The following is a 54,897-nucleotide window of genomic DNA, read 5'->3' as shown; positions in this document are numbered from 1 at the left end:
AGCTTCTGAAGGTAACGTGCTCTGTGTCCGACTAGCTTGCTTTGGCTCGGTGGGTGTAAGGTCCGCCGGGCCTTTTTCGTGCGCGCTGGCAAGTACGCAACCATTTTACAAGCACGCCAGAGCCCGGCAGGCGCCATGCCTGCCGGGCCGGTGGTACATCGCTTGCGCTCAGGCGCTCTTGGCGAGTCCGAGGTAGGCCTGCTGCACGGCATCGTCGGCAAGCAACCCCTCAGCCGTACCCTCGCCCACCACCGCACCGTTCTCGATCAGATAACCACGATCGGCAATGGCCAGGCTCTTGCGTGCGTTCTGCTCGACAAACAGCACGCTCACTTCGATCTCGCGGATTCGCTCCAGCGCCTTGAACAGTTCGCCGGCCATCAGTGGCGACAGCCCCAGCGAGGGCTCGTCGAGCAGCAGCAACCGTGGCGCCGACATCAGTGCTCGACCGATCGCCACCATCTGCTGTTCGCCGCCGCTCATGGTGCCGGCCACCTGGCCGAGGCGCTCTTCCAGCTTGGGAAAGAGCGTCATCACACGTTCCAGGCTGCGCCGCTCAGCGGCCCTCGCCCGCTTTGGATAGGCCCCCAACAGCAGGTTCTCGCGCACCGTCATGGCACCGAAGATACCGCGCCCTTCCGGGACCAGGGCAATACCGGCCTCCACCACCTCATGGGGCGGCAGCCCGAGCAGATCGATGCCCTCCAACTGCACTTCGCTGCCCGAACGGGCCGGCACCTGGCCGCTGATCACCGACAGCAGGGTCGACTTGCCGGCCCCGTTGGCACCCAACATGACCACCATCTCACCAACCCGCACTTGCAGATCGATGCCCTGGAGCGCCAGATGCTGCCCGTAGGCAGCGGATACATTACGTAGTTCAAGCATGAGCATCGTCCCCCAGGTAGGCGCGCACCACCTCAGGCTCGGCCAGAGCCTCGGCCGGGGTGCCCTCAGCGATCTTGACCCCGGCATTCATGATCACGCAGCGGTCGCACAGCGAGCGAATAGCATCCATCACATGCTCGACCATCACCATGGTGACGCCCTCGCCGCGCACCTTGCGCAGCAGTTCGATAGCCTCGACCAGTTCGGATGGATTAAGACCTGCCAGCCATTCATCCAGCAGCAGCAGGCGCGGCTGCAGCGCCAACGCCCGTGCCAGCTCGAGGCGCTTCTGATCCATGTAGGTGAGCTCCTTGCCCAGCGTCAGGCGCCGGTGCGCCATGCCGACCCGCTCCAGCAGCGCCTCGGCCTTTGAGTCGGCGGCTGCCCCCCAGGTAGGCTGCGCGCCGAACCCCAGGCCAGCCTTGACGTTGTCCAGGCAATTCATCGAGGGCAGCACCCTGACCAGTTGGAAGGTCCGTGCAATGCCATGGCAGGCGATACGGTTGGCCGGCAGCCCGGCGATGTCATGGCCTGCCAGTCGGATCGTGCCGGCATCGGGCTTCAACGCCCCCGATACCAGATTCATCATGGTCGTCTTACCCGAGCCGTTGGGCCCCAGCAGCCCGACGATCTCACCCGCAGCGACGTCGAAGCTCAGACCGTCCACCGCCCGCAGGCTACCAAAACGGCGCGTGACGTCGGACACGGCGAGCAGCGCTGTCGATGTCGTCATAGTGCGCTCTCCTTCTGCAGGTTTTCCCCGGCACGCCGGCCCGGGAAACGCTCACGGTAGCGCTGCACATAGCCCTCGATGAGGCCCGCCACCCCGTGGGGCACCATATAGACGATGGCGAGGAAGGTGATGCCCAGCAGAATGCTGAACAGTTGCGGGAAGCTCGAGGAGAGATACTCGAACAGCAGCACCATGGGAATGACCCCGAGCAGCGGGCCGTAGAGCCGTCGGGCACCGCCCAGCAGCGCCATGATCAGCACTTGGAACGAAATGTTGGGGTTGAAGGCGATGCTCGGGTCGAGATAGGTCCAGCGCGGCGCCACGATGGCCCCGACCAGCGCCATGAAGGCGGCGCTGAGCGAGAACACCAGCACCTTGATCAGGGTGATGTTGACGCCACAGTGCAGTGCCACCGTTTCGTCATCGCCGATCATGCGCAGCGCAAAGCCGACCCGGGAGCGCTCGATCAGCCAGCCGACGATGAACAGCAGAGCCAGCACCGCCGTAAGCTGCCAGACGATCTGCTCCTGGGTGATGTCGAGGAACACGTAGCGGCCTACGCTGCCCGCCTGGGTCGACTCGTACCAGTTCACCACCTGGCGAATCAGCTCCGCCAGCCCGAAGCTGAAGATGACGAAATAGACCCCGCGCAGACGCAGCGTAGAGAGCCCGACCAGCAGCGCCACCAGGAAAGCGATGGCCGCGGAGAGCAGCAGTACCGCGCCCCAGGGCAGCTGTTCGCCGAGTACCGCCACGGTATAGGCACCGATACCGAAGAAGGCCACGGTGGCCAGGGAGACATAGCCGCTCGGCCCCGAGAACATCGCCCAGGCGGTGGCCAGGATGGCGAACATCAGGAAGTTGATGGCCATGGAAAGCCCGTAGCCGCCCACGAAGCCGGGCAGCAGCGCGAAGCCGATGACGCCGGCCAGCAGCAGGATGGCACCGAGCAGCGTCGAACGTGCGTTCGTGGTCATGCGCCGGCCCTCCCCATCATTCCGGTCGGTCGTATCAGCAGCACGAGCAGAAATAGGGTGAAGGTAGCTGCCAGCGTGAGACCCGGCGCCACGTAGACCGCCACGAAGCTCTCCACCAGGCCCAGGATCAGCCCCGCGGCCAGAGCCCCCAGCAGATGACCGGCACCGCCCATGATTACCACGATAAGCGCCTTCATGGTGAAGACGACCCCCATCGAGGCATTGAAGGTGGTGAACATGCTGACCAGCACGCCGCTGGCGGCCACCAGCCCGCCGCCCAGCGCAAACGCCATGGCCGAGGCCGCGCGCACATCGATGCCGGCCAGCTGCGCCGCCCTGGGGTCGACGGATACCGCCCTCAGTGCCGTGCCGGGGCGGGTGCGTACCAGCAGCAGATATAGCGCCGTGCCCAGCACCACCGCGACCCCCACCGCCAGCAGGCGATCCGCAGCAATCGGTGAACCGGCAATCATGAACACGTTACTGATGTAGGTGTAGCTGAAGTAATTGCTGCCGAAGAGCAGCAGTACCAGCCCCTGGATCACGAACAGCAGGCCGAAGGTGGCCAGAATGCTGTTGACCTCAAGCTCGCCGCGATCCCGCGAGCGCCTCACCAGTGGGTGCAGCATGAGTTGATAGATCAGCCAGTTGGCGCCGAACGCCACCGGCACCACCAGCAGCAGCGCCAGCAGCGGGTTGATCGCCTGCACCTGAAACAGCCAGTAGGCGGAGAAGGCGGCGGCGATCAAAAACTCCCCGTAGGAGAGGTTCATGATTCTGGCTACGCCGTACTGCAGCGTCAGCCCCATGGCCACCAGGGCGTACATGCCACCCAGGGTGAGGCCATTGAGCAGGGCATCGAGAAAAGCCATGGTTTACCCCTGTGTTCTGGACGAGCAGCGGCAGGCGAGCCGCCTGCCGCTGGGTTAGCTCAACGCCAATCCGGCTTGGGCAGCACGATCTCCGCCGCACCTTCGCGGTCGCTGGGGCCAATGGCGCGGAACACGCCGTCCTGCCACTGGCCGACCTGCCACCCTTCCCAGTAGGCGCGCCCTTCCAGGGTGATCTCACCCAGCACCGTGTCGAAGGTGCCGTTCTCCATCTCGGCCACCACCTGCTCGTGGTCGATGCTGCCGGCCCGCTCAATGGCCTGCTGCAGCACCTGCAAACTGGCGTAGGTTGGCGCGCTGGCCCACAGGTCGGGGGCCTGTCCGGTCATTTCGGTATGGCGTTCGATGTAATCCACCATCACCTCGCTGTCGGTATCCACGCCGCCGATGCCCAGTACCCCTTCGACGTTGTCGCCGAAGCGGTTCTTGAACAGCGGGAACGCCGTGCCCACGGCGGTGTAGAACAGCGGCGGGTTGAAGCCGAGGGTCTGCGCCTGATCGGTGATGGCGATGGTTTCAGGCGGATAGCTGAACGCCAGGAACGCCTCGGGGTCGCGCTGGCGGGCACTGTTGATGATGCCCTGCATGTCCTGGGTGCCCGGCGGATACGACTGGCTGTAGACGACATCGAAATCGGCCTCCTGCAGCAGCGCCCGGGCCGCGTTGGCCAGCTCGATGCCGAACTGATCGGCCACGTTGACCATGGCCACCCGGCCTTCGATCTCGCCGCTCTCACGCAGCTCCTCGAGCATGGTCACGATGCCCTCGGCGTAGTGGCTGGAGGTGCTTAGGAAGAAGAAGAGACGCGGCCAGCGGTCCATCAGATCCTGCTGGCGGTCGGACACCGCCGTCACGGCCAGGTGCGGATAACCGGCGCGATGCAGCACCGGTGCCACCGCCAGGTTGAGTGCCGTACCCCAGGGCGGCAGCACGAAGTGCACCTCATCCTGGTTGATCAGCCGCTCGACGGCGCGAACCGCCTCCTCTGAGCTGCTGCGGTCGTCGTAGGCCACCACCTCGATGGGAAGCTGGCGATCCCCCACGCGGATACCGCCGGCCTGGTTCACCTCCTCCACCCACAGCTTGTAGTTAGGAGTGATGGTGGTGCCGGCACCCCCGGCATAAGGCCCCGTATCGGAGACGGCATAGCCGATGCGTATGCTCTCCGGCAGATCGTCGGCCATGGCGGGAAGGCTCAGGGCGACACAGGCTCCGATTCCCAGTAGCGCCCGGGTAAGTGAGGTCGATGGCATGATAGCGGCTCCGTTTTTTCTTGTGGCTCGATGGCTTTTGCATATAAGTTCGAATAACGAACAAAAATACGCATTGCATATCGAGCCTAGAATTGCCGCGAGCTGACGTATAGTCATGCCAAAGTTGTAGCCTTGAGGGCGCTCAGAAAAATTTAGAAATTACAATGACTTACAACCACCGCGACGGTCATTTAACAGACTTATATCGTTCATCGAAGTGATCTATTTATTGCGGTTCTTAGGCGGGACGGGGCGAGGCAAGCAGCGCCAAAACGAAGGTAAGACAGGGCCTTGCGAAATCCACGCCTGGCACTGCCAAACAGCTTGGCAAAGAATGCTGCGCGCAAGCGGGCATTGCGTCGCTCGATGGCACGCATTTTTGGATCAGGATTATGGAAGGCCATGATTTCCTCCGCTGCCACTTTGGAAGCGTAGCAAATTGGGGACGATGGCACCCGGCCCAGCACAAGCGTTTCAGGTAGTGAATGAAAGTCGGCAATCAGCCAAGAGCAGTCATTAAGACTAAGCTGATATAACTGTCGGAGCTGACCGACGGACAGTAGGCCGGCGAAGCCGGCCGATAGGACGTCCGTGTCGAACGACATGCTAGGCCGCAGGAGGCTCAACAGACGCTCTTTTGGGTATTACGCCCGTCTGAGCACTTCCTTCAATTCATCCTCGATCGCCCGCACAAAGGAGCTTACAGAATCATAAGGAGTGCCGGACGAAAGCTTCCTCAATTCGGATCTCATATCCGTCCACAGAAATCCCAGGGCGCTTTTTAATCGCATTCCGGTCGCCTGTAGAGAGCCCACTGGTATTGCCGCTGTCATGAACCAAACAGTTCCACACGGATGTGAGAACCTGGATTTCCGACCAAACGCCCTTCGGCAGATCTAAGTGCCCGTAGCGCACCAAGAACTTGCGCTTCTTCGACCATTGCTCACCTGAAAGCTCACAAGGTCGAAAGGTACGTTCTCCTCGCCGATGGCTTGCCTCAGAACCGAGCAGGCGCGCTCAAGGCAGGTCTCCAGCAAGGACGTCAGGTAGATCACGTGCGAGTACCGGATGCGCTTTAGTATTCAGCAGCGACGATTCCCCTGTCGTTCACATTCTCGACGTCTTGCGCCATTTGCTGGCGCACCTCCTCCTGTTCAGAAGCCAACATATTGGTCAGGACAGCTTCCGTCTCCTTCAGATACCAGTCGAAGAGCTCCAGCTCGAAAACATCGACGGTATTAGGCTCGAATTGGGCAAGAAAGGTCTTTCGCATCCTGCGCTTCAGGTGTTCCGGAACTTCGAACTCAGAACTTCTCATATTGCGGCGCGACCTCCCTGCAGTTTAACTGCGTATTATATTACGGTCACAGTAGAGCGGAAAGCATCGATACTAAGCCTGAGGCCATTGTTCCGCCTGCCGCTCCCTCAAGTATCGCCCGACTAGAGCGGAGACACTCCTTTACTATTGAAAGCTTGGGGGCAGGAGATGCGACCTGAGCGGATAGTGTTGCAAGTTCTGCCTTAAATTCCTCGCGCTTTGCCTCCGGCAACTCTAGATAGGGAATCGCTTTTTGAGCTGCGCGAATAAAATCTTGAACTGCTTCAACTGAGAAATTGCCAGCTTGAACTTGGGACGCTCCAGAAGAGTCTTGTTGAAACATGGAATTTTGCATGGAACCAATATTGTTGGTGATCTGATATGTAGTATTCGTTGCCTTTATTTTTTCATCAGTACTGAAACTCATACCATCCCCAACAATTCCTTTTTCCTCAAGCTCAAGCGCCCAATTAAGCACTTGGTTTCTAACACCCTCAAGAATTCCGTCCACCTGTGACCGAGACACCATTAAAGTTGGCTCGAGCGGAAACTCCATTGCACCCATAAGAGCATTTTTAACCGATTCTGAATAAGGCACCATCAGACTACCATTGCGATCATTTTCAGCGATAGATACGAGTTCGCCGATAGCCTGACCAATTCGCCTTCTCGCTAGCCTCTCCCCCATTTCGGCATCGCCGAAATGCATTGGTTGCCAACCATGATACGGGTTGAATACTTTGATTTGACCTTTTATCTCTCGATAACTGGGAATCTGGTCTTCGTCAGGTGGATAGCCAGATAACTCATGGTTGAGCCACTCCCCAATCTCAAGAGCTCCAAGTTTCCTAGAGACTACGACGGCTTTCCGGAGTAGATCCGAGACTGGCACGCTTCTATTCAGGGCATCCTGTTGAAGCTCAAGTACTAGACCGCTCATTCAATGTGTCCTTGTCATATAACACCAATCATCGTGCCGGCTGCATAATGCCGATGAACGGGCTGGCTGCATTTTCCGGATCTGCTTCTTTGGGTCGGAAGTCCTTCATCAGCGTAGACTAACATTCCTCGTTCGGCCATGAGCTGACCTACAGAGAAGGCTAATTAAACGCCTAGGCGCAATCATCGTGTTGGAACCGAAGCAGGAACCGGTCATCTGCAGCCCTAAGTTAGCCATCCGCAATCTCGGACCACCGAAGGAAAAACAAAAGGTAGGGGTCCCGAATATCGAACACATCGTTATCCCCATCCCATTCGACCACATTATCATTCGCGGAATCGTTTGCTATATTAGCTGTATGAAAACAAGCATTAGTTATACTTGATCCACTTGGCGAAGCGCCCTCGCATAGCGAACTAATCCTGTCGACCAGCGGCTGATACCTAAAATTCAAACGTGGAGGGTCGACAGATAACGCTTTAAGGAGAAGCCGATACACATCTCCTTGCCATCCGAATTTTGATATATATATCTTTCTATCCGAACCTCGTGTTTTAGGTCCATCTAGCATTTTTGTAGCTATCGAGCTGTAGTCTGTCGACGCTACAGTTCTACGGCAGATTTCTTCAAAGAACTCCTTTTCGTATGTTAAATCAGCCGGACTATCTGGGACATCTCTTATCCCTTTTTCAAGACAGGCATTTAAGCATAGGTATTGCATTAGCTGGGGCGAGCCTGCCGCTTCTTCGGCAAGATGATCGACAAGGCCATTCCTATACACGATATTAGCTTTATCGAACCCCTTGTAAGCTATTCTCTTAAGGAAGTCACTATTCCAATAATCAAAATCTATTGAAAAAAAGCGGCCCCGCAAGTCAGGATTGCTGCGAATAACATCGTCAGAATGGTATGGCACAGAAGCGCAAATAAACTTTACACCTTGCCTAATCGCTTCTTTTATTTGTTCAGCCAGGTCAGATTGGGTTGACTGCTCTATATAGTGAAAGTCGTCAATAAACACTACGAAATCTGTGCCCGCTAACTCTCGAATTAACAATTGTAAGAAATCAACAGCAGCTGTTTCCGACTCAGCTTGGCTGGTACCATAGCTTGCAGATGCAGATACCTCTCCCTTCGCTTTCGCTACGAGAACCCCCCCTTCACCGCCAGCCTTACCACCGATTGCTCCCGACTTCGTAGAGCTAGTATTGGAGCTCTTTTCAATGGGAGTTCCTATAATGTCGAAAACTCGCAGCCACAAATCGGAGGGGGTTTTCACGCCTGCCCCGGTTACTTGAATCAAATTCTCCTTTCCTAGTACATTTTCGACGAAGACAGTTTTTCCCGACTTGGAGGGGCCAGATATCGACACCAGCATTGAGCCGTCCTCAATGGTGTCCCTCAACTGATCTTCCTTGTCTTTCAGATGATCATCTATATAGGTCCAGACCGGAAATCGCCCTGGTGTAAAAATTTCTCTAATTCTCATTTCGCCCTCATATCAAAATTTTGGCTAGCGCTCGCTTAATTTATGAGCATTTGCGCGCTTTCCAATTGTTGCAGGCACAACCAATTATTATCGCTGTACAACACCAATGAAAGGGCCTACTGCCTTTTCCAACATGTCGGCTTTGGGTCGTTAGCTACCATTAACCTTCCACTCCATTGCCAAGCCAAGGTGCTAGCCCAAAGCGCCCCACCATTTCAGCTTACAAAAGAACACATACAACCAGCCTAGACGCTCGCTCAGCCCCACACCAGAGACCTATGTCAACGCAACGCAAAAAAACCGAGAGCCAGCGCAATGGCTGGCTCTCGGTGCTGATAACCGCTCCACTATCTCGCCGGTCAGCTAGCTCTCCATCGCGGCAAATGCTATGGCGATAGTGGGCGGCGCCGTGGGGCGGGCGTACATCGTTTTCAGGTACTCCCGCAGGCGCGGTGCGGCGTCGAGCAAGTTCTCTTCGTTGGCCCAGTCCAGGGTGTAGGCGGCGTTGAAGTCGGCGACGCTGAGCCGGTCGCCGATGAGGTACTCGCGCTCCTGCATGTGGCGTTCGAGCACCGCCAACATCTCCCTGCACTCCTGCCTGGCCTGGTTGACGTCCTGGGGCAGGCGCTTCTCGTCCGGGTAGAGGAAGGTGTGGCGGGCGATGCGCCACAGCGGCGGCTCGATCTCGGTCATCAGGAAGAAGATCCAGCGGTACATCTGGGCGCGTTCTTCCACAGCGCTGGGGATAAAACCCGCCTGTGGATATTTCTCGGCCAGGTAGAGCTGGATGGCGGCCGATTCGGTGATTATCTGGTCGCCGTCGACCAGCACCGGAACCCTGGCGGCAGGGTTGAGCGCGAGAAAGTCTGGCTGGAGGTGCTCTCCTTGCAGGAGATCCACCGGGACCTGTTCATACTCCAGGCCCAGCTCGTTGAGCAACCAGATAACACGCAATACGCGGGTCGGCGGCGTTCCGTAGAGTTTCATCATGTTCCGGCTCCATCGATTGGCAGGCATCTGCCGTTTCGCCTGTTTCCGGAACTCATCGAACGGGCGCGCGCGCTATCGACACTCCATAACGAGAAGAGCCAGCGAATGCGCTGGCTCTTCTGATGTCTCTCGCGGCCGGCCGCTCCGGGCCAGGCCTGACACGGCCTCGGCCGTTAGAGGTAGTAGTTATTGCGCAGACGGGGCGCATGCTGGCGGTAGGCCGCTTCACTCATCCGCTCGAGCAGGCGGTACGCGGCAGCGCCGATGCGCTTGATCAGCGGAGTGCTGGGTTGGGTGGCGACTGCACTGTAGGAAAGCGTCTGGGTGGTCATGGCTGGGTATCTCGGTTACTTCATGAGGATGCTAACAGTATACCCGCCATCTAGACTTTAGTCTAATTTATTCGCCTTTAGTCGCATTCACTCTGGCGGCTGCCCTGGGCAGCGCCGCCCAAAAAGCCGAGAGCCGGCTGATACGCCGGCTCTCGGTGTCTTGCGGCCCTTGTCGGGCAGATTCGCTGCGCTATGGCGGATCAGAAATCGAAGAACACGGTCTCGCCTTCACCCTGCAGCCTGATGTCGAGGCGGTAGCGTACCTTGCCGTCGGCCTCTTCGCGCTTGGCGATGAGGGTCTGGCGGCGGGTCGGTGATTCGATGCGGGAGAGCACCGGGCAGGCGGCGTTGGCCTCGGCTTCGTCCTCGAAGTAGAGACGAGTCTGCAGCTGGATGTTGATGCCGCGGGCGAAGATCGCCAGGTTGATGTGCGGCGCCATGAGCTGGCCGCTGGGGTGGGCCACCGGGCCGGGCTTGACGGTCTTGAGCGACCATTCGCTGCCGTGATCGAAGGTGGTGGCGGTGCGGCCGAAGCTGTTGAACGGCTTCTTGAGGTCGAACTCGGGCTGGTAGACGCCGTTGGCGTCGGCCTGCCAGGCCTCGAGGAAGGCGTCGCGCACCAGGTCGCCGTTGCCGTCGATCACGGTGCCGACGACTTCGATCAGCTCACCCTCGGCCTCGGGCTTGGCCATCTCGTTCCAGATCTCTTCGTCGCGGGTCGGGTTGCCCGCGGCGGCCAGGGCCAGGCCGATGTGCACGTAGGGCCCGGCGGTCTGGGAGGCGGTCTCGCGCAGCATCAGCTCGCTGGTGGGAACGCTGTTTGGCTGTTTCATCTCTGTTCCCTCCTTACTGATTTTCGAAGAAAGTCTGCAGCTCGCCGCGTACCACCAGGTCGAAGCGGTAGGCCAGGCAGTCCATGGGTTTGCTGCGTGCCATGTCGAGGCGTCCGATCATGGTCTCGACCGCGGCCGGATCCTTGATGGTGTGGACGATGGGGCACAGCGGAATCAGCGGATCGCCCTCGAAGTACATCTGGGTGATCAGGCGGGTGGAGATCGAGGGGCCCATCACCGAGACGTGAATATGCGAGGGGCGCCAGCTGTTGGGGTCGTTGGGCCAGGGGTACGGGCCGGGCTTGATGGTGCGGAAGCGGTACCAGCCCTGCTCGTCGGTCAGGGTACGGCCCACGCCACCGAAGCCGGGGTCGAGCGGGGCGAGGTAGCGGTCGTTCTTGTGGCGGTAGCGCCCGCCGGCGTTGGCCTGCCACATCTCTACCAGGGTGTGCGGCACCGGCTTGCCGAACTGGTCGACCACGCGGCCGAACATGATGATGCGCTCGCCCACCGGCAGGCCCGCCGCGCCTGCCAGCGAGGGGTCTTCACGGAAGTTGAGCAACAGGTCGTTGTCGTGGGGGCCCATGCGCAGGTGGCGGAAGTCGGGGCCGGTGAGTTCGGAAGCGGTGGCTTGCTGCATGCTGGCCAGGGCCTGCTGCGGCGAGCGGGGCACGCTGGTCTTGTAGCCGGGGGCGTAGGCCGGGGGATGCCAGTTACGGTCGCGCTCCACGAAGCGCTTGTTGTGATCTTGCATGGCGTGTCGTCTCTTGGGGAGAGTGGTCTTGTCCCGCCCAGTGTGACCTCTCGTCAAAGGCCCGCCAATTGACGACTCGGGCACCCATCATAACCACTGGGTTATGCTGCATCGCCGTTATGGAGGCGGCCTTCAGCTGCTCCCGGCGCCACGCTCGGCGCTCACTTCGCGCAGCACTTCGCAGAAGGCTTCCAACGCCAGCGAGGGCTGCATGCTGGCGTTGTAGCACAGCCCGACGGAGCCGCCGCGGGGTTCCAGTTCGATGCCGAGGCAACACAGCCGCCCCGTCTCCAGATCTTCGGCCACGGCCTCTTCAGGCACGACCCAGATGGCGTCGCTCTCCAGGGTGTAGTGACGACTGATGGGCAGCGAGAGCGTCTCCAGCCGCTGGCTCATCAGCGTCAGCGAGTGGCGCACGCAGAAGCTGTCGACCTGCTGGCGCAGGGTGGTCTGCAGGGGCGGCAGCACCCAGGGGAATTCGCCCAGCCGTTCGGCGGCGAGCGGTGTAATGCCGGCCAGTGGATGGTCGCGGCGCACGCACAGCAACAGCGGCTCGTAGTAGAGGTGCTCGAAGGTCAGGTCGCGGATTTCGCGGGCCTCGGTCATGCGCCCCACGACCAAGTCCAGCTCGCCGCGGCGCAGCCGCGAGAGCAGGAAGGCGCTGGAACCGGTCACCACGTTGACGCCCACCGCGTTCTGCCCGCCGGGTGCGGCGTGCCAGCGTCGGATGGCCTCGGGCAGCAGCCGGCTTTCCACCGTGGAGAGTGCCCCCACGCGCAGGTCGTGGACGCCGAGGTGCACGTCGCCGACCGCCGCCACGCCCTCTTCCAGCGCGCGCATGGCCGGCCCGGCATGACGCAGCAGGGTCAGGCCTGCCTGGGTCAGCGCCACGCCCTGGGGCGTGCGTTCGAACAGCGCCGCGCCGAGGCTCTCTTCAAGCTCGCGAATGGTCTTGGAAATGCCCGGCTGGGTGATCGCCAGCCGCTCGGCGGCCCGGGCGAAGCTGCGCTGGCGGGCCACCTCGAGGAAGGCCTGCAGATGGCGCAGCTTGATACGGGCGTTGAGCATGGGGTTTTCCTACTGGCGTGAGGCGAGCAGCCGTGGGGTGACGGCCATGGCAACCAGGCATATCAGCAGGGTTGGCAGAAAGGCCAGCGCCACGATTCCAGAGAGATCGTTGAGCCAGCCGCCGACCACGGTGATGCCGAATACCAGAAGGTACCCGAAGAACAGCATGCCGGCCATCAGCCGCGGCAACGCCTCGAGGCGCACCAGCCAGGCCGGCAGCGCCAGCACGAAGATGAACAGCGCACTGGTGAAGAAGCCGAACACGCCCGCCGCCCACACCACGTGGCTACCCGGCAGCCACAGCATCAGCGGCAGGGCCAGCAGCGCCAGGGCGGTGATGCCGATCAGCGGCCGGGGCCGCCCCATCAGCCGGTCGGCGTAGAAGATCAGCAGCGCCGAGGAGACCATCTGGGCGCCGTTGAGCGCCGTGAGGCTGGGCGCCAGCAGGTCGAGGCGGGCACTCGTCTCGAGCAGCGGCGGCAGGAAGACGTTGCCGGTGAAGTAGAGCGCCGCCGCCGCACCGAGCAGGGCCACCAGGCGCCACGTGCGGCCGTCGCGCACGTTGGGCAGGGTCAGGCTGGCGCTGCGGGAGCCGTTCGCCATGGCCGGAAGCTGCCGGCAGCCGACGATCAATCCCAGCATCAGCAGCGGCACTGGCACCACCCATAGGGAGAAGGCCCACTGCCAGTGAGCGCCGAGCCAGGCCACGGCCAGGGGGCCGGTGGCACCCGCCGCCAGCAGCTCGCCCACCAGCAGGCCGTTGGTGTATACCGCCGAGGCGCGGCCGATGCGACCGGGCGCCCACAGCTTGGCGAGAACCGGCATCGCCGTCTGCATGAAGGCGATACCCACCCCCATCAGCACGGTGGCCAGCATGAAGGCGGTAAAGCCCTCGGGCAGGCTGCGCAGCGCACTGCCCAATGCCATGACGGCGAGCCCCAGCAGCATGCTGGGCAGCGTACCGACCCGCGCCAGCAGCCAGCCGGCCAGCAGGGCACCGAAGGCCAGGGTGACCAGCGGCAGGCTGGTGGCGATCGCCACCTCGCTGCTGGTAAAGCCCAGCACCGCCTTGAGCTGGGGAATCAGCGGCGGCACCACCAGCACCGTGAGGCGCAGATAGAGCCCCAGACACCACAGCAGGCCGTAGGCCAGCAGGGCCTGACGCAGCTCGCTCGGCGGCGGTGTGGTGGTGTCCTGAGTCATGCCCTGCTCTCCTGATCCCTTCTGCTACGCCCATAAAGCCGAAACCGGCCAAAGGCCGGTTCGGATCATGCCATGCGGCACAGCTTATTAGCACTCTAACGAAAGTCTAGGGCTGCTCTCTACGCCGAAAGGTGGCCGATACCCAAGTAAGTATCAGGAGTATCAGGCATGGTGAGGTGGCTTGATCAGGCTCTCGGCAGGAATGCCGAACATGTCGTGTAGTTTCCAGACCATGGCGAGGGTCAGGTTCCGCTTGCCATTCAGGATCTCATAGACGCGATTACGACGACCAAGAGCGGGCTCGAGATCCTTGGGCGTGAGCCCCTGCTGTTCCATGCGAAACTTGATGGCCTCAATGGGATCCGGCAGGTCCACGGGGAAGTGCTTGGCTTCAAAGGCCTCGATCAGCGTCAGGAGGATCTCGAAGCGGTCGCCCTCCTCGGTGCCGGGCTCCGGCTCATTATCGAAATAGCCAGAAACTTCCCGCAGGGCGGCCTGATAATCGTCCTCGGTACGAATGGGGCGAATATCCATGGGTTACTCCATCTCTACGGTTTCGGCATCGACTTTGTCATATTCCGCGTGCGTGCCGATGAACTTGATGTAGACCGCGCCAAATCGGTAGGCAACAGCGACGATCAGTCGATAGTCGTTACCCTTGATATTGAACACCACACGCTTGTTGCCCACAGGACTGGCGCTGCGGTATTTAGCCTTGATGTCATGCGCATCTTTCCAGTCGGCATGCTTCACCTCATCGATCCAGGCTTCCAGTGACGCCTTGGCATCGGGGTGTTGCCGCCAAAAGTCACGCAGATACTTGATGGCGATGATCCTCATAACGCCAATGATGTCCCAATATGGGACCATGCGCAAGGCGAGTGGTTCCCTACGCTGCCCCACCACTCTACCAAATCATGGTGATGCCACTTACCCAGCCCCGGTTATACGAAGCTCACGAGATGAGCCAACGCATGGAAGACGCCAGACAAAGGCAGCCGTAGAAACCTTGCATCCCGAATATCGGTACGCCTAGAATTGGCCTCAATACACCCGCCAAGCCTATGTGGACTTCGGTCCTCACGCTCAAGTTGCGCGGGTTTTTTATTTCTCGTCACAAGAACGTGAACCGGGCAGGAAGGCTCGGACGACTTCCTGCCCTGCCCCAAGTCAGTCCAGCTCCTCGCCCCAGCCCAGCTCTTTCGCCAAGGCAAACGCATGGTTCGCCGCCGGTACCCCGGCGTAGATGGCCACGTGCATCAGTACCTGGCGCAGCTCCGCTTCGGAGAGGCCGATGCGCTTGGCGGTCTTGAGGTGCAGTACCAGCTCCTCGCGGCCCAGGGCGGCGAGGATGCCGGTGGTGATCAGGCTGCGTTCGCGGCGGGTGAGGTCGTCATTGCTCCACAGCTCGCCCCAGGCCAGCCGGGTGATCATCTGCTGGAAGGGGGCGTCGAGGCTGTTGGCGTTCCGGCTGGCGCGGGCGACGTGCTCCTCGCCGAGCACCTGCTTGCGGGTGGCAAGGCCGGTGGCGTAATCCACACCGCTGGACCCCACGTCGCCCAGCGACGGGGCCAGGAAGGCCAGCAGCTTCTCTGCGAACAGGCCAGGACACTCTACCGAGGGCACGTGGCCTACACCCTGCAGAATCTCGAGCGGGGCGCCGTCGAGCTCGGCGGCCAGCGCCTCCAGCGTGGCTGGCGGCGTGGCAAGATCCTCGCTGCCGCCCAGCAGCTGCACCTTGACGCCGGGGTGTTGCGAAAGCGAGCCAGCTAGCTTGCCGGTGAAGGCATGGCTGCCCAGCATCTCGCACAGCTGGGCGTAGGATTCGTCGTCGCCGCGGCCCATCTGGGTGCACCAGCCGGCCTTGAGCGCCGGCTCGGCATCGAAGCAGGCCGGCGCAAACCAGCGCGGCACGATCTCATCGGCCATGGCCGCCAGGCCTTCCTGACGGATGCGCCCGGCGCGGGTGCTCCACAGCTCCTGGTTGCCGATCACCGCGCCGGTATTGGTCAGGGTGGCCGAGAGCAGGCGCTCGGCGTGCTCGCTGATCAGCTGCTGGCCGACCACACCGCCGATGGAGGTGCCAACGAAGTGGAAGCGCGAGGCACCGGCATGCTCGGCCAGCGCCAGCGCCTCGGCGGCAAGATCGGCGGGAGTGATCGAACGCTCGCCCCAGGCCTGGCTGGCACCGTGGCCGGGCAGGTCCCAGGTCAGCACGCGGTAGCGCGGCAGCAGCGCCGGCAGCAGCTCATCCCACACCGCCTGGCTCATGCCCAGCGGATGCGCGAGTACTACCAGCGGCAGCGCCTCGGGGCCGAGCAGGCGATAGGCGACGCTGCGGCCGTCGACGTTCAGAAATGCCATATTCCTTCTCCCTGCAGTGCAACGGGAAAAGCCGGCGGTTCATCACCGCCGGCCCCGGTCATACTTTCAGTCTCGCTTATGTGCGCTCGATCAGGGTAGCGATACCCTGCCCCACGCCGACGCACATGGTGCACAGCGCATAACGCTTGCCGGTGCGCTGCAGCTCGTGAGCGGCGGTGAGCAGCAGGCGGGCGCCGGACATGCCCAGCGGATGGCCGAGTGCGATAGCGCCGCCGTTGGGGTTGACCCGCGGGTCGTCGTCGGCGAGCCCCAGGTCCCGCGTGCAGGCCAGAGCCTGGGCGGCGAAGGCCTCGTTGAACTCGAAGATGTCGATCTCGTCCATGGTCACGCCGGTGCGCTCGAGCAGCTTGCGTACCGCCGGCACCGGGCCGTAGCCCATGATGCGCGGCTCGACGCCGGCCGTGGCCATGCCGATGATGCGGGCCATGGGCTTGAGGCCATGTTGCTCCACCGCGGCCTGGCTTGCCACCAGCATGGCGGCAGCACCGTCGTTGACGCCGGAAGCGTTACCGGCGGTGATGCTGCCGCCCTCGCGGAACGGCGTCGGCAGCCCGGCCAGCTTCTCCAGGGTGGTCTCGCGCGGGTGCTCGTCGGTGTCGAACACCAGCGGCTCCTGCTTGCGCCGGGGGATCTCGATGGGCGTGATCTCGATGGCGAAGCGGCCCGCCTTCTGCGCGGCGGCGGCCTTCTGCTGGGAGCACAGGGCGAAGGCGTCCTGATCCTCGCGGGAGATGTCGAACTGCTCGGCCACGTTCTCGGCGGTCTCCGGCATGGAGTCGATGCCGTAGGCTTTCTTCATCAGCGGATTGACGAAGCGCCAGCCGATGGTGGTGTCCTCGATCTTCTGACCGCGGGAGAAGGCGCCGTCGGCCTTGCCCAGCACGTAGGGCGCGCGAGACATGGACTCCACGCCGCCGGCCAGGGCCAGCTCCATCTCGCCGGCCTTGATGGCGCGAAAGGCGGTGCCCACCGCGTCCATGCCGGAGCCGCACAGGCGGTTCATGGTGGTGCCGGGCACCGAGGTGGGCAGGCCTGCCAGCAGGGCGGACATGCGCGCTACGTTGCGGTTGTCCTCACCGGCCTGGTTGGCACAGCCCATGAAGACCTCTTCGATGGCGGCCGGGTCGAGATCCGGTGCCTCGGCCAGCACCGCCTTGAAGATGGTGGCGGCGAAGTCGTCGGGGCGCACGCTGGCCAAGGTGCCGCCGAAGCGGCCGATGGCGGTGCGCCGCGGATGGCAAAGGAATACGTCGGTCATCGTTCTCTCCTGTCCGGCCTACTGGCCACTATGGGCACGGGCGGTCCTGGCCTTGAGCTCGCGCAGGATGTCGAGTTCGCGGGTCGAGGGCTCCGGCGTGCTCTCCAGCGTGTCGGCGAAGCGGATCTCCCAGCCGGTGGCTTCGATCACATCCTCGCGGCTCACGCCCGGGTGCAGCGAGACCACCACCAGCTCCTTGGTGTCGAGGTCGGGCTTCATCACGCACAGGTCGGTGATGACCCGGGTCGGCCCCTTGCCGATATTGGGCACGCCGTCGCGGCCCTTGCCGTCGCGGCCGAAGCCCAGGGTGGTGACGAAATCGACCCGGTCGACGAAGGCACGCTTGGAGTGCTTCAGGGTGATGAACACCTCGCCGGCGTTGGTGGCGATTTCAGGCGCACCGCCACCGCCCGGCAGACGCACCTTGGGCTCGCGGTAGTCGCCGATCAGGGTGGTGTTGAGGTTGCAGTAGCGATCGATCTGGGCGGTACCCAGGAAGCCCACGTCGATCTTGCCGCCCTGCAGCCAGTAGCGAAACATCTCCGGCACCGCAACGGTGGTGAGCGCCGTCTCGGCCAGCTCGCCGTCGCCGATGGAGAGCGGCAGCACGTCGGGCTTGGTCTGCAGGGTGCCGGATTCGTAGATCAGCACCACATCGGGGGCATGGGTCAGGCGCGCCAGGTTGGCCGCCTCACTGGGCAGGCCGATGCCGACGAAGCAGGTCATGCCGTTCTCCAGGGCGCGAGCCGCAGTGACGGTCATCATCTCTGACGAGGTGTAGTCCAGGCCCTTATCGACGGTACTCATCAGGCGTTCCCCCCTGCATTCATGACGTTCTCTTCGATCCACCGGGTGAAGGTGTCGCGGTCGCGGGCGATGCCGTCCCACTCCTTGTAGAAGGCGTTGTTGCGCGGGTAGTAGCCGTGGGCATAGGAGGGCAGCGAGCCCTTCTCGGCCACGGCGATGGCGCTGATGGCCCAGCCCGGGATGATGCAGGCGTTGGGGTGATAGTCGGCCTGGGTGCGCAGGTCGTCGACGATCTCCTCGACGGTGACGATGCTGTGCTTCGCTGCCAGCACGGCTTCTTTCTGCACCCCGACGATGCCCTCCACCAGCACGTTGCCGGCGCGGTCGGCCTTCTGCGCATGCACGATGGAGACGTCCGGACGCACCGAGGGCACCGCGGCCAGGCGCTCGCCGGTGAAGGGGCACTCGATGAACTTGATCTGGTCGTTGACGCTGGGCAGCTCGCTGCCCACGTAGCCGCGCAGCACGGCCAGCGGCAGCCCGGCGGCGCCGGCCTCGAAGGCGCAGGCCATGGCGGCGTGACTGTGCTCGAGGATCTCGACCTTGTGCGGCCAGCCCTTCTCGACCGCATCGCGCAGGCGGTGCAGCGAACCCACGCCGGGGTTGCCGCCCCAGGAGAAGATCACCTTCCTGGCACAGCCGGCGCCGATCATCTGGTCGTAGACCAGGTCCGGCGTCATGCGGATCAGGGTCAGGTCACGCTTCTTCTGGCGGATCACTTCGTGACCGGCGGCGAAAGGAATCAGGTGGGTGAAGCCCTCCATGGCCACGGTGGCACCGTCTTCGACGTAGCGGGCCACCGCGTCATGCAGGCTCAGGAACTCGGCCATGATATGTCTCCTGGGCGCTCTCGCTGAAGTTCGAATAACGAACTTTGTTTTGTGATGCGAACAAGCTACCCCCGCAGTATTCCCGCCGTCAAATTCAAGGTGGTTGAAACAACACCTCAGGCAGCCAAGCCCGCGGCTAACCGATACTTTTAATAGATTGATATATCGAACAATAATTGAGAAAAGCGCGAGACTGGGCGCAACACCCTTCAGCCCGAACCACTACCAAGGTATAACCAAGACACCTACACCGCTGGTTTCAGTCAGAGGCCAGACCGAGGATCTCGCGGGCTTGCTGCCACGTCGCCACCGGGCGCTCGTACTTCTCGCACAGTGCGGCGGCACGCTCGACAAGGGCGGCATTGGAGGGCGCCAGGGTATCGCGGTCGAGCCGCACATTGTCTTCCAGGCCGGTACGGGTGTGACCGCCCGCGGCGATCGACCACTCATTCAGCAAAAGCTGGTTGGAACCGACGCCGGCACCGCACCACTGGGCATCCGGAGCCAGTCGCTGCAGGGTCTCGATGTAGAAGTCGAAGGTCGGCTTGTCCGCCGGCATGGCATTCTTGACCCCCATCACGAACTGGACGTAAAGGGGCGCCTTGAGCCTGCCCTGCCTGGAAAGCTGCACCGCTTGGTGAATATGCGACAGGTCAAAAGCTTCGATCTCTGGCTTCACGGCGTACTTGAGCATCTCCTCGGCAAGCCACTCCACCAGCTGCGGCGGGTTCTCGTAGACGCGGTTGGGAAAGTTGTTGGAGCCCACCGAGAGGCTGGCCATGTCCGGCTTGAGCGACAGCATGCCGCCGCGCTCCTCGCCGGCGCCGGAGCGGCCGCCGGTGGAGAGCTGAATGATCATGCCCGGGCAGTGCTTTTTCAGGCCTTCCATCAGGCGAGCGAACTTCTCGGGGTCCGAGCTCGGCGTCTGGTCGTCGTTGCGCACATGGCAGTGAGCGATCGTCGCCCCGGCCTCGAAGGCGGCCTGGGTACTCTCGACCTGCTCCTCGACAGTAATGGGAACAGCGGGGTTGTTTTCCTTGCGCGGCAAGCTGCCGGTAATGGCAACGCAGATGATGCAGGGATTAGACATGATGACCTCTCGAGGAGCCGGGGCGCAGCCAGACGTTGACGGATCAATGTCTGAGAAGATTTCCAAAAAGTTCGCATGACGAACTTAATTTTGCAATACGAACAATCTAGCGCCCTGTCTCTCTGCGGTCAAATCGGCAAGCGTGCAAAAAAACAAAGGGGAGGCCAGGCCTCCCCTCGTCGGGTGTCATCAATCGATGAGTTTTCAGCACATTATTCGCGCTGGAGCCAGACAGCAGCACGGCGCACCTGGGCTTGGCTACTACCAAGGTATAAAGAAGGATCGGTGGCCTGACGCAGCGCCTCCGGGCTCACCTGCCCTTGCAACTCAGGGTGAGCCTGCAGCGCATCGGCATAGGCCACGCCCTGCAGACGGGCCGTTTCGGCGGCCTCGGCGCTGATGCGCTTGGCCGCATCCTGCCCAAGCGTGGGCGCCAGCAAGCGCGATACCGGCTCGGCCATGATGCTGCCACCGGTCGCCGCCAGGTTGCGGCGCATGGCCTCGGGGTGCACCTCGAGGCCTTCGAGCAGCACGGCGGCCTGCTCCAGCGCCCCCTCCACCAGCAGCGCGCTGTCGAGCAGCGGCGTCCACTCGGCGTGCCACTCGCCCAGGCCGCGCTCCAGCGGCTGGGCCTGGGCGTTGAGGATCACCGAGACATGGCCGTGAACCTGCCGCGCCGCGCCTCGAATCAGTGCACAGCGCACCGGGTTGCGCTTGTGCGGCATGGAAGAGGACTCGCCCATGCCCTCGCCGCCGGGCTCGCTCACCTCGCCCACCTCGGTCTGGGTCAGCAGCGCGACGTCGAGCGCCAGCTTTTCGGCGGCACCAGCCGCGGCGTCCAGCGCGGTGGCCAGCGCATGGATCGGCTGGCGGTCGGTATGCCAGGGCAGTGCCGGGGCGCTCAGCTCGAGGCGCTGCGCCAGGGCATCCATCAGTTCCAAGCCCAGCCCGCTCGGATCGGTTTCATCCGATCCCTGCCCGTCCAAGCCCGGTCCATCCAAGCCCGGCCCGTCCAAACCAGAGTGAACGGCCACCGCACCACCGAACTGCACCGGCAGCTCGAGGGTGACAAGACGACGGCGCGCCTGCTCCAGGCCGATGCCCCAGTGCGCCACCTTGACGCCAAAGGTGACCGGCAGCGCCTGCTGCATCAGGGTGCGCCCTACCATCACCGTGGTCTCGTGAGCCTTCATCAGAGCGAGCGCGACGTTGCGACAGCGCCGCAGCAGCGCATCCAGCGCCGCCAAGCGCGGCTTTAACATCAGCATCAGCGCCGAGTCGACCACGTCCTGGCTGGTGGCGCCCAGATGGAAATGGCGCCGCAGCTCGGCGGGCAGTGCGGCGCGCGCCTGCTTGACGAAGGGGATCGCCGCGTTGCCGCCGCTGGCCACGCCGGCGCCAATGGCCGTGGTATCGAAGGCGTGCCCTTCGAGTGCCTGACGCATCTGCGCCGCCACACCTTCGGGCAGAAGGCCACGCACCTCCTGCACCTCGGCCAGGGCCAGCTCGAAGGCCAGCATGCCTGACACCATGGCCTGGGCATTGCACTCATTCAGCGCGGCTTGGCTCATGAAGGGATGCTGAAACAGGGCGTCGGACATATCATGCCTCCGGTAACATGTTTCCGGTAATAAGGGCGCGGACTCACGGCTTGGCCTTGCCAATCGCTCAGCCTATAGTCGAACAAGTGTTCGTGATTCGAACACTATGCTAGATTGGGTGCGACCCGGGAGCAACTCACGATAACGGAACGACAATGACACCAGAGGAAGAGGTTCTCAGCCCAGACGACCGCGACTTCGTGACCGCCCTGGCCAGCGGCCTCGAGGTCATTCTGGCCTTCGACGAGGCCAACCCGCGCATGACGCTCAGCGAAGTGGCGGCACGCACCGACATGAACCGCGCCCGCGCCCGGCGCTTCCTGCTCACGCTGCACGCGCTGGGTTACGTGAGGAAGCAGGGCCGTTACTTCGAGCTGGCCCCACGGGTACTGCAGCTCGGCTACGCCTTTCTCTCCGCCAACAACTATCGTAGCGTGATCCAGCAGGTACTGGAGGACATCACCGCAGAAAGCGGCGAATCCTCGTCCTTGGGCGTGCTCGACGGCGATGCCGTTACCTATGTGGCACGCTCCTCCGCTCCCCATCGGCTGATGGCCATCACCCTCTCGGTGGGCACCCGGCTGCCCGCGGCGCACACCTCCATGGGCCGAGCGCTGCTGGCTCAACTGCCCGACGCCGAACTCGATGCCTTCCTGGAGCGGGTCACCCTGGAGCGCCACACCGACAAGACCGTGACCGACAAGGCGACGCTTAAACAGTGCATTCTCAAGGTGCGCCAGCAGGGCTATGCCATCGCCGACCAGGAACTCGACTCGGGGCTGCGCTCGCTGGCGGTGCCGGCCTTCGACGCCAACGGCAAGCTGCTCGGCGCCATCAACATCAGCACCAATGCCGCCCGGGTCGATCTCGACACCCTGATGCGGGAATACTTGCCGCTGCTGCAACGAAAGGCCCGCGAAATTCGCGAAACGGTCAGCTGAGTGCGAAACCGCGGGCCTTGCCTGCCGCGAGGGTCAATGGGGCGATGCCCCGGCAGCCGGTGCATCACGTTCCAGGTGCGCGACCCAGGACGCGATGTCAGGCAACCCCGTGGCACTCGTCTGATAGAACTCGCTCATGTCGGGCAGCTCGTGGGCGATGCCCTTGTGGCATGTGATGCAGGTGGCCTCTCCATCGGCCAGGGTGGTGGAGTGCGCTTGCGCGGCCCGTGAGCTCTGCTGGGTGAAGTCCATGGACTCGAAGTCGTGGCAGTTGCGACACTCCAGCGAGTCGTTGGCCTCGAGCCTGGCCCACTCCCTTTCCGCCAGCTCGCGCCGCTTGTCCTCGAACTGCTCTTCGGTGCGAATGGTGCCGAAGATCCAGCCCCACACTTCCTTGGAGGCTTCCATCTTGCGCGCCATCTTGTGCGTCCAGCCATGGGGCACGTGACAGTCGGCACACTGGGCGCCGACCCCCGAGCGGTTGACGTCGTGGATCGTGCCCTGCATTTCACGATAGGGGTTGCGCTCCATCTCGTGGCAAGAGATGCAGAACTGTTGGGTATTGGTTGCCTCCACCGCGGTGTTGAAGCCACCCCAGAAGAAGATCCCGGCGATGAAGCCGCCAAGGGTCAGGAACCCCAGGCTGAAGTGCATGCTGGGGCGCATCAGGAGTCGCCAGTAAGTGGTCAGCCAGCGCTTCATTGGCCACCTCCCTCACGCTGCTCCTGAAGCATTTCTCCCAGCACCTGATCGACGTTGAGGAAGGTGTTGGGGACGATAGGACTGGCATCGGTCTGCGGCACGTGGCACTGGGTGCAGAAATAGCGGTCGGGCGACACCGCCGCCAGCACCTGCTGGTGGCGGTCGCGGAAGTGGCTGATGCTGACCATGGGCGCACCGGCCTGAACTGCGTGCTCGCGGCTGTGGCAGGTCAGGCAGCGATTGGCTCGGGCATCGACCTGATAGTCGCGGATGCCGTGGGGAATGACCGGCGGCTGCTCGGGGTAGTTGAGTACCTCGCGCCCCGCGTCCCGGGGCTCGCCGGCCAGTGGCGGTGCCGGGAGTGACTGGCTGAGGGTGCCGCCCGGCCGCAGGCCGTCCGGGGCCGAATCGTCCCGGCGCTCTTCGGCGATCACCAGGCCGGCAATGACCAGCGCCAGCGACAGACTGAGCATAGTGAGCCATTTCATTGCATTTCTCCTTCTGTCTCGGCCTCAGGCCAGGCTGACCAGTTCGAGACGAACCGCGCACTTCTTGAAGTCCGTCTGCTTGGAGATCGGGTCGGTGGTATCCAGCACCACGTTGTTGATCAGCCGGTTGGCATCGAAGAAGGGCACGTAGACCAGGCCCCGCGGCGGACGCACCCGGCCGCGGGTCTCGACCCGCAGGCGCACCTCGCCACGACGGCTGACCACCTTCACTTCGCTGCCACGCCGCATGCCCTCCTCGCGGGCATCCTCCGGATGCATGTAGAGCAGCGCCGCCGGCACCGCCCGATGCAGCTCCGGTACGCGACGGGTCATGGAGCCGGTATGCCAGTGCTCCAGCACCCGCCCGGTGGAGAGCCAGTAGGGATACTCCTCATCCGGGATCTCGGGGGGTGGCTCGTCGGGGACGGCAAAGATCAGCGCGCGGTCATCGGGCTTGGCGTAGAACTGCACGCCCTTGCCCTCCTCCACGTAGGGGTCGTAGCCCTCGCGATAGCGCCACAGGGTTTCCTCGCCGTCGACCACCGGCCAGCGCTTGCCGCGGTTCTGGTGATAGGTATCGAAATAGTCCAGGTCCTTGCCCTTGCCGCGGCCGAAGCGGGCGTACTCCTCGAACAACCCCTTCTGGATATAGAAGCCGAACGCCTCGGCCTCCTGATTGGCGTAGCCCTCCTCCATGTCCGAGAGCGGGTAGCTGTCGACCTGGCCGTTGGCGTAGAGCAGCTCGAACAGCGTCTTGTCGCGGTACTCGGGGGCGCTGTCGAGCAGTTCGCTGGGCCACACGTCGGCGACATCGATGCGCTTGGCGAGCTCCACCATCTGCCACAGGTCGGAGCGCGCCTCACCCGGGGCATTGACCAGTTGGTGGAAGAACTGGGTACGCCGCTCGGAGTTGCCGAAGGCGCCCTCCTTCTCGACCCAGGAGGCCGCCGGCAGGATCAGGTCGGCGGCCTGGGCCGAGGCCGTGGGGTAGATGTCGGAGACGATGACGAAGGCCTCTTCGTTGCGCCAGCCCGGCAGGATCTCCTGCTGGGTGTTGGGCCCGGCCTGCATGTTGTTGTTGACCTGGGTCCAGTAGACCTTGATCTCGCCGTCCTTGAGCTTGCGGCTCTGCTCCACGGCGTGAAAGCCCACTTTCTCGGGAACGGTGCCCTCGGGCAGCTTCCAGATCTCCTCCGCCTCGCGACGGTGCTCGGGGTTGGCGACCACCCGGTCAGCCGGCAGGCGATGGGCGAAGGTGCCCACTTCGCGCGCCGTGCCGCAGGCAGAAGGCTGGCCGGTCAATGAGAAGGGACTGTTGCCGGGCTCGGAGATCTTGCCGGTGAGAAGATGCAGGTTGTAGATCAGGTTGTTCACCCACACGCCGCGGGTGTGCTGGTTGACCCCCATGGTCCAGAAGGACATGACCTTGATGTCGGGGTCGGCGTAGAGCTCGGCCAGCCGCTCCAGGCGGCTCTCGGAGACCCCGGACTCGCGTGCCGCCCGCTCCAGGGTGAAGTCGGCGACGTGGTCGGCGAACTCGTCGAAGCTCATCTCCGACCAGCGGTTGGGCTCGTCGGCGTTGGCGGCGGCCTGCTGCAGCGGATGCTCGTCGCGCAGGCCGTAGCCGATGTCGTCCACCGCGCGCACGAAGTTGGTGTGATTCTCGACGAAGTCGCGGTCGACGCGGTCGGTCTGGATGATGTGGTTGGCGATGTAGTTGAGGATCACCACATCGGCGTTGGGCTTCATCACCATGGGGATGTCGGCCAGGTCGAAGCTGCGGTGCTCGAAGGTGGAGAGCACCGCCACCTGGGTATCGGGATAGGAGAGCCGGCGGTCGGTGACCCGGGTCCACAGGATCGGGTGCATCTCCGCCATGTTGGAGCCCCACAGCACGAAGGCGTTGGCGTGCTCGATGTCATCGTAGACGCCCATCGGCTCGTCGGAGCCGAAGGCGCGCATGAAGGCGAACACCGCCGAAGCCATGCAGTGGCGTGCATTGGGATCGATGTTGTTGGAGCGCAGCCCGGCCTTGAACAGCTTGCTGGCGGCGTAGCCCTCCCAGATGGTCCACTGGCCGGAGCCGAACATCGCCACGCTTTCGGGCCCATGGTCGCGAATGGCGGTCTTGAACTTGTCGGCCATCAGGTCGAGGGCCTCGTCCCAGGAGACCGGCTCGAAGTCGCCGCGTTTGTCGTAGACGCCGTTGCGCTTGCGCAGCATTGGCTGCTGCAGGCGGTCCTCGCCATAGAGGATCTTGGACAGGAAGTAGCCCTTGACGCAGTTGAGCCCTCGGTTGACCTCCGAGTGCATGTCGCCGTGGGTGGCCACGATGCGGTTGCCCTGGGTACCCACCATGACGCTGCAGCCCACCCCACAGAAGCGGCAGGGCGCCTTGTTCCAGTTCAGCCGTGTCAGCTCGGCATTGGTGATGAGATTGCTGGCAGCGGCGGGTATCGCCATGCCGGCGGTTGCCGCCGCCACGGCCACCGCGTTGGCCTTGGCGAATTCGCGACGCGTCATCTTCATGTCGGCACCCCTTCTGCAGTGGCTTGCGGTTGAATGGAATCGGCGAGCTCGTCGGCGCTGGCCGGGTCAAGCACCTGGTGATATACCAGCACCGCCCCCAGCACGCCCGGCCGCAGCTGCAGTGCATCGATCAGCTCGAGAATGCGCACCTCGCGCAGGCTCTCGACCACCACCACCAGCTTGCCGGAGGCATCTTCGGCGCTGACCTCGCACTCGGGTTGGGCGGCCAGCCATTGCGCCACTTCCTGGCGCTGCGCGGGCCGGGCATGCACCAGCAGGCTGGCGATGTGCAGGGCTTCATTCGGCATGGGCCATCTCCTCACTTGTCATTGTGATGGCATGGTTGGGGCACTGGGCCTGGCAGGCACCGCAGCCGGTACAGGCCTCGCGGTTCAGCCGCGGCGTGGGCGGGCGCCCCAGTTGAGGGGAAAAGGTGATGGCTTGCCAGTCGCAGGCGTCCTGACAGCTCTGGCAGTGAATCTCGGCCAGGGCCAAGCAGTGGTTCTCGATACGGGCTCGCCAGGCAAAGGCCGGGCGGCGGGTATCGAAAACGTCTTCATCGCAGGCGTCGACGCAGGCGCGGCAAAGGGTGCAGCCCTCCTGGTCGAAGCGGATTTCAGGGTAGCCTCCGCCGCCATGGAACAGCACCCGCTCGGGGCAGGCCTCGATACAGGCCGCGCAGCGCACGCATTGATCGGTGAAGTCACGGTCGGTCCAAGGTGGCCGCTGGATCGGGCCGTGTCCGCCAAGGGAGCGAAAGAACTGGCGACGTGTCTTGTTATTATCCGTCCTGGGCATACGGTCCTCAGCTCGGAGGCCCGGGAGGACCGGCGAAGGTCTGGTAGATCCATACCGAGAAGCCGAAACTGCCCACGACGGCTATGGCCAGCATCGGAAACAGCAGGATGGCAATGAAGAGGAAGAGCTTGAACTCCTTCTTTTTTCGTTCTGCCGGCGCCATGGTATCCGGGTCTTCCATACTAATCCCCTAATAACCCGCTAGTTGTCGTTGTACCTCCTGTTGTCAGAGTAGCTAATATTCCAGCATCCCAAGCGCTTGTTACAAAAAGAAACGAATCGGACCCGCCGTTGGCGGGCCCGACTCGTCAGTGGCAGATCATCCCAGGGTGGCTTCACGCCTTGGCAGCTGACTTGATCAGCGCGTCCAGCGCCGCCAGGTAGCCCTGGCTGCCGAGGCCGGCGATAACGCCGTCGGCGCGCAGCGAGACATAGGAGTGGTGGCGGAAGCTCTCGCGCTTGTGCACGTTGGATAGATGCACCTCGATCACCTTGCCGTCGAAGGCGTTGAGGGCATCGAGAATGGCCACCGAGGTGTGGGTATAGGCGGCGGGGTTGATGATGATCGCCGCCGTGCCGTCCTCGCGGGCAGCGTGGATGGCGTCGATCAGCCCGCCTTCATGGTTGCTCTGCAGCGCCTTGATGTCCCAGCCGTTGAGGGCGGCTTTTTCGTAGAGCGAGTTGTTGATGTCGTCGAGGGTCTCGTGGCCATAGATCTCCGGCTGGCGTGTGCCCAGCAGGTTGAGGTTGGGGCCATGCAGTACCAGAACCTTGTTCATTGCGCTTTCTCTTTACTGAAGGGGTTGAGCGTCCAGCCTCACGCCTGCGGTTCGAGCAGCCGCTGCCAGGCATCGATCACGACCTTGCGGTGCGCAGCGAAGTCTTCCTCGCGCCCGCGGGCGGCCTCTCGGGTCAGCGAGGCCCGGTGGGCCGCACTGCGCAGCGCCAGGTAGGCGTCGCGCAGGCGCTGGCACTCCTCGGCAGGCAGACGCCCGCTGCTCTCCAGGGTTTCCAGGATGCGCATGTTGTCGCTCCAGCGCAGCAGCTCCGGGGTCTCGTGACCCATGGCGAGCACCGCGAACTGGCACAGGAACTCGATGTCGACCATGCCGCCGGGGTCGTGCTTGAGGTCGAACTCGCCTGCCTCGCTCTTGCCGCCCAGGTGCTCGCGCATCTTGTGACGCATCTTGACCACCTCCCCACGCAGCGCCTCACGGTCGCGCTCGCGGCCGAGGATTTCGCAGCGCACGTCATCGAAGCCTTCGGCCAGGCACGAGTGCCCCGCGACCACCCGAGCCCGAACCAGCGCCTGGTGCTCCCAGGTCCAGGCCTCACGGCGCTGATAGTCAGCGAAGGCCTCGAGGGTGGTGACCAGCAGGCCGGCGTTGCCCGAGGGGCGCAGGCGCATGTCGACCTCGTAGAGGGTCCCGGCCGGCGTCACCGCGGTGAGCAGGTGGATGACGCGCTGACCCAGGCGAGTGAAGAAGACCGGCGTGTCGATGGGCCTTGCGCCGTCGGTTTCGCTTTGGGCATCGGCGTCGTGAATGAAGACCAGGTCGAGATCGGAACCGTAGCCCAGCTCGATGCCGCCCAGCTTGCCATAGCCGACGATGAGGAACTCGGGTTCGGCTCCGGCCCGACTGCCGTCGCGCCGCAGTGGGTAGCCATGCTTGCGCACCAGGTGGCGCCAGGCCATGGCCAGCACCGCCTCTAGCAGCACTTCGGCGATATAGGTGAGATAGTCACTGACCTTCATCAGGTGCCGGGTACCGGCGATATCGGAGGCGGCAACGCGCAGCACATGGGCGTGCTTGAATACGCGCAGGGCCTCGAGCTGGGCCTCCTCGTCATCCTCGGGTAGGCGTCCCAGCGACTGGCGCAACTCATCGGCCAGGCGAGCCTTGTCGGCGGGGGTATAGAGGGTTTCCGGTGTCAGCAGTTCATCGAGCAGGATCGGATAGCGGGCGAGCTGCTCGGCGATCCAGGGGCTGGCGCTGCACAGCTCCATCAAGTGACTCAGCGCCTCGGGGTTCTCGCGCAGCAATGCCAGATAGGCAGTGCGCCGCAGGACCGACTCGATCAACGGCAGCACCCGCTCCAGCGCACTGTCGGGAGTCTCGCTTTCGGCCACGGCATCGAGCAGCAGCGGCATCAGCGCTTCCAGGCGGTCGTAGCCGATGCGCTGCATGGACTGCACCTGACGCGACTGACGCAGCCCGACAAGGCGTCGCAGGGCGGTCTCGGTCTGATCGAAGCCGGCTTCGGCCAGCAGCGCCAGCGCCTCCTGCTCCTCGAGCTCGTCGCACCACAGGGCGCGCCAGTCGTCGAGTGAGAGCCGCTCCTCGCCGCCATTATCACTCGCCTCTTCGACCTCTTCCTCAGGATCTGCGATCACCGCATCGAAGTGCTGACGCACGCGCTCGCGCACCTCTTCGAGCCTTGCCACCACCGCCGGCCAGTCCTCCATCTCCAGCGCCAGGGCGACTCGCTCCCGGTCGAGGTCGTCACCGGGCAGGCTCTGGGTCTGGCGATCCTCCAGCGCTTGCAGCACATGCTCCAGGTCGCGCAGGAAGACGTAGTCGGGTTCGAGCTCATCGACCACGCCTTGCGGCAGCAGCCCCAGCGGCGGCAGGCGCGACAGCGCGGTACGCAGCGAGGTGACCTGCAGCTCGGTGTCACGGCCACCACGGATCAACTGGAAAGCCTGGACCACGAACTCCACCTCGCGGATGCCGCCGGGGCCAAGCTTGATGTTGGCCTGCATGCCCTTGCGCTTCACTTCACGATTGATCAGTGCTTTCATCTCACGCAGCGATTCGATGGCACCGAAGTCGAGGTACTTGCGATAGACGAAGGGCCGCAGGTTACCGAGCAGCTCGGCGCCGGCCTCCAGGTCGCCGGCAACGGTGCGCGCCTTGAGCAGGGCATAGCGCTCCCACTCCCGGCCCTGATCCTGATAGTAGGCGGCAAGCGAGGAGAAACTGCCCACCAGCGGCCCGCCCTCGCCCAGCGGACGCAGGCGCATGTCGACGCGAAAGGCAAAGCCGTCGGCGGTTACCGCATCCAGGGCGGCGATCAGCTTCTGGCCCAGCTTGGTGAAGTACTCCTGATGCTCGAGTGACTTGCGTCCGCCCTCGGTCTCGCCCTGCTCGGGATAGGCGAAGATCAGGTCGATATCCGAGGAGAGGTTGAGCTCGCCGGCACCGAGCTTGCCCATGCCCAGCACCACCAGGCGCTGTTCACGGCCGTCGCTGCGCGCCGTCGGGCGACCCCAACGCGGCTCGAGGTGCCGCTCGAGCCAATCCAGGGCGCCTTCCAGGCACACCTCGGCGAGCGTCGAGACGGCGCCCGCCGTTGCCCACATGTCGATTTCCGGCGGGCGGGTCAGGTCGCGCCAGACGATGCCCAGCATGCGCGCCCGGCGGAAACGCCGCAGGGCAGCGTGCAGGTCCGCCTCATCTTCCACCCCCTCCAGCCGCTCGGCCAGCCAGGCTGCCAGGATATCGGCCCCGGGCGCCGTCTCGAGCTCGCCGCTGGCATCGAGATGCAACAGCCAATCGGGATAGCGCACCAGCGTATCGAGGACGAAGTCGGAGATGACCAGCACGCGGGCAAGCTGGCACCGCCGCTCTCGGTCGAGTGCCAGCCAGTTTTCCGAAGGACACTCCTGGCCGGTCATCTCGGCCACGTTATCGGCCTGGGCCAGGCTCTCGTCCAACCGCTGCCGGGCCTTTTCCAGGGCAGGCAGCAGCGCAGGGGCTAGATCGTCGTCGGGCAGGAAGTCATCGGGGATCGGCATGGGCAACGCGCCTTGTCGCAGCGAGAGTGCCTCCAGCATATCGAAGGGGCGGCGCGGCGGCACCCCCGCAGTGTCACTCAGCCAAAGAACTTGTCCCAGCCCAGCAACCCCCAGGTCAGGCCGGCGATGATCAGCGTTACCATCACCGCGGCAGAGCCGATATCCTTGGCCCGGCCCGACAGCTCATGGTGCTCGGTACCGATGCGGTCCACCACGCTTTCGATGGCACTGTTGATCAGCTCCATGGCGAGCACGAGAAGGCAGCTGCCCACGAGCAATATCCACTCCACCGGACCCGAGCCGACCCACCATGCCAGCGGCAGCATCACCACACACAGGGCCAGCTCCTGGCGAAATGCCGTCTCATGGCGGTAGGCGAACCTGAACCCCTTGATCGAGTAGCCCGTGGCATCGATCAAATGTCGCCATCCGGTACGTTCTGGTTTCATCGTCTCGCTATCCTTATCAGCAGGTGATGCCTAGCGGGTCAGTGTGCCTCGACCATGCGCGCGAGGTCCTCGGAGAGCGGGTCCAGCACCTGCGTCCAGTTGAGCCAAGGCGTGGAAGAGGTGCCGTTGACCATCACCGTGAAGACACCCCAGCGTCCCGAACGGGTGCGAAAGTAACCGCTGACGGCGCGCACGGCATAGGGCTGATTGAGCGTGCCGGTCTTGAGCATGATGTTGTCCTGAAACAGCGGTGAGCCGCGACGTATGAAGCGCGACACCCCGTTGGCCGGCGACTGGAAGCTGGCGACGAAGCTGGGAAACAGCGACGAGCGATGGAACATGCTTTCCAGCAGCACGTTGGCGCCATGGGCCGAGGTGCGGTTCTCGGTAGTCAGGCCGCTGCCGCTGAGCATGACGACCGGCCCATGGTCGGGCAGGCCGGCGACGTAATCCTGAATCGCCTCACCGGCCTCCAGCAGGCTGGCCCGCGGAGTATCGACCAGGTTGAGCGCCAGCACGTCGGCCATGAAGTTGTTGGAGTAGTTCATCACATGCAGCAGCAGTTCCTGGAGCGGCCTGCCCTCCACCCGTGCCAGGGTGCGGGCGGCAGCCGGCGGCTCCTCGATGCTGGTGACGTAGCCCTCGCCCACGCCAATACCGGCCTGATCAAGCATGGCCATCAGCGTGCGGGCGGTCTGGCGGGCGGGGTCGCCGCTGGCGCGGTAGACGTCGCGGGGCGAGGCGTTTAGGGAGATCTGGCCACGCAGCAGCATCATGTCGCCATCGTCCCGTGTCACCCGCTCGGCACTGAACTCGGTGCCACTGTTGGGCGGACGCGTCTCGATCCCGTTGTCGATGCCGAGTACCAGCGCCTGGGTGTCGCAGCTGGTCACTCGAGCGGGCTCGCCGGCCGCGGCCCCCGGCGCGACGTTGACACACCAGTTGCCATGATTGACCCCGGCGGACGAAAGCAGCGCGCTGTAGCTGTTGCCCACCCGCGTGCGAGCCTCGCAGCGATCGGTGGTAATGCACTCCACCGGGCCGAAGCGCCACTGGCTGACCACCAGGCGCCCCTCGACCTCGCGCACACCGGCCTGGTGCAGGCGCTGAGCCAGGCGCCACAGGTCCTCGGTGACCAGCGCCGGGTCGCCGCCGCCATCGAAGACCAGGTCGCCGCGAAGCACGCCGTTGGCGTCGAGCTCGGCACTGCTGACCAGCCGTGTGGTAAAGCGATGCTGGGGGCCCCAGCGATCGAGGGCCGCTGCGGCGAGGTAGCCCTTGGTCACCGAGGCTGGCGAAAGCTGGCGCTGCGGCTCGATGGCTCCCAGCATGACGCCGTCCCGCCCGCCGTCACCCAGCAGCCTGGCCTCGGCGCTGATGCGAAAGCCGCTCTCTGTCATTTTTTCCAGGCTGCTGAAGCCCGATGCCGAGGCGGCAAGGGGCAGCATCAAGCCGCAAAAGAGAACCAGGCAGCGGAGCCAGGCGTTAGCATACGACGTCATTCGAAGACTTCCATCCTGCGCCCCGGAGCCGTTGACTCAGTGGGCGGACATGCGTGAAAAGAGCTGAATCACCACCACACCGGCAACGATCAATCCAATACCCAGCACCGCTGGAAGATCAGGACGCTGGCCGTACACCAGCACGCCCACCAGCGCCACCAGAACGATACCCAGCCCGGCCCAGATTGCATAGGCGATGCCCACCGGGATGGTGCGCAGTACCAGCGCCAGCATATAGAAGGCAATGGCGTAGCCGATCACCACCACCAGGCTGGGGCCTAGTCGGGTAAAGCCATGCGTCGCCTTGAGCGCGCTGGTTGCCACCACTTCCGCCACGATGGCCAGCGCCAGATAGACGAATGCCATTCAGTTAGCCTCCCGTTCACCAGGGACCAGCTCGGGGGCGTGCGGCAGCTCGGCAACCAGACGCCAGAGTGACTGACCGCTGGCATGATATTTTCGTTCAAAGGGGGTCAGGTACGGCAGCTCGGGCGCGAAGGCCTCGACCGGGCTTGTCACTCCGGTGACATGTTCCAGTGCCAGGGCGAACTCCTCGACATAGAGCCGCCAGTTGGAGCGCAGCTCCAGCCGGCCGCCAAGGGCCAGGATGACCGGCAGTACCGGGTGGCCGTGCCAGCGCTGCTTGAGGTGCGACGACTTGGGGTAGGGGTTGGGATAGAGCAGATAGTGTCGCGCCGGCTGCCAGCCGGCCGCCAGCGCCAGGCGCCAGAAATCCACCAGGTCGGCACGCACCAGCAGAGCATTGTCACCGACTTCACCATGCTCACGCGCAAGCCGCTCGGCGCTGCGATCCACACCGATCACCAGGTGGTCCTCGAAGCGCGCGGCGAGCTGGCGAGTGGAGAGCCCCACGCCACAGCCGGCATCGAGGATCAGCGGGCGGTGCCCGCCTTCGCCGTGACGTAGGTACCAGGCCTGGGCCTGCTCGAACGCCGCGCGCGTGTGCGCCGCCACGGGCTTGCGCAGCGGATGGCACAGGGCGCGCTCGACGCGCTTCACGACATCGCGGTGGGGGCCGTCCTGGTTGGTCGTGATGGTGCGGGATAGGGCAAGCATGCGGCAATGGGTTCGGTTGTTGACGAACTGGCCATTCTAACAGCCATGCTGCGCCGGGCGAGGGCGAAAAAAGGGCGAAAAAAAGGCGCTCCAAAGACAGGAGCGCCCACATACCCACTCGTATGACTCAAACAGCCATGACAGGATAACGCCTTTCGAAGCATATTTCAAACGTTCGTTTCACTATTGCTGGCCGCAACTTGCGTGCCGCGCCCATGACGGCGTCCCGAAGCGAGTGCTATGATCGCCAGTCTTGTATGCATACCGACTCGCACGAACAGCACAACGAGGAAAGCGGCTTGTCACACTTACCGGTGATCGTCGGCATGGGCGGCGTCAACGCCGCCGGTCGTACTTCTGGCCATCAAGCATTTCGTCGCACCGTGATCGACGCCCTTCCCGAAGCCGAGCAAGAAGCGCTGCTGCTCGGCCTGGCTGCCTTGATGGGCCTTGCCAGCCATCGGGACGGCGCCTGGCACGACACCGCCGGGAATCCCGTCGACGCTGCTCGACTGGCCGATACTTGCCGCGGACAGGTGCTCGATCACACCCTGATCCGGCGCATCGAAACCCCTTGCTTCAATGACGAAGGCTTGCCGGCCAACCGACGTGCCACGCTGGGCCTGGAGAGCGGGCTGACCTTCACGATCCGCCGCCGTCAACTGCCCGAGCGACTGGCCCCCACCTGGCAGGTGAGGGAGCTGGACCGCCACACACTGGAGGTCACGGTTCCGCCTGGCGAGCTCGAGGTGCTGCTGCCGGAGACGAGGCCCGCCCTGGTGCGTGCCGCCGGCCAGTTGCCCGGTGGTTTCGACCCCAGCCGCTATTACCGTAGCGTGCACCATCCTCGCGGGCTATCGATGGCTATCTTCGCCGCCAGCGACTGCCTGGCCGGCAGTGGCCTGGAGTGGGATGCCCTGCGTGACCGACTCGACCCCGACGATATCGCCGTCTACGCCGGCAACTCCATCGGCCAGCTCGATGACGAAGGCTGGGGCGGGCTACTCAAGAGCTTCGTCTCGGGCAACCGCGCCACCTCCAAGCAGATGCCGCTGGGCTACGGGCAGATGCCGGCCGATTTCCTCAACGCCTATGTGCTGGGCAGCGTCGGCGGCACCGGTGCGGCGCTGGGCGCCTGTGCCAGCTTCCTCTACAACCTGCGCCTGGGCGTCGAGGACATCCGCAACGGGCATCGTCGGGCGGTGATGGTGGGCACCTCCGATGCCCCTGTGACGCCGGAGATCATCGAGGGCTTTCGCGCCATGGGTGCGCTGGCCGACGACGAGAGCCTCAAGGCGCTGGACGCCCTGGAGCTGCTCACCGATGCCGACTACCAGCGCGCCTGCCGTCCCTTTGCACGCAATTGCGGCTTCACCATTGCCGAATCCAGCCAGTTCATCCTGCTGCTCGACGATGCCCTGGCGCTGGAGCTCGGCGCCGAGATCCTTGGCAGCGTGCCCGGCGTCTATGTCAATGCCGACGGCTGGAAGCGGTCGATCTCGGCGCCCGGCATCGGCAACTACATTACCCTGGGCAAGGCGGCCTCCCTGGTCAGCGACATGCTCGGCGATACCGCCTTGCGTGAGCGCACCTTTCTGCACGCTCACGGCACCAGCACCCCGAAGAACCGGGTGACCGAGTCGCACGTCTTCGACCTGGTCGCCAAGGCTCACGGCATCGAGAGCTGGCCGGTGGTCGCGGTAAAGGCCTTCGTTGGCCACTCCCAGGGCAGTGCGGCCGGCGACCAGCTGGCCAGTGCCCTGGGCAGCTTTGCCCACGGCCTGCTGCCGGGTATCCCCACCCTCGATGCCGTCGCCGACGACGTGTACGCCGAACGCCTGCGCTTCTCGCAGCAACCGCAGCCATTCGAGGCCGATGCTGCCTTCATCAACGCCAAAGGCTTCGGCGGCAACAATGCCACCGGGGTCGTACTCTCTCCCAGCGTCACCGAGCGCCTGCTGGTCCAGCGCCACGGCGAGGCCGCGGTGGCGGCCTGGCGTGAGCGACGCGATAGCACCCGCAAGGCCAGCCAGGCCTACCTGGCCGCGGCCGATCGCGGCGACTACGAGGTACGCTACCGCTTCGGCGAGGGAGTGCTGGAAGGCCCGGAGCTCGAGGTCGATGCCAGCCAGATCACCATACCTGGCTATGCACGCCCGGTGTCGCTGGCCGTGGACAACCCCTTCGGCAAGTTGGAAGAGTGATTCGACGCGGCCCGCCGACATTGTCGGTTCGGTCGCTGGCGGTTACCCTGAGCCACCCCTGAGTTGCACGAGTGAGCCTAGCGCCATGAAGATCGCGGTCTATCCCGGCACGTTCGACCCCATCACCCATGGTCACTATGACTTGATCGAACGCGCCTCTCGGCTATTCGACAAGGTAGTGGTCGCCATTTCGGCCAGCCCGGGCAAGAACCCCTCCCTCGACCTCGATACCCGCATCGACCTTGCAAGCGAGGTTTCGGCCGGGCTCGACAACGTCGAGGTGATCGGCTTTTCGGGACTGTTGACCGACATGATGGCCGAGCAGCAGGCGCACATCATCCTGCGCGGGTTGCGCGCGGTGTCCGATTTCGAGTACGAGCTGCAGCTGGCCAACATGTACCGGGCTCAGGCGCCGGAGCTCGAAAGCGTGTTCCTCACGCCGGCGGTGGAGAACTCCTACATCTCCTCGACCATCGTGCGGGAGATCGCCAAGCTGGGCGGGGATATCTCGAGCCTGGTTCACCCCAGGGTCGCCGAAACCCTGCGCAAGCATTACAATACCTGACCCATTTACTCGGCATTACCTTCCCGAGTCGCTTTACCCTGGCGAGGCCGGTTGCGGCCTGGTCAATCGCGAGGTAGCCCCAATGGCCCTGATGATCACCGACGAATGCATCAACTGCGACGTCTGCGAACCCGAATGCCCCAACGACGCCATTTCGGCGGGCGAGGAAATCTACATCATCGACCCCAACCTGTGCACCGAGTGCGTCGGCCACTACGACGAACCGCAGTGCCAGCAGGTCTGTCCGGTCGACTGCATTCCCCTCGACCCCGAGCGCCGCGAGACACGTGACGAGCTGATGGCCAAGTATCGGCTGATCACCGCGGCCTGACCCCGGCGCCCGGTCAGCGCTGTCCCTCTGCGGGACGTGAATTGATCGACGTACAGCCGAGGCAACGCCGGAATGTCGCCTCGGCTGGAGTTTTCACCAGCGTCTCGGCAGCCTGGTCGACGTTGCCGCCCATTGCCGAGAATGGCAGCGATACCACGAACAGGGCCGTGCCACCGAGCGTTGCCACCAGCAGCAGCGGCCTTGCAATCAGGGCATCCGCGATCATCGCACCTCCGCTGGGCCGCGCTTCCATCTGCTGCTGAGTCGACGCTTGAAGGCTGCCGGTTGCCAACACGGCTGCGACCCCCATCATCATCACAAGTCGTTTCATTTCCTTCCCCTGCGTTCGTCATTGCATGCCGCTTTCTTTCTGGGCGATACCCAGCCAGCCTTGCAGCCCATAACATCCCACAGCCTGCGCCGGGCCGCCAGTAGCGCCACGCAGCGGTTGCGTTATGACCCGCTGCCCGCCATGCTGCACGGTTCGTCGAACACAGGGGCTGAGCGTGGCAACCCGGCAGAGCGAGACAACGACCGCCCGACGGCGCATCTGGACGCTGGCCTGGCCGATCATCCTCTCCAATATCACCGTGCCGCTGCTGGGGCTGGTGGATACCGCCGTGGTCGGTCACCTGCCAGACTCCCGCTATCTGGCCGGCGTGACGCTGGGCGCCACCCTGTTCAGCTTTCTCTACTGGGGCTTCGGCTTCCTGCGCATGGGGACCACCGGGCTGACCTCCCAGGCGGTGGGTCGGGAAAATGACAGCGAGGTACGCAACCTGCTGGGCCAGTCGCTGCTGCTGGCCATGGGTATCGGGACGCTGCTGATCCTGTTTTCCCAACCGCTGATAAGCCTGGGGCTCTGGCTGCTCGACGGCAGCGAGGTCGCCACCCGCGTGGCCGCCGAGTATGCGCAGATCCGCATCCTTTCCGCACCTGCGGTGCTTGCCAACTATGCCATTCTGGGCTGGTTCCTGGGCCAGCAGAACTCGCGAGTCACCCTGGCCATCCTGGTTCTCACCAATAGCGTCAATATCGCACTGGACCTGCTGTTCGTCGTCGGCCTGGGCATGACCAGCGACGGCGTGGCCTGGGCCTCGGTGATTGCCGACTACACTGCGCTTGCCTTCGGCACCTGGCTGGTGCTGCGCCAGCTCAAGCTGCTGGAGGGGCGTTTCCTGCGCGAGCGCCTGTTCAAGCTTGCCGCCTACGCCGAGCTGCTCCAGGTCAATGCCAACCTCTTCGTGCGCACCCTGGGGCTGCTGTTCGCGATGGCCTTCTTCACCTCTCGCGGGGCGGTACAGGGCGATACCGTTCTGGCCGCCAATGCCGTGCTGCTGCAGTTCATCATCCTCATCAGCTATGCGCTGGATGGCTTCGCCCATGCCGCCGAGGCCATCGTCGGCCGAGCCGTGGGCCGACGTCGCTGGGATGAGTTCGCCACCGCCGTCACCGCCGCTGCCTGGTTCTCGCTGCTCACCGCTGGCGCCGCGGCACTCGCCTTCGCCCTGGGCGGTCACTACCTGATCGCCCTGTTGACCGGCCTGCCGGAGGTGCGCGCGACGGCCGCCGGGTACCTGCCCTGGATGGTCGCCATGCCGCTGGTCGCAGTCTGGAGCTACCTGTTCGACGGTGTTTTCATCGGCGCCACGGCGATCCGCGAGATGCGCAACAGCATCTTCATCGCCCTGGCGGCCTACCTGCCGGTCTGGTGGCTGGGCCAGCGCGTCGCCCCGTTGGGCTACGAGAATCATGCCTTGTGGCTAGCCTTCCTCGTCTTCGCGCTGGTTCGCTCGGCAGTGCTGGTTGGCTACTATCGCCACTATCGGCGCACCCGGTGGCGTCACCGAGTGCTGGCCGATGCGGCACCCAGCGTAACCGAGCGCTCCGGCTAGGCCATTTTATTAGGGCAAGGCGATGCCTTTACGCTATGGTGCGAATGTAACCAGATAACCAAAAGAAGCGATCCCGTCATGCTCAAAATGCTATCGAGGCCCGCCGTCAAGCTGGTCGAACGCTATCTCCCGAACCCTTTCATCTTCGTGCTGCTGCTAACGGTCATTGCCGCCGCCGCCGCCATCGGCGTGGAGCGCCAGACGCCACTGGCGGTGATGCGCATGTGGGGCGACGGCTTCTGGAACCTGCTGACCTTCTCCATGCAAATGCTGCTGGTGCTGGTCACCGGCTTCATGCTGGCCAGCTCACCGCCGGTGAAGAAGCTGCTGCAGCGCTTGGCGGCGCTGGCCAACGGCCCCGGCGGAGCAATCCTGCTGGTGACCTATGTGTCGCTGGCGGCCAGCTGGATCAACTGGGGCTTCGGCCTGGTGGTCGGGGCGCTGTTCGCCAAGGAGCTGGCCCGCCTGGTCCGCGTCGACTATCGCCTGCTGGTGGCAAGCGCCTACTCCGGCTTCGTGGTGTGGCATGGCGGCCTGGCCGGCTCCATCCCGCTGACCATCGCCACCGATGACCACTTCACTGCCGACCAGATCGGCGTGATCGGCACCGGCTCGACCATCTTTGCCTTCTTCAACCTGGCCATCGTGGTCTGTCTGTTCATCGTCATACCGCTGGTCAACCGCATGATGCTCCCCGACGAGAAGGAGAGCGTCTACGTGGACCCGAAGCTGCTGGGCGACGACGAGGAGACCCGGGTCCGCATTGCCCGACCGGCTGAGCGCCTGGAGAACAGCGTCACCCTGGCCTGGTTGGTGGGCATCCCCGGCCTGATCTTCCTGCTCGACCACTTCTTCCTCCGCGGCGGTGGCCTGAACCTGAACATCGTCAACTTCCTGTTCCTGTTCCTTGCCATCGTGCTGCACCGCACCCCCCGCAGCCTGCTGACCAGCCTCAACGAGGCGATCAAGGGCGGCGCCGGCATCGTCATCCAGTTCCCCTTCTATGCCGGGATCATGGCAATCATGGTGCAGTCGGGGCTCGCTGCCAGCATGTCCGAAGGACTGGTTTCCTTCGCCACCGAGACCTCGCTGCCCTTCTGGTCCTTCATCAGCGCCGGTATCGTCAACCTCTTCGTACCCTCTGGCGGCGGTCAGTGGGCGGTGCAGGCGCCAGTGATGCTGCCCGCCGCCGAGGCGCTGGGCGTGGACGTGGCACGGGTTTCCATGGCGGTGGCCTGGGGGGATGCCTGGACCAACCTGCTGCAGCCGTTCTGGGCGCTGCCGGTGCTGGCCATCGCCGGGCTCAAGGCCAAGGACATCATGGGCTTCTGCCTGATCCAGCTGTTCATTACCGGTGCCGTGATCTCCATCGGCCTGACCTGGTTCTGAACCACTGCCATAGCAAACGCGGGCCCTGGAAGACCAGGGCCCGGTACCCAACGCCACTGCAGCGAGCCTTATGAGCCCGATCATCGAGATCATCGATACGATTGCGCTGATCATCGAGTTGCTGGGGGTCGCCGTCATCGTCGGCGGCTTCGCCATTACCTCCTGGCGCTTCTTTCACCACCGCATGTTCCACGAGCAGCGCGCTTTCATGCACTACCGGCACGGCATCGCCCGCGCGCTTATACTGGGACTGGACTTCCTCATTGCCGGCGATGTGATCAAGACCGTCATCATTGCCAATACCGGCCAGCAGGTCGCCACCCTGGGTATCATCGTGCTGATCCGAGCCTTCCTCGCCTTCACGCTACACGTCGAGGTAGAAGGACACTGGCCATGGCAGGACAGCCGTTACAGGCGAGCGGCGGGTGGCAAGACGGATGACGAAAACGACTGACAAGGTAATCTGACTATGGCCGACACCGGCAGCCTGCCCCACGACTTCCCCGGCCAGCACGAGCTGAGCATGACCGTGCTGATGACGCCTGACATGGCCAACTTCAGTGGCAAGGTTCACGGCGGCGCCATCCTCAAGAAGCTCGATGAGGTGGCATATGCCTGCGCCAGCCGCTATTCCGGGCACTATGTAGTGACCCTCTCGGTCGATCAGGTGCTGTTCAAGCAGCCAATCCATGTCGGCGAGCTGGTCACCTTTCTGGCCAGCGTCAACCACGTCGGCCGCTCGTCGATGGAGATAGGCATCAAGGTCGTGGCCGAAAACATTCGCGACAAGGTCATCCGCCACACCAACAGCTGCTACCTGACCATGGTGGCGGTGGATGCCAATGGGCACCCTGCGCCAGTGCCGCCGCTCAAGCTGGACACACCGCTGCAGAAGCTGCGCTTCGAGAAGGCGGCACTACGCAAGGCCATGCGCAAGCAGGCCGAAGAGGCCGAGCGCCGTGCTCAAGCCGAGCACGGCCACAAGGAATAGATAGCAGGCCCTGAAACCGCGTCAACCACAGCCAATGTCGGTGATCGTGTCGCCTTCGTCGATATGGACGTTAATCCGGTCGCCTCGGTACTCCATGGTGTAGGCATGCCCCGGGCGGATAACGCGCAGCGTGGCAGCACCGCTTTCGCGCTGGATCGATTCGCCCAGCGCCTCGTCATAATCCCTGCCGATGCGATCCTGCACGTGGCGGGCACCGCAGGCATCCTCGCTCTCGTCGACCTGAGGCGGTTTCGGGGCGGGCTCATGGGGGGGATTCGAATCTGGCATGGGCGTACAACCTGCCATTAGTATCAAGCCGATAGAAGCCAGGCATAACCGCGTTGGGCTAACCATGCAAAGGTCTCAGTCAGTGGGTGGGGTAAAGCTGGTTGGATAGGCGCCAAGGCAGCACACGGGGAGACTGCCAGGTCACCCGTATGCTGCCAGGCCGGACCGTCACGTTTACTGGGCGGCGTCCTGCATGTGCTCGCCGCCACGCTCGACATCCTGGCCCGCGCCTTCCATCGTGTTGCAGCCTGCCAGGGCACCGGCAGTCATCAACAGGGCAAAACTCAGGGCAATGGCTTTCTTCATGGTCTTATCTCCTTGATATGCTGTCTGGGAATTCCATTCCTTGCCGTGAAGCAATGGCCATTTCAGCGTAACAGCCAGTCATCATTTTGAAAAACGCTAATATGAGTTCGCCTGCCGCTGAACCGCCTCGCCACCCGCCTCGATATCCTCACCCATGCCGCGCATGGTGTTGCACCCACTGAGCAGTGAAAGCACGACGAGCAGCATCAGCGTAGACACGATCGTTCGCTTCATGACTTTTCCTCCTGTCTTGCAAGACTCACACTTTCACTTTAGCCGCTGACGAGACGCCTCGCCTCGTTCCGGTGACAGGCGCTTCTTGTCCCCCTATGTCATGATGGCATCGGGCCATGGTCGAGGGAGGCATAGAAAATGTCGTCAGTAGAGCTGGATGAACGCCTGGTGAGGGACAGCTACCCGGTGGCCGAACTACCGCTGAGTCAACTTCGGCTGATGGATGACACCCGCTTCCCTTGGCTCATCCTGATTCCCCGTCGCAAGGGGGTGAGCGAGGTGTTCGATCTGGCCGCGGCGGATCGACATCAGCTCTGGCATGAAGCCAGCGAGGTGAGTCGAATGCTCAAGGAATTGAGTCAGGCGGACAAGATCAACGTTGCCAGCCTGGGCAACGTGGTGGCCCAGCTGCATGTCCATCTCGTCGCACGACGCCGGGGAGACGACGCCTGGCCGGGGCCGGTATGGGGCCACGGCCAGGCGCAGCCCTATGACCTGGACGAACTCGCCAGCATGCGCGACCACCTGCTGGCACGGTTGGATGGATTGCAACTGGAGCTCTGAAGTCGCCTCTTACCCGCCGAAAGGATGACCGGCAGGCGGCGAGCTACGCTCCGCCGGGGCGCTGCGCCCGGGCGGCTCGCCCAGCAGGGGGTCCGAAGTGGGTTGGGTCACGCCGGTGATGGACAGCGAGACACCCAGCGTCATGATGGCCAGCCCACCACCCAGCGCCGCCCAGCTCAGCAGGCGGCCAGCTCGCTGCAGGCTGTTCTGCTTCACCAGCTGCCGCTCGGCCCAGCCGCGGGCGAAGACACTGGCCAGTGCCAGCCCGGAAACCGTTAGCGCCGTACCGAGCGCCATCACCATCACCGCTGCCACCCCGACCATGAACTGGCCCAGCAGGGTCGCAGCGCCCAGCAGCAGGACCCCCCCGCTACAGGGACGAATGCCGATGGCGACAACGGTGGCCAACGCCGTGCGCCAGTCGGCTGCCTGGCTCGGGTCGACATGGTGATGGCCGCCGCAGCAGCTGTGTTCATGCGTATGGTCGTGATCGTGAGCGTGCCCTGCCTGCTCACGGCTCGCCGGGATGCGCCGCAGCTGGCGGATCGCCCGCAGGCACAGCCAGGCCCCCAGCAGCGCCACCATCAAAAAGCTGGCCTGCTCAACCCAGACCACGCTGCCCATCGCCTGTCGGGTCACCCAGCCCAGCCCGTGCACCAGCACCACCACCAGGGTGATCGCCACCACGCCCTGCAGCAGCGAGGCGGCAAATGAGAGCGCCAGGGCCCTGCGCACCGCTCCGCCCTGCGAGAGCAGGTAGGTCGTCAGCACTGCCTTGCCATGCCCGGGACCGGCGGCATGGAAGACACCGTAGGCGAAGCTGATGCCCAGCAGCGTGATCCACGCCGTTGAGGAAGGCGTGCCGGAGAAGTTGGTTATCGCCATGGTCAGGGCGCGATGAAAGTCACGCTGCCAGGCCACCAGCTGCAGGCTCAGCGACTGCAGCCCGCCTTGGGAGAGGAAATAGAGGACCAGTCCGGCGAGGATCAGCAGGCCCAGCCCAAGCAGCCTCGAACGATTGCTGGCCATTGCCATCACTCGCATGTCACCACCCCAGTCTCGGCAAAATGACGGCCCAAGCCAGGCTCGGCCTCATCGGTCACGTCTAGCATGGCGGCCTGCATCACCCGCTCAGGGTCGGGGTTGGCAGGTACGATCTGCTTGCTACAGTTGAGCTCCCCGCCCACCAGCAGGGCATCTTCCAGCGGTGTTTCACCCTCCGCCTCGTGCACGACCTCCAGGTAATAGGTAGGGTCGAACACCTTGTACTGCAGCGTCCGCTCGTTCAGCTCATGGGGTTCTTCCAGGGGTAGGAGAAAGATGAACTCCACCCGACCGCCCCGCTCCATCGCGGTGTATTCGGTGACGTCGCCGAAGCCGAGCCGCTCCTCGCCCAGGCGTACCTCGGTGAAGAAGTCGAACGGAGCCAGGTTGCCGCGAATCTCACCGCCCAGGCGGTCGAGCCCCGCATCCAGCCCGCCTTCGCCGCGGCCGAGCTCTTCCAGCAAGACCAGGCTGTAGAAGGGATCCATGCGCCAGGACTGGTGCAGCCCTTCAAGGTGACCGGCCTCATTGACCACCAGCCGCATGCGTATGTCGATCCAGCCGTGAGGGTGCGCCAGGGCCAGGCCTGGCAGTAGCAGCGAGAACATCAGCAGCATTCGCCAGGCGGACCTGGCCATGCCATAGCGAGAAATCAACAAGCGAATCATGCAGTGGTACATCTCTCACGAAATCATGAATGAAGTCATCGGGGTGCCAGGCCTACGCGACGCTGCAGCTCGGCCAGTAGCGGATCGAGAGTATGTGGCGGCAGCGGCCTGCCGCTGCGGGTGGCCGTGAGCGATGTCCGTGAACCCTGGCCTTCCGGTGTCACCATGACCTCGACCCGGTACCCCGGCCAGCGTGCCAACACGGCCTCCACGCGGCCCTGATCTGCATCGGCACGGCGAATCACGTAGCCCTCCTCCATCAGCAGACCAACGACTTCGCGCAGGGTCTGCTCCGGCGGGGCGGCCATCGCCAGCTCGCGCGGCTCCGGCGCCTGAGGCGAGGTCGCGCAGCCGGTCATCAATAGCAGCACCAGCAGCATGGCGTAGCGGTGCTTCATGGCTCCCCCCCTGCGGCGGTAGCCGTCATCGCCTGGCGCAGCGTATCGCAGAAGCCGGCATCGCTGCCGCTACGGGTCTCGCGCAGCTCGCCGCGCCAGTCGATGACCTGGATGTCGCGACTGACCCGCACCCAGCTCGAGTCGGCCACCAACGAGACACGCTCGAGACGGGTCGCGTCCTGCGTGGCGCTTCCAGCAGGCCCCCCAAAGCCGATCATCACGCCGGTAGAGAGGCCGCGACTGCCGCCCCCCAGCCCGACACCGCCAAAGACGCCGGTGGACCCCCAGCCGTCGTAGCGGTCGCCATAGCCCGGGATCGTCCGGGTCCGCTCGGCGCTGACCAGCCCCAGCGCCGGATCGGTATCGCGAACCACGAAGTCATCCGCCTCCAGGGCATCGAGCGCCAGGCGCACCCACTCTCGAGGCGCGATATCACCGGCCTCCCAGCGGCACTCCGCTGCGGGCCGCGGCTCGGCAGAGGGCAGTTCCGTCGGCGTCGCCTGGCAGCCAGCCAGCAAGGCCAGACCGGGCATCATCCACCACAGGCGCATGGAGGTTCTCCTGTTCATCATTGGCCGCAGTCTACGTCGAACTGCTCGCCTTGCAAGGCATCACTGCCGTCCTTGAGAGTCCCCTGAGGCGCTCGGGTTCCCGGCACGGCAGGCAAATGGGCGTGACGCGGCGGCACCGCTCGAGAAAACAGCCAAAGGAGGGCCGTCATGCAACTGGGCTATCGATACGATCACCAGAAAGTGCTTATACAAAGCCGGGCAAACCTCTAGACTTTGGTACAGCACACTCAAGCGCGAATTCCACCCTAACCAAGGAGCAGGATAATGAGCGACACCAATGCCATCGGCCTCCATCAGGCCAGCGCCAGCCAGCTTGCCGAGAAACTCAACGCACTGCTGGCGAATTACCAGATCTTCTACATGAACGTCCGCGGCTACCACTGGAACGTCAAGGGACCGCAGTTCTTCGAGCTGCACACCAAGTTCGAGGAGTTCTACACCGACCTGCTGACCAAGGTCGACGAAGTGGCCGAGCGCATCCTGACCCTGGGCCACAAGCCGGTGCACGCCTACAGCGACTACGTGGCCATGTCGCAGATCCGCGAGGCCAAGGACGTGCACGACGGGGAGGCCTGCGTGCGCGGCGTGCTCGCCGGCTATCAGACCCTGATCGAGCTGCAGCGTGAAGTGCTGGCCCTGGCCTCGGACGCCGACGATGAGGGTACCGCCGCCCAGGCCGGCGACTACATCCGCGAGCAGGAAAAGACCGTGTGGATGCTCAACGCCTACTTGGGCTGAGCACAGACTACCGCCATCGAGCGCTCCCCCACCGCTCCCCCGCGCCGCTGCTCTCGCAGCGGCGCGGGACGGCTCACGCCCTGTCGGCGGCAGGGGCCGCGGCCAGGTCCTCGATCAGTCCGCGCAGCAGGCACCAGAACTCCTCCACCGAGCTCAGCTCCACCCGCTCGTCGGGCGAGTGGGCGCCGCGGATCGAAGGACCGAAGGAGATCATCTCGAGGTGGGGATACTTGCCCGCCAGAATGCCGCACTCGAGTCCTGCATGAATCACCTTAACCGCGGGCTCGCGCCCCACCAGCTGGAGATGCAGGCGCTCGAAGCGCGCCAGCAGGGCACTGTCGGGCGCCGGCGTCCAGCCGGGGTAGGCGTTCTCGACCCGCGTGCGCGCCCCGATCAGGTCGAACAGCCCGCGAAAGCGGTCGGCCATGGCTTCGACCGCACTGTCGCGCAGCGAGCGTACCAGGGCGCAGAGATGAAAGCGCCCCTGTTCCAGGCTCACTACACCCAGGTTGTTGGACGTCTCCATCACCCCGGCAACGCTGCTGCTCATGCGTTCCACGCCGTAGGGCGCCACGTTGAGTGCTGCCAGCAGCATGTGGCTGGCCTGGGCATTGAGCGCCTCGGCAGGTGGGCTCTCGAGGCGTGAGACCGTCAGGCACAACCCATCATCGACCCCAGCCAGCTCGGCGCGCAGCTCATGCTCGAGTTCGCCGATGCGCCGCTCCACCGCGTCGCATTCGTCCTGCGGCAGCAGCAGGGTGGCAAAAGCTTCACGCGGGATGGCATTGCGCAGGGTGCCGCCACGGTAGCTGGCCAGGCGGATATCGTAGGCTTCCAATACTCGCAGCACGCGGACCAGCAGGCGGTTGGCGTTGCCCCGCCCGAGATGGATGTCCATACCGGAGTGGCCGCCCAGCAGCCCGGTCAGGGAGAGTTCGAGCGCCACTTCGTCCAGCCCCGTCTCGGCGGTGGGCAGCTGAACTTCCACCACGATGTCGGCACCGCCGGCACAGCCGATGAACACTTCACCACGATCCTCCGAGTCCAGGTTGAGCAGCAGGTCGCCTTCGAGCCACTCCTCCCCCAGGTTCAGCGCACCACCCATCGAGGTCTCCTCCTCGAGGGTGAACAGCGCCTCCAGCGGGCCGTGTACCAGCGTGTCGTCCTCGAGGATGGCTAGCGCCGCCGCCACACCCAGGCCGTTGTCGGCGCCGAGGGTGGTGTGATGCGCACGGAGCCAGCCCGCTTCCACATAGGTCTCGATCGGGTCGCGGGTAAAGTCGTGGGGGTGATCGGCATTGGCCTGGGCGACCATGTCGAGGTGGCCCTGCAGGATGACTCCCGGGGCCTGCTCGTGCCCCGGCGTGGCGGGCTTTTTCAGGCGCAGGTTGCCGAAGTCGTCGCGGTCATGTTCCAGCCCCTGCTGCTCGGCCCAGCGTTCGAGGATGGCCACCAGCTCGGCTTCCTGGCCCGAGGACCGAGGCGTGTTGCAGAGGGTACGAAAGTGCCGCCACAGAGGCTGCGGCGAGAGCTGCTCGAGATGTGCGTTCATGATGGGTCTCATGAGGATAACCGAGCTACCTTACCGGGCCGGCGAGGCGGGGAAAACCCCCTGTCAGCAACGGCTCGGCTCGTGGCCAGACAGCCTGGCCACGACGTCTCGCAGCCAGGACATGGCCTGGCGCCGCCCGGCGCCCCCCGCCCGCGCCGCCAGCCAGGCAAAGTCGCGCCCCTGAAAGGCCCACCCGGCGAGCCAGGCGAGCTCGGGCTCACGACTTCCCGCGACGGCGGCGCAGCGTATCAGCGCCTGGATCGCGGGACGAGCCAGGGCCGGCTCACGCCGGCCGAACGCCACGTCTTCGATATCACTGCGCTCGAAGCCATCGAGGTCAGGGCTTTCACCCTCTGCCAGCAGGAGCAAGGCTAACTCGGGATCCAGATCCGCCAGCTCGAAGGCCAGCAACGCAGGCAGCAGATGCTGGAAGCGCCGAGCCAATGCCTCCGCCAACGCTTCGCCACCGGCGCCGACGGGGATGACCACCATGATGGCATGCTCTCCCGTGGAGGTCTCTCGCGAGAGGCCCAATCGTACCGTGCGAAAGCCCTGTGACTGCCAGAAAGCCAGCAGCCCAGGCTCGGCACCGAAGCTGGCCCCCAGCAGCTCGATGCCGTCCCTTCGAGCTACTGCGCGCTCGTGCGCCAATAACCTTCTTCCCAGCCCTTCACGGCGCCGCTCGGGGTGTACCGCGATACGCTGCACTCGCCGCAGACGTGCCGTCAGCGCTTCCCGGCAGCCGGCATGGGCGGCCAGCGACTGCGCCAGCAGGTTTCCAGGCAAGCGCCGCTCCCCTCTTGCCACTCGTTCAGCCAGCTCAGGCTCGAAGCCGCCTTCATCCCCACACACCACCACGGCTTGGGCGTGGTCACGATCCAGCAGGGCTGTCAGGTGAAGTCCCGGCTCGTCGAGCAGGCGCTGCAAGTCGGCCGGCGTGGTGCGGTAGTGCGCCTGTACCAGCAGGCCGAAGGTCTCGCGCAGTGCCGGCTCGTCGGCAGCAAGCACCGAGCGCTGCCAGGCTTTCACTTCCAGCGACTCAGCAGGGGTCGCTGGCGGTGGCTCGGCATCGAGCAGCAACAGGTCGTTGACCAGATGCTCGAGCGGGTCGCCTTCGGCCCAGCGCACGGGCGTGGAGAGGTGGAACTCTCGCCAATCAGGGGTCTGTCTGACGAGCCGCTCGCGAAAGCGCAGGGCAAAGCCACGCCCGGAACCTTCGTAACCATGCACCGTGGTGGCAAAGGCCAGGCGCGGGAAGGCGGCAAGCCAATGCCCCAGCATGGCGGCGGGAATGGCAGCAGCCTCGTCCACCAACAGCCAGCTGCCCTGCCCCCCGGCCTGGCCAAGCTCGACCCTGGCACTCAGCTCATCGGGTGCGACGAACTCTACGCTCCCGCCCTGGACATCAAGGAAGCGATTGCCCTGACGCTGGCCTTGCGGTCGCAGCGCTTCCAGGCGCTCGAACAAGGCGCTGACCGCCTCCGCCCGAGGGGCGGTCACCCACAGGGTGTCGTGTCCGGTCGCCAGCAGGCGAGCGCAAGCGATGCCGAGCGCTGCGCTCTTGCCACGCCCACGGTCGGCGGTGATCACCAGCGGGCGGCGACGCCTGAGTCGTGTCAGGCGACTGACCGCCTCGGCCTGGTCGCGTGTCAGGCAGTCCGGATCGCTACTGCCGAAACAGTCGCGGGGCGCTACGGCCGGCAGCTCGGGCAGCAGCAGCGGCCGGCCCGGAGCCCAGCGCAGCACGCTATGGTCATGCGACAGGCGCCGCAGCAGGCGTGCCATGTAGGGGCTCGCCGTGACCACGGCGGCAGGCGGTGTCAGCAGGACCAGCAGGCCGCCGGCGCGCAGGGTGCCGCTCAAGGCGCCGAAGGCGTCCGCATCGAAGCCTTCACCACAGAGGGCGTCGAAGACGATCAGGTCATGCTCGCTTCCCAGTCGGGTTCGCGCCTTGGCAAGAGGCAGCCATGCCTGCTGCGCGCTAGCGCCAGGAGAGGCCCGCGAGATCCAGCAGGGTGAGCGCCACCCATGTGACTGCCACAGCGCCTCGGCCTGACGCCGAGCAGTGCAGGCATCGGCGGGCACCCATACCAGAGCACGCCACCCGAGCCGCTCAATATGGTCAGACCAATTTAATATTTCCTTCACCTCGGGCTCAGCCACTGTGACTCCCTCTGTTTTACTACCCTCGGCGGCGATGTCTCGTTAACAATTGGTCGCACTTCTCTATCGCACCAAGCAAATGAGCTTGCTAAACATTAGCACCTTACTTCGATCATTTAGCAACACTTTGCCGGTATTTACCTACTGGTAACACCAATTACGCAACAACCGTCGCCACATCGTAGCGCCGCAACATACGCGACATTTGGTCTTACCAATTTTCCATCAATTGCCTTCCACGCTTAGCCATGGCTAATGTCGGCGCTGGGATTCGTCATTCCTACAACAACATCCGTCACAACAAGTGGAGTCGCGCTATGCAAGCCTCACTCGCCCCCAAGCTCTCCTCGCGCTTCAAGCTGGCCGGTACGGCAGCCGCCGTGGTTCTGGCCGGTGCAGCCATGACCAGCACCGCCAATGCCCAGGAGCGTGTGCGCTGGCAGGTACCCATCGCCTTTCCCTCGCACCTGGTCGGCCTGAGCACCCCGGTGGTGCATCTCTCCGAAACCCTGGAAGCGATCTCGGGGGGCAACATCAACCTGCGCTACTACGAGCCGGGCGAGCTGATTCCGCCGTTCGAGATCCTCGATGCGGTCTCCGAGAACCGCTATCCGGCCGGCTTTACCTGGATCGGCTACGACCAGGGCAGCATCCCTGTCCTGCCGCTGCTTTCCGGCCCTCCCTTCGGCATGGAACCGCCCGCCTTCATGGCCTGGCACTACTTCGGCGATGGCGACGAACTGCTGCAGGAAGTGTACGAGCCCTACGGCGTCAAGGCACTGCTGTGCGGCGTCATCGGGCCGGAAGCCGCCGGCTGGTTCGCCGATCCGTTGGAGTCCCTCGATCAGATCGACGGACTGCGAATCCGCTTCGCCGGTATCGGCGGCCGCGTCATGGAAGAGCTGGGGGCTTCGGTCACCATGCTACCCGGTGGCGAACTCTACCAGGCCATGGAGCGCGGCACGATCGACGCCCTGGAGTTCTCCGCCCCGGCGGTGGACCGCATCCTCGGCATGCAGGAGATCGTGCAGAACTACATCATGCCCGGCTGGCACCAGACCTACACCACCTCCCACCTGCTGGTGAACCAGGAAACCTGGGACGACCTCTCCGACCTGAGCCGCGCCCAGATCGAGACCGGCTGCCGATCCGCCACACTGTTCGGCTTCTCCGAGAGCGAGTGGGAGAATCCTCAGGCGCTGGCCGGCTTCGAAGCCGAAGGCGTGAATGCCCAGACCCTGTCGCCGGAGATCCTCGAGGAGCTGGAAGAGGTCACCATGCGCGTGCTGGACGAGATGGCCAGCGAGGACGACCTCTTCGCCCGCGTGCTGGAAAGCCAGCGTGACTGGATGCAGGTCCACGGCAACTGGCATTCCAAGGGATACCTGCCGCGCTCCTACTACGCCCCCAACTCGAACTGACGGGTAAAGGCCGGGTGCTGGAGGAGTCCCTCCGGCACCCGGCCTCCCGGCTTGCGGCAACATGCATGAGGCTGCCCGATGTCATCACCGCACTCCGACTCCCCTTCGGATCATTCAACGCTTCGCCCGGAGTTGCCCACCAACCGCATCAGCCATGTGGTGGACACGGCAATCGCCGTGCTCGGCAAGCTGCTTTCCTGGCTCTGGCTCGTCACCCTGGCTGTGGTACTCACCAACGTGTTCAGCCGCTTCATTTTGGGCCGCGGCTCGATCGCCCTGGAGGAGCTCTCCTGGCACTTCTTCGGCGCTACCATGATCCTGACCCTGGCCTACGCCGTGGTCACCGACGATCACGTTCGCGTCGACGTGCTGCGTGAAAAATTCTCACTGCGCTTCCAGGCCTGGGTCGAGCTGCTCGGCATCGTGCTACTGGTGTTGCCAGTGCTCTATTTCATGGTCGATGGCCTTACCGAGTACGCCTACCGCTCCTTCGCCCGAGGCGAGCGTTCCCAGGCACCCAGCGGCCTGCCCTACCGCTTCATCATCAAGAGTACGCTGCCAATCGGCATGGCACTGATCGCCATCGCCCTGTCGTCGAGAGCGCTGCGCTGTTGCACCTACCTGTTCAATTTTCCTCGGGAGCTGCCGCTGCGCCGCCCGGTGGACCATCGTTAACGTGCCTCAGCGAGGGTGATCATGGGTCTCGAAGAATATCTCGTCATCGGCATGTTTGCCGGTTTCATGGGCCTGCTGCTGATCGGCTTCCCGGTGGCCTGGGCGCTGGCCGGCATCGGTTTCCTGTTTGCCGTCATCGGACACGTGCTGGTGGAGCACATGGGGGCCGATCTCTGGTTTTCCTGGGGCGGCACCATCGGCGTGCTTGACCGCCGGCTATACGGCATCGTCGCCAACGAGCTGATGGTGGCGCTTCCACTGTTCATCTTCATGGGCATCATGCTCGACCGCTCGGGGATCGCCGAGCGCTTGATGAACTCCCTGGTGCGCGTGCTCGGCGGGCTGCGCGGCGGCTATGCGGTGACGGTGGTGATCGTCGGCGTACTGCTGGCCGCCTCCACCGGCATCGTCGGCGCCTCGGTGGTGCTGCTAGGCATGCTCTCCATCGGCCCCATGCTGCAGGCCAAGTACAACAAGTCACTGGCGGTGGGCACCGCCTGCTCGGTGGGCACCCTTGGTATCCTGGTACCGCCCAGCATCATGCTGGTACTGATGGCCGACCGCCTGGGCACCTCGGCGGCCTCGGTGGGCCGCCTGTTCATGGGCGCCCTGATACCCGGCATCATGCTCGGCCTGATGTATATCGCCTATATCCTGGTTGCCGCCTACATAAAGAAGGACCTGGCCCCGGCACCGGAGAATCGCGAGCCCCTCAACGCACGAGCCCTGCTCGACGTCCTGATTGCCGTGCTGCCGCCCTTGGCGCTGATCGTCGCGGTGCTCGGCTCGATCTTCACCGGCTTTGCCACTACTACCGAGGCCTCGGCGGTGGGCGCCATGGGGGCCATGCTGCTGGCATTGTTCAACCGCCGGCTGAGTTTCGACATCGTCTCCAAGGCGCTCTATCAGACCACCCGCACCACGGCTTTCATCTTCGGCATCTTCGTCGGCGCCACCATCTTCGCCGTGGTCCTGCGCGGTCTGGGCGGCGACGATGTGATCCGCGATGCCATCACCGGGCTGCCCTTCGGCCCGGCGGGGGTGGTACTCACCATCATGCTGGTGGTGTTCCTGCTGGGTTTCTTCCTCGACTGGGTGGAGATCACGCTGATCATCCTGCCGCTGGTGGCCCCGGTTGTCTTCAGTCTCGGCGTCGACCCGGTATGGTTCGCCATCCTCTTCGCCATCTGCCTGCAGACCTCGTTCCTGACGCCGCCGGTGGGCTTCGCCCTGTTCTACATCAAGGGCGTGTGTCCGCCAGGCATAAGTACCGTGGATATCTACAAGGGGGTGGCCCCCTTCGTGGCCCTGCAGATGCTGGGGCTATTCCTGGTGTTCTTCTACGAGCCGCTGGCCACCTGGCTACCCTCCCAGGTCTACGGCGGACGCTAGCTAGCGTCAGGCGCCCGAGCCAGGCTCGGGCGCCTGTCCAGATGGTCGAAAACACTCGAGACTTTAGTCTGACCTCGGCTCAAGCCACCTCTCCTCCTCGACTGGCCACCGGCCACCCGCTTTTGCCTTTCATTACAGGCACATCTACTTTTCACCTTTCTTAATCAACCGTAACCGACTGTCGGCAAGAGCGCCTGCGAGGCGCTACGCTGTCGATGGGAGACTATCGATTCCTGTCATGCCTGCATGCTAGCTTGTCGATGTTTGTCGAACGTCCAACCGGTGCCCCCGAGGCGCAGGCACCCGGGATGCACCATTTTCGGTAGGGTTCTTCTCTTTACGGCAACACAACAAGACCCAGAAGGGAGCACGACATGAAGATGAAGACAAAATTTGTACTGTCCGGCTTGGCGGCAGGGATCGCCTTGGCTGCCTTCAGCACTAACGCCCAGGCCCAGGAACGCTGGACCATGACCACCACCTGGACGGACAACATTGCGCTGATCGAGATCGACCGTCACTGGGTGAACCTCGTCAACAAGCTCGCCGGTGACGAGCTCGAGATCGAGTTTCGCTCCGGCGGCACCCTGATGCCACCTACCGAGGTGTTCGATGCCACCGAAACCGGTAGCATCGAGGCCTCCGGCGACTGGCCAGGCTACTGGGCCGGTAGAGACTCGGCCTTCTCGCCACTGGCCACCACCACTAGCCTGTTCAACGGTGTGGACTACCTGAACTGGATCCAGCAGTGGGGCGGCTGGGATCTCTACCAGGAGATCTACGGTGACTACAACATGGTCTACCTGCCCTACGGCATCACCAACAACGAATCCGGCTTCATGGGTCGCACCCCGATCGAGAGCCTGGCCGATCTCGAGGGCAAGCGTATCCGCCTGGCCGGCCGTGACCAGGGTCGCGTGCTGGAGGAACTCGGCGGCTCCCAGGTGACCCTGGCCGGCGGCGAACTCTACCAGGCCATCGAGCGCGGTGTTGTCGATGCCGGTGAATTCTCCACTCCCGGGGTCGATTACCCCCTGGGCTTCGCTGAAGTGGTCGAGCACTGGTCCGTGCCCGGCTGGCACCAGTCCGCCAGCGTGTTCGGCGTGATGATCAACAAGGACGCTTGGGACGCCCTCTCCGAGGAGACTCAGGAGAAACTGAAGATCGCCGCTGACGCCACCATGGCCTGGTCGCTGGCCTGGTCCGAGCGCGGCTCCACCGAGGGCACCGAGCAGTTCATCGATGCCGGCGTGGAAATCCACCAGTTTTCCGACGAGGACCTCGAGCGCATTCAGGAAATGACCAACGAGGTGATCCTGCGCGGCGCCTGCGAGAACCCCCTGCACGCCAAGGTCTACCACTCCATGGTCAGCTACCTGGAGCACTACGCCACCTGGCGTGACATCTCCGTGCCCTACAACATGAGCCGCACCATGGACAACCTACCGTCACTGGAAGAGCTCGAAGCCTGCCTGTAAGCCCCCTGCTGCTGCCCCGGTGACATCACCGGGGCGGCCTTCGTTTCGACGTCGGAGACTTGCTCCATGAATGCGATTGCCAAGGCGATCGATACGCTCAACGAG

General features: G+C 64.0%; 58 protein-coding genes. 14 read left to right on the top strand and 44 right to left on the bottom strand.

The window, feature by feature from the left end:
- Positions 1-168 precede the first annotated feature (168 nt).
- The 22 genes from H1D44_RS16795 to H1D44_RS16690 form a co-directional block, all read right to left on the bottom strand.
- On the bottom strand, positions 169-888 hold the full coding sequence (locus H1D44_RS16795) for an ABC transporter ATP-binding protein (RefSeq protein ID WP_181516114.1): 720 nt from the start codon (positions 886-888) through the stop codon (positions 169-171).
- On the bottom strand, positions 881-1,621 hold the full coding sequence (locus H1D44_RS16790; RefSeq protein WP_181516112.1) for an ABC transporter ATP-binding protein: 741 nt from the start codon (positions 1,619-1,621) through the stop codon (positions 881-883). Before H1D44_RS16790 ends, H1D44_RS16795 begins: the two co-directional genes overlap by 8 nt.
- The gene (locus H1D44_RS16785) at positions 1,618-2,598 is read right to left on the bottom strand and encodes a branched-chain amino acid ABC transporter permease (protein WP_181516110.1); all 981 of its coding nucleotides are present in this window, start codon (positions 2,596-2,598) and stop codon (positions 1,618-1,620) included. The genes H1D44_RS16790 and H1D44_RS16785 overlap by 4 nt, the downstream gene beginning before the upstream one ends.
- The gene (locus tag H1D44_RS16780) at positions 2,595-3,470 is read right to left on the bottom strand and encodes a branched-chain amino acid ABC transporter permease (protein WP_181516108.1); all 876 of its coding nucleotides are present in this window, start codon (positions 3,468-3,470) and stop codon (positions 2,595-2,597) included. Before H1D44_RS16780 ends, H1D44_RS16785 begins: the two co-directional genes overlap by 4 nt.
- Positions 3,471-3,529: 59 nt before the next feature.
- Positions 3,530-4,741 (bottom strand): amino acid ABC transporter substrate-binding protein, encoded by a 1,212-nt coding sequence (locus H1D44_RS16775; protein ID WP_181516106.1) that lies wholly within the window; start codon positions 4,739-4,741, stop codon positions 3,530-3,532.
- Between the two features lie 1,075 nt (positions 4,742-5,816).
- A complete protein-coding gene (locus H1D44_RS16770; protein ID WP_181516104.1) occupies positions 5,817-6,059 on the bottom strand; it encodes a hypothetical protein in 243 nt (80 codons plus the stop codon).
- Between the two features lie 46 nt (positions 6,060-6,105).
- On the bottom strand, positions 6,106-6,999 hold the full coding sequence (locus H1D44_RS16765; RefSeq protein WP_181516102.1) for an AbiTii domain-containing protein: 894 nt from the start codon (positions 6,997-6,999) through the stop codon (positions 6,106-6,108).
- Between the two features lie 229 nt (positions 7,000-7,228).
- On the bottom strand, positions 7,229-8,488 hold the full coding sequence (locus H1D44_RS16760; RefSeq protein WP_181516100.1) for an ATP-binding protein: 1,260 nt from the start codon (positions 8,486-8,488) through the stop codon (positions 7,229-7,231).
- Between the two features lie 363 nt (positions 8,489-8,851).
- Entirely contained in the window at positions 8,852-9,478 is a 627-nt protein-coding gene (locus tag H1D44_RS16755; protein ID WP_181516098.1) for a glutathione S-transferase family protein, read from the bottom strand.
- Between the two features lie 173 nt (positions 9,479-9,651).
- A complete protein-coding gene (locus H1D44_RS16750; RefSeq protein ID WP_181516096.1) occupies positions 9,652-9,810 on the bottom strand; it encodes a hypothetical protein in 159 nt (52 codons plus the stop codon).
- Positions 9,811-10,010: 200 nt separating this feature from the next.
- Positions 10,011-10,643, bottom strand: coding sequence for a protocatechuate 3,4-dioxygenase subunit alpha (gene pcaG / locus H1D44_RS16745; RefSeq protein WP_181516094.1), 633 nt, complete (start codon positions 10,641-10,643; stop codon positions 10,011-10,013).
- Positions 10,644-10,656: 13 nt separating this feature from the next.
- Positions 10,657-11,397: a protocatechuate 3,4-dioxygenase subunit beta gene (gene pcaH, locus H1D44_RS16740; protein WP_181516092.1), complete on the bottom strand. Its 741-nt coding sequence runs from the start codon at positions 11,395-11,397 to the stop codon at positions 10,657-10,659.
- Between the two features lie 132 nt (positions 11,398-11,529).
- Positions 11,530-12,465, bottom strand: coding sequence for a pca operon transcription factor PcaQ (gene pcaQ / locus H1D44_RS16735; RefSeq protein WP_181516090.1), 936 nt, complete (start codon positions 12,463-12,465; stop codon positions 11,530-11,532).
- Between the two features lie 9 nt (positions 12,466-12,474).
- The gene (locus H1D44_RS16730; RefSeq protein ID WP_181516088.1) at positions 12,475-13,668 is read right to left on the bottom strand and encodes an MFS transporter; all 1,194 of its coding nucleotides are present in this window, start codon (positions 13,666-13,668) and stop codon (positions 12,475-12,477) included.
- 162 nt (positions 13,669-13,830) lie between these two features.
- Positions 13,831-14,202, bottom strand: coding sequence for a helix-turn-helix domain-containing protein (locus H1D44_RS16725; RefSeq protein WP_010627502.1), 372 nt, complete (start codon positions 14,200-14,202; stop codon positions 13,831-13,833).
- A gap of 3 nt (positions 14,203-14,205) precedes the next feature.
- On the bottom strand, positions 14,206-14,508 hold the full coding sequence (locus H1D44_RS16720; protein WP_181516086.1) for a type II toxin-antitoxin system HigB family toxin: 303 nt from the start codon (positions 14,506-14,508) through the stop codon (positions 14,206-14,208).
- A 330-nt stretch (positions 14,509-14,838) separates the two neighbouring features.
- A complete protein-coding gene (locus H1D44_RS16715) occupies positions 14,839-16,032 on the bottom strand; it encodes an alpha/beta fold hydrolase (RefSeq protein WP_181516084.1) in 1,194 nt (397 codons plus the stop codon).
- A gap of 76 nt (positions 16,033-16,108) precedes the next feature.
- A complete protein-coding gene (pcaF, locus tag H1D44_RS16710) occupies positions 16,109-17,311 on the bottom strand; it encodes a 3-oxoadipyl-CoA thiolase (protein ID WP_181516082.1) in 1,203 nt (400 codons plus the stop codon).
- 18 nt (positions 17,312-17,329) lie between these two features.
- Entirely contained in the window at positions 17,330-18,118 is a 789-nt protein-coding gene (locus H1D44_RS16705; protein ID WP_181516080.1) for a CoA-transferase subunit beta, read from the bottom strand.
- Positions 18,118-18,948, bottom strand: coding sequence for a CoA transferase subunit A (locus tag H1D44_RS16700; RefSeq protein WP_181516078.1), 831 nt, complete (start codon positions 18,946-18,948; stop codon positions 18,118-18,120). Before H1D44_RS16700 ends, H1D44_RS16705 begins: the two co-directional genes overlap by 1 nt.
- Positions 18,949-19,207: 259 nt before the next feature.
- Complete coding sequence (locus tag H1D44_RS16695) at positions 19,208-20,038, bottom strand: 3-oxoadipate:acetyl-CoA acetyltransferase (RefSeq protein ID WP_181516076.1); 831 nt, start codon at positions 20,036-20,038, stop codon at positions 19,208-19,210.
- 212 nt (positions 20,039-20,250) lie between these two features.
- Positions 20,251-21,639 carry a class-II fumarase/aspartase family protein gene (locus tag H1D44_RS16690; protein WP_181516075.1) on the bottom strand — a complete coding sequence of 463 codons (1,389 nt, stop codon included), beginning with the start codon at positions 21,637-21,639 and terminating at the stop codon, positions 20,251-20,253.
- A 155-nt stretch (positions 21,640-21,794) separates the two neighbouring features.
- On the opposite strand from H1D44_RS16690, the gene H1D44_RS16685 reads away from it, so the two are divergent.
- Positions 21,795-22,580: an IclR family transcriptional regulator domain-containing protein gene (locus H1D44_RS16685; protein WP_181516074.1), complete on the top strand. Its 786-nt coding sequence runs from the start codon at positions 21,795-21,797 to the stop codon at positions 22,578-22,580.
- A gap of 33 nt (positions 22,581-22,613) precedes the next feature.
- On the opposite strand, the gene H1D44_RS16680 is transcribed toward H1D44_RS16685, so the two are convergent.
- From H1D44_RS16680 to trmB, 12 genes are all read right to left on the bottom strand, one after another.
- Entirely contained in the window at positions 22,614-23,282 is a 669-nt protein-coding gene (locus H1D44_RS16680) for a NapC/NirT family cytochrome c (RefSeq protein ID WP_181516073.1), read from the bottom strand.
- On the bottom strand, positions 23,279-23,770 hold the full coding sequence (locus H1D44_RS16675) for a nitrate reductase cytochrome c-type subunit (RefSeq protein WP_181516072.1): 492 nt from the start codon (positions 23,768-23,770) through the stop codon (positions 23,279-23,281). The genes H1D44_RS16680 and H1D44_RS16675 overlap by 4 nt, the downstream gene beginning before the upstream one ends.
- Positions 23,771-23,794: 24 nt before the next feature.
- Positions 23,795-26,299: a nitrate reductase catalytic subunit NapA gene (gene napA / locus H1D44_RS16670; protein ID WP_181516071.1), complete on the bottom strand. Its 2,505-nt coding sequence runs from the start codon at positions 26,297-26,299 to the stop codon at positions 23,795-23,797.
- Positions 26,296-26,607 carry a chaperone NapD gene (locus H1D44_RS16665; protein ID WP_181516070.1) on the bottom strand — a complete coding sequence of 104 codons (312 nt, stop codon included), beginning with the start codon at positions 26,605-26,607 and terminating at the stop codon, positions 26,296-26,298. The genes napA and H1D44_RS16665 overlap by 4 nt, the downstream gene beginning before the upstream one ends.
- Positions 26,597-27,097, bottom strand: coding sequence for a ferredoxin-type protein NapF (gene napF, locus H1D44_RS16660; RefSeq protein ID WP_181516068.1), 501 nt, complete (start codon positions 27,095-27,097; stop codon positions 26,597-26,599). Before napF ends, H1D44_RS16665 begins: the two co-directional genes overlap by 11 nt.
- Before the next feature lie 7 nt (positions 27,098-27,104).
- Positions 27,105-27,278 carry a periplasmic nitrate reductase, NapE protein gene (locus H1D44_RS16655; protein WP_181516066.1) on the bottom strand — a complete coding sequence of 58 codons (174 nt, stop codon included), beginning with the start codon at positions 27,276-27,278 and terminating at the stop codon, positions 27,105-27,107.
- Between the two features lie 154 nt (positions 27,279-27,432).
- A complete protein-coding gene (gene aroQ / locus H1D44_RS16650) occupies positions 27,433-27,876 on the bottom strand; it encodes a type II 3-dehydroquinate dehydratase (RefSeq protein ID WP_181516063.1) in 444 nt (147 codons plus the stop codon).
- A 38-nt stretch (positions 27,877-27,914) separates the two neighbouring features.
- Positions 27,915-30,896: a bifunctional [glutamate--ammonia ligase]-adenylyl-L-tyrosine phosphorylase/[glutamate--ammonia-ligase] adenylyltransferase gene (glnE, locus tag H1D44_RS16645; protein ID WP_181516061.1), complete on the bottom strand. Its 2,982-nt coding sequence runs from the start codon at positions 30,894-30,896 to the stop codon at positions 27,915-27,917.
- A gap of 77 nt (positions 30,897-30,973) precedes the next feature.
- A complete protein-coding gene (locus H1D44_RS16640; RefSeq protein ID WP_181516059.1) occupies positions 30,974-31,345 on the bottom strand; it encodes a diacylglycerol kinase in 372 nt (123 codons plus the stop codon).
- Positions 31,346-31,383: 38 nt separating this feature from the next.
- Positions 31,384-32,847: a D-alanyl-D-alanine carboxypeptidase/D-alanyl-D-alanine endopeptidase gene (gene dacB, locus H1D44_RS16635; RefSeq protein ID WP_422671778.1), complete on the bottom strand. Its 1,464-nt coding sequence runs from the start codon at positions 32,845-32,847 to the stop codon at positions 31,384-31,386.
- A 36-nt stretch (positions 32,848-32,883) separates the two neighbouring features.
- Entirely contained in the window at positions 32,884-33,213 is a 330-nt protein-coding gene (locus tag H1D44_RS16630; protein WP_181516057.1) for a DMT family transporter, read from the bottom strand.
- On the bottom strand, positions 33,214-33,924 hold the full coding sequence (gene trmB / locus H1D44_RS16625; RefSeq protein WP_181516055.1) for a tRNA (guanine(46)-N(7))-methyltransferase TrmB: 711 nt from the start codon (positions 33,922-33,924) through the stop codon (positions 33,214-33,216).
- A gap of 326 nt (positions 33,925-34,250) precedes the next feature.
- On the opposite strand from trmB, the gene H1D44_RS16620 reads away from it, so the two are divergent.
- The 3 genes from H1D44_RS16620 to H1D44_RS16610 all read left to right on the top strand — a co-directional run bounded on the left by H1D44_RS16620 (position 34,251) and on the right by H1D44_RS16610 (position 37,024).
- Positions 34,251-36,128 (top strand): beta-ketoacyl synthase, encoded by a 1,878-nt coding sequence (locus H1D44_RS16620; RefSeq protein WP_181516119.1) that lies wholly within the window; start codon positions 34,251-34,253, stop codon positions 36,126-36,128.
- 85 nt (positions 36,129-36,213) lie between these two features.
- The gene (gene coaD, locus H1D44_RS16615; protein WP_181516054.1) at positions 36,214-36,693 is read left to right on the top strand and encodes a pantetheine-phosphate adenylyltransferase; all 480 of its coding nucleotides are present in this window, start codon (positions 36,214-36,216) and stop codon (positions 36,691-36,693) included.
- A gap of 82 nt (positions 36,694-36,775) precedes the next feature.
- Positions 36,776-37,024, top strand: a complete 249-nt coding sequence (locus H1D44_RS16610; protein WP_181516053.1) for a YfhL family 4Fe-4S dicluster ferredoxin — start codon at positions 36,776-36,778, stop codon at positions 37,022-37,024.
- Between the two features lie 13 nt (positions 37,025-37,037).
- On the opposite strand, the gene H1D44_RS16605 is transcribed toward H1D44_RS16610, so the two are convergent.
- Complete coding sequence (locus tag H1D44_RS16605; RefSeq protein ID WP_181516052.1) at positions 37,038-37,355, bottom strand: hypothetical protein; 318 nt, start codon at positions 37,353-37,355, stop codon at positions 37,038-37,040.
- Positions 37,356-37,530: 175 nt separating this feature from the next.
- Between H1D44_RS16605 and H1D44_RS16600 the strand changes: the two genes are divergently transcribed.
- The 4 genes from H1D44_RS16600 (at position 37,531) to H1D44_RS16585 (ending at position 41,299) form a co-directional block, all read left to right on the top strand.
- Positions 37,531-38,919 (top strand): MATE family efflux transporter, encoded by a 1,389-nt coding sequence (locus H1D44_RS16600; protein WP_238984568.1) that lies wholly within the window; start codon positions 37,531-37,533, stop codon positions 38,917-38,919.
- A gap of 78 nt (positions 38,920-38,997) precedes the next feature.
- The gene (locus tag H1D44_RS16595) at positions 38,998-40,308 is read left to right on the top strand and encodes a short-chain fatty acid transporter (protein WP_181516050.1); all 1,311 of its coding nucleotides are present in this window, start codon (positions 38,998-39,000) and stop codon (positions 40,306-40,308) included.
- Between the two features lie 70 nt (positions 40,309-40,378).
- Positions 40,379-40,762 (top strand): DUF1622 domain-containing protein, encoded by a 384-nt coding sequence (locus tag H1D44_RS16590; RefSeq protein ID WP_181516049.1) that lies wholly within the window; start codon positions 40,379-40,381, stop codon positions 40,760-40,762.
- Between the two features lie 15 nt (positions 40,763-40,777).
- On the top strand, positions 40,778-41,299 hold the full coding sequence (locus tag H1D44_RS16585) for an acyl-CoA thioesterase (protein WP_181516047.1): 522 nt from the start codon (positions 40,778-40,780) through the stop codon (positions 41,297-41,299).
- A 21-nt stretch (positions 41,300-41,320) separates the two neighbouring features.
- On the opposite strand, the gene H1D44_RS16580 is transcribed toward H1D44_RS16585, so the two are convergent.
- The 3 genes from H1D44_RS16580 to H1D44_RS16570 form a co-directional block, all read right to left on the bottom strand.
- A complete protein-coding gene (locus tag H1D44_RS16580; protein ID WP_181516045.1) occupies positions 41,321-41,587 on the bottom strand; it encodes an I78 family peptidase inhibitor in 267 nt (88 codons plus the stop codon).
- 174 nt (positions 41,588-41,761) lie between these two features.
- Positions 41,762-41,893 (bottom strand): entericidin A/B family lipoprotein, encoded by a 132-nt coding sequence (locus H1D44_RS16575; RefSeq protein WP_181516043.1) that lies wholly within the window; start codon positions 41,891-41,893, stop codon positions 41,762-41,764.
- 96 nt (positions 41,894-41,989) lie between these two features.
- Positions 41,990-42,127: an entericidin A/B family lipoprotein gene (locus H1D44_RS16570; RefSeq protein ID WP_181516041.1), complete on the bottom strand. Its 138-nt coding sequence runs from the start codon at positions 42,125-42,127 to the stop codon at positions 41,990-41,992.
- Positions 42,128-42,265: 138 nt separating this feature from the next.
- Here H1D44_RS16570 and H1D44_RS16565 point away from each other — a divergent pair, with 138 nt between their 5' ends.
- Positions 42,266-42,691: an HIT domain-containing protein gene (locus H1D44_RS16565; protein WP_181516040.1), complete on the top strand. Its 426-nt coding sequence runs from the start codon at positions 42,266-42,268 to the stop codon at positions 42,689-42,691.
- A 9-nt stretch (positions 42,692-42,700) separates the two neighbouring features.
- Here H1D44_RS16565 and H1D44_RS16560 read toward each other — a convergent pair whose 3' ends face one another.
- From H1D44_RS16560 to H1D44_RS16545, 4 genes are read right to left on the bottom strand one after another with little or no spacing between them, the layout of a single operon-like run.
- Positions 42,701-43,735 carry a nickel/cobalt transporter gene (locus H1D44_RS16560; RefSeq protein WP_422671772.1) on the bottom strand — a complete coding sequence of 345 codons (1,035 nt, stop codon included), beginning with the start codon at positions 43,733-43,735 and terminating at the stop codon, positions 42,701-42,703.
- Positions 43,726-44,403: a DUF1007 family protein gene (locus tag H1D44_RS16555; RefSeq protein WP_238984567.1), complete on the bottom strand. Its 678-nt coding sequence runs from the start codon at positions 44,401-44,403 to the stop codon at positions 43,726-43,728. Before H1D44_RS16555 ends, H1D44_RS16560 begins: the two co-directional genes overlap by 10 nt.
- A gap of 35 nt (positions 44,404-44,438) precedes the next feature.
- Positions 44,439-44,801, bottom strand: coding sequence for a putative periplasmic lipoprotein (locus H1D44_RS16550; protein ID WP_181516038.1), 363 nt, complete (start codon positions 44,799-44,801; stop codon positions 44,439-44,441).
- On the bottom strand, positions 44,798-45,352 hold the full coding sequence (locus tag H1D44_RS16545; protein ID WP_181516036.1) for a hypothetical protein: 555 nt from the start codon (positions 45,350-45,352) through the stop codon (positions 44,798-44,800). The genes H1D44_RS16550 and H1D44_RS16545 overlap by 4 nt, the downstream gene beginning before the upstream one ends.
- Positions 45,353-45,637: 285 nt before the next feature.
- Here H1D44_RS16545 and H1D44_RS16540 point away from each other — a divergent pair, with 285 nt between their 5' ends.
- Complete coding sequence (locus H1D44_RS16540) at positions 45,638-46,111, top strand: Dps family protein (RefSeq protein ID WP_181516034.1); 474 nt, start codon at positions 45,638-45,640, stop codon at positions 46,109-46,111.
- A gap of 73 nt (positions 46,112-46,184) precedes the next feature.
- Here the strand turns inward: H1D44_RS16540 and H1D44_RS16535 are convergent, their stop codons facing one another.
- Together H1D44_RS16535 and H1D44_RS16530 are read right to left on the bottom strand one after the other, a co-directional pair.
- Positions 46,185-47,663: an aminoacyl-histidine dipeptidase gene (locus tag H1D44_RS16535; protein WP_181516032.1), complete on the bottom strand. Its 1,479-nt coding sequence runs from the start codon at positions 47,661-47,663 to the stop codon at positions 46,185-46,187.
- Positions 47,664-47,726: 63 nt separating this feature from the next.
- Positions 47,727-49,826 (bottom strand): GNAT family N-acetyltransferase, encoded by a 2,100-nt coding sequence (locus tag H1D44_RS16530; protein ID WP_181516030.1) that lies wholly within the window; start codon positions 49,824-49,826, stop codon positions 47,727-47,729.
- 317 nt (positions 49,827-50,143) lie between these two features.
- Between H1D44_RS16530 and H1D44_RS16525 the strand changes: the two genes are divergently transcribed.
- From H1D44_RS16525 to dctP, 4 genes are all read left to right on the top strand, one after another.
- The gene (locus tag H1D44_RS16525; protein ID WP_181516028.1) at positions 50,144-51,247 is read left to right on the top strand and encodes a TRAP transporter substrate-binding protein; all 1,104 of its coding nucleotides are present in this window, start codon (positions 50,144-50,146) and stop codon (positions 51,245-51,247) included.
- 78 nt (positions 51,248-51,325) lie between these two features.
- A complete protein-coding gene (locus H1D44_RS16520) occupies positions 51,326-51,922 on the top strand; it encodes a TRAP transporter small permease subunit (protein WP_181516026.1) in 597 nt (198 codons plus the stop codon).
- Between the two features lie 21 nt (positions 51,923-51,943).
- A complete protein-coding gene (locus tag H1D44_RS16515; RefSeq protein ID WP_181516024.1) occupies positions 51,944-53,314 on the top strand; it encodes a TRAP transporter large permease in 1,371 nt (456 codons plus the stop codon).
- Between the two features lie 374 nt (positions 53,315-53,688).
- A complete protein-coding gene (gene dctP, locus H1D44_RS16510) occupies positions 53,689-54,792 on the top strand; it encodes a TRAP transporter substrate-binding protein DctP (RefSeq protein WP_181516021.1) in 1,104 nt (367 codons plus the stop codon).
- The last annotated feature ends 105 nt before the right edge of the window (positions 54,793-54,897 follow it).

Origin of the sequence: Billgrantia kenyensis, from assembly GCF_013697085.1 — a bacterium.
GTDB classification, from domain to species: domain Bacteria; phylum Pseudomonadota; class Gammaproteobacteria; order Pseudomonadales; family Halomonadaceae; genus Halomonas; species Halomonas kenyensis.
The sequence above is the reverse complement of the archived record's forward strand: the minus strand, read 5'-3'. Positions and strand labels throughout refer to the sequence as shown.

Bases quoted from the DNA above. Each gene is read 5' to 3' on its own strand.
- H1D44_RS16765 (WP_181516102.1), bottom strand. From the start codon at position 6,999: ATGAGCGGTCTAGTACTTGAGCTTCAACAGGATGCCCTGAATAGAAGC.
- H1D44_RS16525 (WP_181516028.1), top strand. From the start codon at position 50,144: ATGCAAGCCTCACTCGCCCCCAAGCTCTCCTCGCGCTTCAAGCTGGCC.
- H1D44_RS16515 (WP_181516024.1), top strand. From the start codon at position 51,944: ATGGGTCTCGAAGAATATCTCGTCATCGGCATGTTTGCCGGTTTCATG.
- H1D44_RS16755 (WP_181516098.1), bottom strand. From the start codon at position 9,478: ATGATGAAACTCTACGGAACGCCGCCGACCCGCGTATTGCGTGTTATC.
- H1D44_RS16695 (WP_181516076.1), bottom strand. From the start codon at position 20,038: ATGTCTAATCCCTGCATCATCTGCGTTGCCATTACCGGCAGCTTGCCG.
- H1D44_RS16780 (WP_181516108.1), bottom strand. From the start codon at position 3,470: ATGGCTTTTCTCGATGCCCTGCTCAATGGCCTCACCCTGGGTGGCATG.
- H1D44_RS16730 (WP_181516088.1), bottom strand. From the start codon at position 13,668: ATGACTCAGGACACCACCACACCGCCGCCGAGCGAGCTGCGTCAGGCC.
- H1D44_RS16545 (WP_181516036.1), bottom strand. From the start codon at position 45,352: ATGCGCCTGTGGTGGATGATGCCCGGTCTGGCCTTGCTGGCTGGCTGC.
- H1D44_RS16540 (WP_181516034.1), top strand. From the start codon at position 45,638: ATGAGCGACACCAATGCCATCGGCCTCCATCAGGCCAGCGCCAGCCAG.
- H1D44_RS16655 (WP_181516066.1), bottom strand. From the start codon at position 27,278: ATGGAAGACCCGGATACCATGGCGCCGGCAGAACGAAAAAAGAAGGAG.
- H1D44_RS16595 (WP_181516050.1), top strand. From the start codon at position 38,998: ATGCTCAAAATGCTATCGAGGCCCGCCGTCAAGCTGGTCGAACGCTAT.
- napF (WP_181516068.1), bottom strand. From the start codon at position 27,097: ATGCCCAGGACGGATAATAACAAGACACGTCGCCAGTTCTTTCGCTCC.
- H1D44_RS16680 (WP_181516073.1), bottom strand. From the start codon at position 23,282: ATGAAGCGCTGGCTGACCACTTACTGGCGACTCCTGATGCGCCCCAGC.
- H1D44_RS16620 (WP_181516119.1), top strand. From the start codon at position 34,251: ATGGGCGGCGTCAACGCCGCCGGTCGTACTTCTGGCCATCAAGCATTT.
- H1D44_RS16665 (WP_181516070.1), bottom strand. From the start codon at position 26,607: ATGCCGAATGAAGCCCTGCACATCGCCAGCCTGCTGGTGCATGCCCGG.
- H1D44_RS16630 (WP_181516057.1), bottom strand. From the start codon at position 33,213: ATGGCATTCGTCTATCTGGCGCTGGCCATCGTGGCGGAAGTGGTGGCA.
- H1D44_RS16750 (WP_181516096.1), bottom strand. From the start codon at position 9,810: ATGACCACCCAGACGCTTTCCTACAGTGCAGTCGCCACCCAACCCAGC.
- H1D44_RS16790 (WP_181516112.1), bottom strand. From the start codon at position 1,621: ATGACGACATCGACAGCGCTGCTCGCCGTGTCCGACGTCACGCGCCGT.
- H1D44_RS16585 (WP_181516047.1), top strand. From the start codon at position 40,778: ATGGCCGACACCGGCAGCCTGCCCCACGACTTCCCCGGCCAGCACGAG.
- H1D44_RS16685 (WP_181516074.1), top strand. From the start codon at position 21,795: ATGACACCAGAGGAAGAGGTTCTCAGCCCAGACGACCGCGACTTCGTG.
- H1D44_RS16520 (WP_181516026.1), top strand. From the start codon at position 51,326: ATGTCATCACCGCACTCCGACTCCCCTTCGGATCATTCAACGCTTCGC.
- H1D44_RS16775 (WP_181516106.1), bottom strand. From the start codon at position 4,741: ATGCCATCGACCTCACTTACCCGGGCGCTACTGGGAATCGGAGCCTGT.
- H1D44_RS16560 (WP_422671772.1), bottom strand. From the start codon at position 43,735: ATGCGAGTGATGGCAATGGCCAGCAATCGTTCGAGGCTGCTTGGGCTG.
- H1D44_RS16580 (WP_181516045.1), bottom strand. From the start codon at position 41,587: ATGCCAGATTCGAATCCCCCCCATGAGCCCGCCCCGAAACCGCCTCAG.
- dacB (WP_422671778.1), bottom strand. From the start codon at position 32,847: ATGACGTCGTATGCTAACGCCTGGCTCCGCTGCCTGGTTCTCTTTTGC.
- H1D44_RS16555 (WP_238984567.1), bottom strand. From the start codon at position 44,403: ATGATTCGCTTGTTGATTTCTCGCTATGGCATGGCCAGGTCCGCCTGG.
- H1D44_RS16795 (WP_181516114.1), bottom strand. From the start codon at position 888: ATGCTTGAACTACGTAATGTATCCGCTGCCTACGGGCAGCATCTGGCG.
- H1D44_RS16565 (WP_181516040.1), top strand. From the start codon at position 42,266: ATGTCGTCAGTAGAGCTGGATGAACGCCTGGTGAGGGACAGCTACCCG.
- glnE (WP_181516061.1), bottom strand. From the start codon at position 30,896: ATGCCGATCCCCGATGACTTCCTGCCCGACGACGATCTAGCCCCTGCG.
- dctP (WP_181516021.1), top strand. From the start codon at position 53,689: ATGAAGATGAAGACAAAATTTGTACTGTCCGGCTTGGCGGCAGGGATC.
- H1D44_RS16640 (WP_181516059.1), bottom strand. From the start codon at position 31,345: ATGAAACCAGAACGTACCGGATGGCGACATTTGATCGATGCCACGGGC.
- H1D44_RS16575 (WP_181516043.1), bottom strand. From the start codon at position 41,893: ATGAAGAAAGCCATTGCCCTGAGTTTTGCCCTGTTGATGACTGCCGGT.
- H1D44_RS16535 (WP_181516032.1), bottom strand. From the start codon at position 47,663: ATGAACGCACATCTCGAGCAGCTCTCGCCGCAGCCTCTGTGGCGGCAC.
- H1D44_RS16705 (WP_181516080.1), bottom strand. From the start codon at position 18,118: ATGAGTACCGTCGATAAGGGCCTGGACTACACCTCGTCAGAGATGATG.
- H1D44_RS16590 (WP_181516049.1), top strand. From the start codon at position 40,379: ATGAGCCCGATCATCGAGATCATCGATACGATTGCGCTGATCATCGAG.
- pcaG (WP_181516094.1), bottom strand. From the start codon at position 10,643: ATGAAACAGCCAAACAGCGTTCCCACCAGCGAGCTGATGCTGCGCGAG.
- aroQ (WP_181516063.1), bottom strand. From the start codon at position 27,876: ATGAACAAGGTTCTGGTACTGCATGGCCCCAACCTCAACCTGCTGGGC.
- H1D44_RS16605 (WP_181516052.1), bottom strand. From the start codon at position 37,355: ATGAAACGACTTGTGATGATGATGGGGGTCGCAGCCGTGTTGGCAACC.
- coaD (WP_181516054.1), top strand. From the start codon at position 36,214: ATGAAGATCGCGGTCTATCCCGGCACGTTCGACCCCATCACCCATGGT.
- pcaH (WP_181516092.1), bottom strand. From the start codon at position 11,397: ATGCAAGATCACAACAAGCGCTTCGTGGAGCGCGACCGTAACTGGCAT.
- H1D44_RS16720 (WP_181516086.1), bottom strand. From the start codon at position 14,508: ATGAGGATCATCGCCATCAAGTATCTGCGTGACTTTTGGCGGCAACAC.
- H1D44_RS16760 (WP_181516100.1), bottom strand. From the start codon at position 8,488: ATGAGAATTAGAGAAATTTTTACACCAGGGCGATTTCCGGTCTGGACC.
- napA (WP_181516071.1), bottom strand. From the start codon at position 26,299: ATGAAGATGACGCGTCGCGAATTCGCCAAGGCCAACGCGGTGGCCGTG.
- H1D44_RS16700 (WP_181516078.1), bottom strand. From the start codon at position 18,948: ATGGCCGAGTTCCTGAGCCTGCATGACGCGGTGGCCCGCTACGTCGAA.
- H1D44_RS16770 (WP_181516104.1), bottom strand. From the start codon at position 6,059: ATGAGAAGTTCTGAGTTCGAAGTTCCGGAACACCTGAAGCGCAGGATG.
- H1D44_RS16610 (WP_181516053.1), top strand. From the start codon at position 36,776: ATGGCCCTGATGATCACCGACGAATGCATCAACTGCGACGTCTGCGAA.
- H1D44_RS16715 (WP_181516084.1), bottom strand. From the start codon at position 16,032: ATGGCATTTCTGAACGTCGACGGCCGCAGCGTCGCCTATCGCCTGCTC.
- trmB (WP_181516055.1), bottom strand. From the start codon at position 33,924: ATGCTTGCCCTATCCCGCACCATCACGACCAACCAGGACGGCCCCCAC.
- pcaF (WP_181516082.1), bottom strand. From the start codon at position 17,311: ATGACCGACGTATTCCTTTGCCATCCGCGGCGCACCGCCATCGGCCGC.
- H1D44_RS16690 (WP_181516075.1), bottom strand. From the start codon at position 21,639: ATGTCCGACGCCCTGTTTCAGCATCCCTTCATGAGCCAAGCCGCGCTG.
- H1D44_RS16550 (WP_181516038.1), bottom strand. From the start codon at position 44,801: ATGAAGCACCGCTACGCCATGCTGCTGGTGCTGCTATTGATGACCGGC.
- H1D44_RS16785 (WP_181516110.1), bottom strand. From the start codon at position 2,598: ATGACCACGAACGCACGTTCGACGCTGCTCGGTGCCATCCTGCTGCTG.
- H1D44_RS16725 (WP_010627502.1), bottom strand. From the start codon at position 14,202: ATGGATATTCGCCCCATTCGTACCGAGGACGATTATCAGGCCGCCCTG.
- pcaQ (WP_181516090.1), bottom strand. From the start codon at position 12,465: ATGCTCAACGCCCGTATCAAGCTGCGCCATCTGCAGGCCTTCCTCGAG.
- H1D44_RS16675 (WP_181516072.1), bottom strand. From the start codon at position 23,770: ATGAAATGGCTCACTATGCTCAGTCTGTCGCTGGCGCTGGTCATTGCC.
- H1D44_RS16570 (WP_181516041.1), bottom strand. From the start codon at position 42,127: ATGAAGCGAACGATCGTGTCTACGCTGATGCTGCTCGTCGTGCTTTCA.